Source organism: Cyclobacterium sp. L-R, from assembly GCF_056859355.1.
This window is the reverse complement of sequence record NZ_JBSXOH010000084.1, coordinates 1-57,671: the sequence shown is the minus strand read 5'-3', so window position 1 is coordinate 57,671 and position 57,671 is coordinate 1. Positions and strand designations below refer to the sequence as shown.

Genomic DNA, 57,671 nt, shown 5'->3' with positions numbered 1-57,671 from the left:
CATCTGGTAAGGTAAATGTTCCTTTCTGAGTTTGACTGGTCACTTTTTCTACCCATTCCTGATCAGCATTACTTCCTAAGCCGGAAGAAAATAAAAAATAAGTAAGGGAAAAACCTATCAATAAAACGGCTGCCCATTTAAAAATTGTCAAAGGATCAAACGAAACCTGATTGCCTTTTTTCCTTTCATCAATTTTTTGCTTGACATTGTCTTTCAATGCCAATTCCTCAGCTGGAGTAAGTGGCCAATCTATTTCTCTCCTCTGAATCAGATCAAAAATCTGTCTTATTTGATCTAGCTCTTCGGGACTAGCCTTTCCATTGGCCTGCTTCTTTAATAAAGTTAAAAATATTTCTTTGTTCATTGATTTCATGCTTGTCATAATAAAAGTAACATGAAACCGGTTTTACACTTAGTAAGTAAAAAATTTATTTAAACAATTAAGTACTTTTAATAATTTATTTATCAAACTAACTTAATATTTTTAAATTATAATTCTTAAATATTGACAAAATAAAAAATTTATTAAATTAAATAAGCAAATAATTGGTAAAAACAAAAAAATATTCCGTTCACATTTTTTTTAATAAATTTTAAGGCTTTATTCAAATGGGCTTCAACTGTGCGGATTGAAATATTCAATTGGCCTGCTATTTCTTTGTTTGAAAGTTGTTCTTCCCTACTTAAAATGAAAACTTCTCGACACTTGACGGGTAATTGGTTAATTATAATTTTTAAATTAGATACCATCTCTTTTTCTTCTAAGATCAAGTCAACCCCCAAATTATCCGGTAGATGATTAAAAAACTGTTCAAGATCAGTTGTTGGTTTTAAATCCCTAATAGCGTTCATTGCCTGAAATTTAACCGCCCTAAACAGGTAGCTCTCTAATTTTTCAATTTTATTGGATTTTGCTCTTTCCCATAATTTCACAAATACCTCTTGCACAATATCTTCACAAACAATCTGGTCCTCAAAAATTTTATAGGCATATACATAAAGCTGCTTCCAATACTTTTCGTAAATGGCATTGAATGCCTCCTCTTTTCCTTTATAAAGGAGTAAACTAAGATCTTTATCAGTTAGGTTCAATTAGCTTTATAGGATATTTTGACCGCTAAATAAAGCTATTTTTTATTTATCAAAAAAATTAAAATTTCATGAAATAAATCAAATTAAATGACTAAGTGAAAACCTATTCCAACCCCTTTCCAATAAAAAAATGGTCTTTAACACCTGATTTCAAATAAATTACCTGCTTAAAAAAAAATGCGGTCTAAGCTAATTGCAATCCATATTTCACATCAATTTCAAGAATGATTAATCACCCATATACTTGTTTTTTACCTTTTCAATTTATAAACCCTGCTTTACCACCAAGAGAGTTAATATTTATCAACTATTTTTTTATTGGATGTTTTTTCGGTGTACTATAACTGGGCACCACTGGTTTGATTCCAAAATCATCAGCATATTGCATGGCTGTAACTATATCATTGACTAGAGGGAACTCGATTCCAAAATCAAACAGTTGCTTGAAAATCACAGGGTCATCGGTACCGAAATAATTGATACCAATACCTTTTTTATGAAGGCTTTTGGAATAATTTTGAAATTCCGGGGTAATAGGGCCTTTCAATTGAATAAAATCCGCTTTCATTGCAATGGTTCCTTCTACATAGTCTAATCCTCCGGATTGCCTTTCCATATTGCAAATCAAGATTTGATCTGATACAGACCTAGCCCCTTTTGCAGCATCTTCCATTACTGCCATCACTGCCTGGTGGGTTTTGTCCATTTCCAAAATTAGGGCTGCCACCTTCTTCCCTAACGCATACCCACCTTTAAGGTGAACATTTAACCATATATTATCCGGCATCATTTCCAAAACCTCTCTTAAAACAGGTACTTTTGTCCCTGCAAATGCCTCGTCTTTCCAACTTCCTGCATCCAAACTTCTAATTTCCTTTGAATCCATCAAGGCTACTTCCCCACTTCCGTTGGTGGTTCTGTCCAAGGTCCCATCATGCATAATTATAAGTGCAGAATCCCTGCTAAACTGAACATCAAATTCAATCATCTGAGCACCCGAGGCAATGGATTGTTCAAATGCCGGAATGGTATTTTCAGGATGACTAGTCATGGCTCCCCTGTGCGCACAAAAGCCTTTGCTCGGCATTTCTACATTTTGGGCCATGGAATTTTGGAGCAGGGTTACACTCATCAATAATAATAGAATGATAAGTGCTGAAATACCTTTTCCACTAACTGCATTAATAGAAATCCTGTTAATAATTGAACTTTGTAATGGCATGTTTTCTTCTGATGAATTTAATCAAATTTCTTGTTTGCGATCAATTAACAAGGTAATTCCCTTTTCCGGAAATTTCAAACCATTAGTCCTAGTAATAAAGCCCCAAATCAAATTGATAACAGGAATTTGACAATTATTTAAACAGGATTGAGGAATTTGAGCTTGTTTTATGATTTCAACCCAAATGGAGCGGATTTGTCAGTATTGCTGCATAAAAGGCAACAATACTGACAAATCCGTGATATACTTGTTAATTCCCCAAATGGCTATGAGCCATGAGTATGTTATTACGACCCGTTGGACCTAATGATCCAAAAAAATAGATAAGTAACTTTTTGAATTAATTCCATCACATAACCGAAGCGCTAATACAAATCTCAAGTTTAATTTAACCCGAAATATGCAATAGACAATCTATTACGTGCTGAAATCGCTTCAAAATCAGCCACTTCGTTGCTGTTTTGAATTTCACCATAGCGGTGCTATGCTAAAATATCCAAACAGCCTGATTTCCTTGCGATTGCAACACTTCCCGTAAACACGGGACAGGCTTCACCCCTGACTATTGTCAGGACGGAGAAATCCTATTACATAATCCGGGTTTAAAATAAACTACCTATCCAAACCTTTTTCCAAACCCCTCAGCTCTGCCAAGCCTTTTAATCGTCCTATTGCAGAATAACCTGGGTTTGTTTGCTTGTCGAGGTCATCTAAAAGCTGATGACCATGGTCAGGTCTGTAAATGACAGGGGGATTCCGCTTATTATTCAACCTAATTAATTGTTGCATAATAGAAACCATATCTACATCTCCATCCAAATGTTCCGCTTCATAAAAATCTCCCCTATTGTTCCTTTTAACATTTCTAAGGTGTGCAAAATGAACCCTTTCTCCAACCTTAGCCAAAATATCCGGTAGATCGTTGTGTGCTCCCGCACCTAGAGATCCGGTACAAAAACAGACACCGTTGAAAGATTCCGGAACTTTATCCAGAATGTACAATAGGTCCTCATCATTAGAAGCGATCCTTGGTAAACCCAATATTGGAAATGGAGGATCATCAGGATGAATGGTCATCGTAATCCCTTCTTCCTCACAGATCTGCTGAATGGACTTTAGAAAGTAAACCAGATTATCTCTAAGTCCATCTTTCCCTATTTCCTTATAAATAGCAATACTATTCATAAGGTCTTCTTTTGTCATGCTCTTTTCAGTGGGCACACCCATGAGAATGATATCGGAAAGCTCCTTTTTCCTTTCTTCATTCATGTAAACCCACCTTTGCTTTGCTAACTCGACTACTTCATCGGAGTAGAAGGAGAAAGCATTTTTTCTTTGCAATATATACTGGTCAAAACTTGCCAAATCTGCCCAATCAAAATAAAGCGCTTTGGCTCCATTTTGAAGAACAAAAGAAAGGTCTGTTCTAGTCCAATCTAAAACGGGCATGAAATTATAACACACAAGCTTTAGACCTGCCTTAGAAAGATTTTTTAATGTTGTCCTATAATTATCAAGGTATTTTTCACTTGCATCACTCCTTGTTTTTATGGCTTCATGAACAGGAACAGACTCTACTATGGACCATTTTAATCCTGAAGCTTCTATCAAGGATTTCCTTTCTAAAATCTCTTCCAATGGCCACACTTCTCCATGAGGAATATAATGTAAGGCAGAAACTACATCTGTAGCTCCTGCCTGTAAAATATCCTGAAGACTTACTGAATCATTGGGGCCAAACCAACGCCAGCTTTGAATTAATGACATAAACTCTTTTAGTGCGAATATTTATAGAATATTTGAAGTACCATAAGGATACCTTTGTGGACGTGATAACATTGAATTGGCTTCATCGTCATTTTTGAACTTTTCTCTGACAGGATCCCAATACAGTTTCCTCGGAAGTTTCATGGCAATATGGGAAACCAAGCAAGCACTGCAAGAACGATGCGCCACTTCTACTGGAGCGATGGTTTGCTCTCTGGAGACGATGCAGTCGAGCCAGTTCTTGTGCTGTTCTTCACTTTCATAAAGATGCACCTCATCAGGCCCTATTACTGAGCTTAAGATTTTTTGATCACTGGCTTTAAAAGCATCGCTGGCTTTTCCTCCAGGCACAGGATCACTGGCTGTTACTCCCACATTTCCACGAGCAACAAAAATCCAACCTTCAGTTCCTTCAAAACGCACTCCATTAGGATAATCACCACTTACTTCCATAATGACTCCATTGTCATATTTGGCTTTTACTTTAAAGTCCCCATGCACAGACCATAGCCCTTCGGTGGGAAAGGAAGCTGTCGCTTCAACTTCTATTGGACCCGAATATTCTTTACCCATGGCCCAATGTGCTATATCTAAATGATGTGCACCCCATCCTGTGATCATTCCTGCGCCAAACTGTTCACAACGCAACCAACCAGGTCTAGATGTAATATCGTCCTGAGAATGCACCCTGTCTAAGGTATAAGGTACCCAAGGAGTAGAACCTAACCACATATCATAATTTAGGTTTTTAGGAATAGGCATTTCTGTAGCCGTTCCTCCTGCCGGATCTCCGGGCAAACCAATAAATATTCTTTCAACTTTCCCTATTCGTCCATTACGCACCAACTCGCAAGCCCTCTTGAATTGTGGCCAAGGATTTTGTGACCGTTGCTGACTACCCATCTGAAAGACTGCTCCTGTTCTATGGATAGTATCACTTAGCATTCTTCCTTCTTCCACTGTCAAAGAGGTAGGCTTTTGAAGATAAACGTCTTTACCTGACAAGGCAGCTTCCATGGCTGGCTGTGCATGCCAGTGATCAGGAGTACTTACAATAACTGCATCTAAATCTTTTCGAGCTATCATTTCTCGAAAATCATCGTAAACTTTCACATCTACATAGTTGGACTTTCCGGTTTTTTTCTCATAAACACCCTCGATCCATTTTTTACCTTGAGCCCCACGGTTACTATCCACATCTGCAACAGCAATTACCCGGGCAATATCATTCTTCAATGTTTCCGGCAAATCATGTGTCATGGCTATTCTACCAAAACCTACCTGACCAATATTAATCTTATTACTTGGTGCATTTTTTCCTAAAACTGATGCAGGAACAATGGTGGGAAAACCTGTTACTGCCAAAGAAGCCGCCAATGCCCCTTTACCTGTTGACTTCATAAAATTCCTTCTGGATTCATTGGTATTTTTAGCGTTTTTCATAGAAGCACTCTTTATTATTGTTCTATTGTTAATTGAATATTATTAAAATTACATTCCTTATTTAAATTGCACAGGGCTATTCCAGGCCTTAGCGTATGCTTTTGAATAATCTTTTTTTGAAACTCGACTGGCCACATAATTCATTCCTTGATAAACATGCTTTAAATAAGTAGGATCTTCATAATCCTTTTTATTATGACCCAAAGCAGTTATCCAGGCAACTCCCCCATCAAAGTCTTGGTGCCAAACTGCTGGATAATACCTATGAAAAGAAGCTGTTAACTCCTTAACTTTTTCATTTTGTTCATTGTTTAGGGAGGTTAAATCATGGGCCATTAACACCTTTATTCCTGGGTAAAGCTCCTTCATCAGGTAACATTCATCTTCTTTTTCCCAAATACCAGGCATTCCTTCCATTGAAACATGGCTTCCATCCAATTTATTAATGGCCAATTTTTGGTATTTTGGATGCCAGACAAACCTGCCTCCAATTAGCATTTTAAACCACTCCCAGTTTCTTTCCGTACCTACAACTGAATGTAGCCCTACAATTCCTCCTCCTGATTGAATGTATCTTCTAAAAGCCAATCTTTGTGCATCATTGGTAAAAACCTCATTATTAGTACTTGGGAAAACCATCAAATCAATAGATTTCAAGTTTTCTTCTGTAAAATAGTTAGGATTATCTGTTACAGTAATATTGAATTTGTATTCAACCGCCATTTTTTCAAGGCTGGCTACAGCAAAAGGAATATTGTCATGTACAAATCCTTCCCCATTTTTGGTATACACCAGGACGTTCTTGTTTTTCAAATGGTTTTTTGGTGGTTTTGCAAAAGTATCTGCAGTGCTGGCTCCTATTAACAAGGCTACAAATAATACACTAAACAAGTATTTCAATAATTCATTATTTGTCACGCTATTCAACATTATGTAATTAAGATTAAGTATTTAATAAAATTAATGGATTAATATATAGTGATGGTGATTTTAGGTTTGTGAGCAAATTGAACCCAGGCGGCTTCCGCATCCTCAGAACTTATCTTTTTTGAGGAAACCAAAAAGCGATAATTAAGTTGGTAGGATTTTCCTGCCTCCAAATGCCAATCCATATTTTTAGTTGGTGCAAAATTAGCATACATGTCTCCTCTGTCATACATGTCCTCAGGCCAAACCCTCAAAGGTTCCGGATGATTAAAATTAGAAGGATAAGACATCATCACGACTGCACCATAGTCCTCATCCAACTCCCCCTGAACAATGCACCATCTGGCCAAACTACCATCGGCCGATTTCCTATCCAAGCCTTCTGATGTTATGACTTCACTATTATAACGGTCCCATTTTTCAGTAGTTCGCCATCCTAGACTTCCATACCTGTATTCTTCCAAAACAACGCCCTCATCAGGGGATGTATTTAATACTATATTTATATCTGCCAAATAGTAATCATTGTCTTTTTCCAATGCAAAGATCCGAGTACCTTGTACCTCTGTCATGGCTACCTCAGGCACCTCTCTGTTCTTTAAAACAACATGTTCATGGAGGGCTTTGTAATCAGCAAAAACAGGGCCTGATGTCCTATTAATAAAATTGGCAAACCTCACTGTGCCTTGCTTTTCCTTTAAATTCCAAAAATCAATAAGTTCATTTTTATAAGTTACTCTGGTCCAAGGGTTCCAAAGTCCATAATGGTGGTAATGGTCAGAAGGTTGAATTCTGGTTAAGGCCTTCCCTGTTGGCGTCCACATAGGATGTACAAAGCCACTTCGGGCATAAGCACTGTCTATGCCTTCAGGAGGATAGGCCATTCCATGATTGTATTGCCATAAATTTTCTCCGTGTTTCTTAATAACCAAACTGTTTTCATTTACTTCTAGGGCTAAAAAATTTAGCGTTTTTTCTGTTTCCGATTTTCTATGCAATTCAAATACTCGAACAGATTTCTCCCTATCAGATTGAGGAGCAATCATCCAATAAAGCGTTCTTCCGTTTAAATTGTCTATTTGAAATGGGACTTGAATGGATTCACCTGAAGTAATATCTACCAAGCTTAATAAGGTATCTGACAATGGGGTAATTGAGGAAAGATCTACAGATACAGGATAGCCGAATCTGGATATTATATCCACTTCAACTTTTATTTCAGCTATTTTTTGGGCTACGACTGAAAATGACATTGAAAAACCTATGATTAGACAAATGAGTCCTTTAAATTTCATTTTTATTTTTTTTGAAACGATATTACAAAAATCATTTTCCGTAAACATATTAATATATTTATTTCAATACAACCGATTTCATAAAATTTTATACTCATTTTAACTCAAAATCTCCTCTTAAAAAATAAATTTCAAACTATTTTGCATTAAAACTACCAAACAATTAAGAGGTTTAGCATTTATTATCGCCTTTTACCATATTCAAGCACTCTTTTATTTCACAAACAAAAAATAAAATTTCTTTTTAAAGTTTAAAATATTAATTTCCAATAGAAGTACAGTATAATCGATATATTGAAATCGGTTGCATAAATCTTTTATTTTAATTATAATTAGATTTAATTATTGCCCAAGTCACCATTAAATGAATAAGGAAATAACTATTTACGATATTGCAAAGGAGGTAGGAATGTCTCCTACTACCGTCAGCAGAGCCCTAAGTAACCATCCCCGTGTTAAAGAAAAAACCAGGGGAAAAATCTTGAATGCAGCAAAGATCCTAGGGTACCAATCCAACATTTTTGCTTCTAGTCTCCGGAAAAAACGGTCCAAAAGTATTGGCGTAATTATCCCGAAATTAAACAGCCCCTTTCAGTCCTCGGTAATGGCGGGCATGGAAGAAATAGCCACACAAGCTGGGTATAATCTGGTAATCAGCCAATCTACGGAATCTCTTGAGAAAGAGATTTCCAATGCCAACACCATGTTTAACAGCCGTGTAGACGGACTCCTCGTTTCAAAAGCTGGTACAACAGACAATATTGAACACTTTGCTCCTTTTTTCAAAAAACAAATCCCTGTGCTTTTCTTTGATAGAGTACCGGAAAACAACAATTGTACGGGAGTAGTCATCAATAACACTCAAGCCATCTATGATGCAACAAGCCACCTAATAAAACAAGGATGTAAACGTATTGTACATGTTTTAGGAAATCTTAAAATCAACGTTTATTCCGACCGCTTGAAAGGGTATAAATACGCCCTTTTGGATCATGGATTTGTCTTTGAAGAAGAAAACATCATCACCAATGACCTTGGTGAAGAATCAGGAGATCGAATTGTTGAAAAAATCATGGAATTAAACCCGCGCCCTGATGGGTTGCTTGTTTCCAATGATACCTGCGCTGCTAGTTGCTTGATGGCCCTAAAAAAGAAAAAAATAAGGGTTCCTGAGGACATGGCAATTGTTGGCTTTAACAATGACCTGATTTCAAGAATGGTGGAACCCAATCTCAGCACGATTAACTACCCCAGTTATCACATGGGTGAAGTGGCTATGAAAAACTTAATTAACCATTTGGATGAGGAGCACCATGAAATCCTTCAAAAAACAAACACCATAACCCTTAGGCACGAATTAATCATAAGGGAATCCTCAAAGAGATGAGTTAATCTTTCAATTGCTATCCAAATCCTCTTACTATATTTAGGTCTAAAATGATTTCTAAGAAACCAAAGCAATACCTAAAGCTAAATTTTGCTTTAGGTATTGCTTTGAATAGACAGTAAACTTCATTTACTATACGTAATCACTTCCTTAGGTATCTGAATAGAATACGAAACCTATTCATAATTCAGGTTTATCTGATTTCAATCTGCACTTAACTCATACTTTAAAGTTTTCCCCTTTTCTATTGCCGGAAGACCTTCTGTCATCCACACGGGTGCTTTCTCTCCTTTAAGGTAATGGTCAAAAAATTGAGACAATCGAATACTCAAATCTTTTTTATTCTTTCTCTCTTTCAAGTTATGGTCTTCCCCATTGTAAACCAATAACCAAGAAGGAACATTGTTTCTCTTTAAGGCCATAAAAAACTCAATGCCTTGGTACCAAGGAACTGCACCATCCTTATCATTGTGCATAATCAAAACAGGCGTCTTCACCCTATCCGTAAAGAATAAAGGAGAATTCTCAATATAATACAATGGCTTCTCCCAAAGAGTGCCCCCAATCCTTGATTGGGTTTGTTCATATTGAAACATGCGGCTCATGCCAGTCCCCCAACGAATACCACCATAGGCAGAGGTCATATTTACAACCGGAGCACCAGCACCTGCCGCTTTAAACATATTGGTCTGAGTAACGATATAAGCCACTTGATAACCTCCCCAACTTTGCCCTTGAATACCAATATTGTCTTTATCTACAAAACCTTTTGCCACCATGGCCTGAACACCGGGTACAATACAGTCAAAAGCGCTAGGCCCAGGCAAGCCTATTTTGTATTTTATATCAGGTACAAAAACCAAGTACTCATTGCTCACGAAATAAGGAATATTGATAATTGATGCCGATGGAACAGGGGAATAGTACTGATGTAAGGCATCCGATCTTCGCTCATAAAAATACACCATCATTGGGTATTTCTTTTCCGGGTTAAAGTTTTCTGGTTTAAAAAGCAATCCATTCATGCTATCACCTTCACTGGTCAAATAGTCTACCAATTCTACATCTCCCCAGTTAATCTCTTCCTGCTGTTTATTTATTTGGGATAGGCGCTCTTCTTTATGAAATCCAGTAGTAGCATAATATACATCCGGGCTGGATTTAAATGTTGACTTTTGATAAATGTATCGTTTTTTACTTTCTGCTACTTTTAAACCATTATAAGATGCAGGCCCAAAAACAAGGGCTTTGGGTTTATGATTACCTTTCCAATCCCCCAGAAAAAAACCACTGTTTTTGGTTGTATTTTCAAACCCCTTTAACACCATGTCCTCACTTAAATCGTAATAATCCTTTTCAGGATCTAAATTCATTAAGCGAAAAGTCATTTTATTGTTCTCCTTATTTTCTCTGGTAAGATTTTTGGCTTTGTTAAGGTCAAAAGGATCTATTTTCCATACATCAAACCGATCATAAACTAGAAAGTGCTCATCATTAGCAGTCCAGCCTGGGCTACCATAACTCCCTGGCAAAGAAGGGCTGTCATGCAACTCATTAAACATGGCCTCCTTAATTCCCGAAGTCAATGAAATTCTCTCTTTACTTTCCAGATGAATGGCCTGCCAAGAACTATCAGGAGCATTGTACCAATAAACAAACTTACCAGCAGGAGAAAGTTTCGGATTACCGATTACCTCATTGGCCAATAAATGAACCTCACCTGTATACAAGTTAATACTACTAAGGTCCTCTGCTATCTGAATATCCCAGCTATATGCTCTTCGATAATGGTCATCGTTCCTTATTATGGCCCAATTCCCTTTTTTAAACCTATTGAAATGAATTTGACTACTTTTAGTGTCTTTATAAACTTGTATTTTATCAGAGTTAATTTGATAAACTGCTACTTGACTTTCTTTTTCTTTATCCTTCAAATTCTTTAACTGCATTGGCTGGATTTCTTTGTCTTGCCAACCCCAAATATCCAGACTGACTCTCTCTTCCTCCAAAATACTAGTATCGGCTTCATAAGCGTATTTTTCAGGCGATGGATTCCATCCGAAAAACAAAAGTTCTCCAGAATTAGAGAAAGATGGTGAAAAGTGCTCGCTAATTTTATTGTCTAACTGATCAGGAATATTCTCCCAGGATTTCAAGTCTCCCTCAGCCCCCAGAAAATACAATTGAAAACCTTTCTCCTCTTCTTTTTCCTCAGTGGCACTTCCCAAAAAAGCGAATTTCTCAGCATCAGATGAAAAAACAGGTGATTTGAAACTTGTCAAGTGATCTACAAGGATGTTTTCATTACCAGTCTCTAAATTAAGGATAGAGACCATTTTTGATTTGTCAATTTCAGCATCCCCTACTTTGACCAAAAACATTTTTTGACCATCATCGGAAAAACCATAATCCAATACCTTCTCAAACGTAAAGGACTTCTCATCAGCAAAATTATTTACAGTTAAATTAAAAGATTTATCCTCCGCCTTAGATTTTTTCACCTCATTAGAACTGGTATCCTTTTCTATTTTTACAGATGTATGATAAGCATACCATGTTTTCACTTTTTTCGGCACCTTAACCCCACTTACTTCAGGCACCTTTGTTTTTTCACCACTTTTCAGGTTAACCAATAACAAGCTGTCTTTGGGAAAATCCTCTTTGTCTACTTTTCTAAGTTTAAGTTGCCTTAAACTGTCTTTTTCAGGACTTATCAACCCCAATAACCATTGGCTTTTTTCAGAAAATGAGGTTTGAGATGCTCTTGGAACAATGATTTTCTGCTTATTTCCGGAAGTATTGCTCAATTGAAGCCTTCCATCCCCATCCTGAAGGGAAATTTCTATAGCCACCCATTCTCCATTTTTAGAAAATTTCTTATTCGAAATTGATTCCCAGGAGTCATAATCCTGGTGTGACAATGATCTTTTCGTTTGTTGAGCGGCAACATTGAATGCCAAAAACAGAAAAATAATTAATGTATAAAATCTCAAACCTTTAGTCTTTAAATTTAAACTTTTAAACTTCGAAGATAATCTTTTCCATAATCCTTAGGGTAAAAAATGAAACTTTTAAATAAAGCAGCAAGAAACCTTAAAATTAAAAAATTTAGACATAATTAAAATCAGGCATGTTAGCAAAGTAAGCAGTAATCCTAACCGCTCACCTTCCGCGCCAGCTTTTAGCCTTTCAAATCAAATTTAAACCAATAGTCACCTGCATTATTTGGGACTACCCAATAGGATTTTTTATTTAGTATGCAATTAATATCTTTTTAAAATTAGTATAATTACAAGCTATAGGATATCCAGCGGAGGCATTTCTTATTCATAAAAAGAAAAATAGTCTTTAAATTCTTTGACAATTTAATAATTTAACCAGATCTTTATTTTGGAATCAACAATTAACTTATTGAAAAATGGACAAAATTTTAGATATTGACAATGTAGACCTCAAAATTATATCTCTACTCAATAAAGATGCCAAAACCCCATATACAGAAATAGCTAAAAAAGTATTCGTTTCTTCAGGAACTGTTCATGTTCGAATGAGGAAATTGGAAGATTTGGGCGTGGTGAAGAGTGCTACATTGAACATAGATTTTTCAAAATTGGGATATGATATTTCTGCCTTCCTTGGTATTTATTTGGAAAAAAGCTCCCTTTACGATACTGTTATTGAAAAGTTAAAAGATATTTCAGAAGTTATAAACGCTTATTATACAACAGGAAATTATAGTATTTTTGCGAAAATAATATGCAAGGACACCAACCATTTGAGAGAAGTTTTGAACAAAATTCAATTGGTAGAAGGTATTGATAGGACGGAAACGCTTATCGTATTGGAGGAAAGTATCAATAGACCAATCCATCTTGTAACAGACAAAAAATAGGGTAAATTTAGTTATTAAGATTAAATCTAAATAAAAAATATATTTAGGTTTTTGTATAATGTATATGGTTTTTTTAATATTTACCTTTTTAACTAGCAGTAATTTTTTTATATTATTTTATTGATATTTAACAGGTTAACTACTGATTTTAATAAAATTTCATTTAATTCCCTTCCTTTTAGAACAATAAAAAATAGATTAATGTTATATATTTGTGGATCAAAATATAATTAGTCTAAATAACTCTTTTTTATGAGCAAGGACAATGAAATCTTAGAAGAATTAACCTCCAGAGAATATGAACACGGATGGTCAGTAGATTACGAAGCTGATGAGGCTCCTATTGGCCTTAACGAAAACATCATTCGGTGGATTTCTTCCAAAAAAGAAGAGCCTAAATGGCTTTTGGATTGGCGTCTCAAAGCTTTTGAACAGTGGAGAAAAATGGATGAGCCTACTTGGGCAAATGTTCATTACCCTAAATTAGACCTTCAAGCATTGAGGTACTATTCCGCTCCAAAACAAAAAAGCAAATCCAAAAACATTAGCGATATAGATCCCGAGCTTTTGAAAATCTACGAAAGGTTGGGCATCTCTTTGAATGAGCAAAAAAGACTGCAAGGAATTGCAGTAGACGTGGTGTTGGATTCAGTATCTGTTGGAACTACTTTCAAGGATACACTTTCCAAGTTGGGTGTGATTTTTTGTTCATTTAGTGAAGCAGTTGCAGAACATCCGGATTTGGTTAAAAAATACCTGGGCTCTGTTGTCCCTGCTACGGACAACTACTACGCGGCGCTAAATGCTGCTGTATTCTCTGATGGTTCGTTTTGCTATATACCTAAAGGGGTACGTTGCCCAATGGAACTTTCAACCTATTTCAGGATTAACGCAGCCAATACAGGGCAGTTTGAGAGAACGTTAATTGTAGCAGAAGATGAATCTTATGTCTCTTATCTTGAAGGATGTACCGCCCCACAAAGGGACGAGAACCAACTTCATGCGGCAGTAGTTGAAATATATGCAGCAAAAAATGCTGAAGTAAAATATTCAACTGTTCAAAACTGGTATCCTGGTGATAAAAACGGCAAGGGTGGAATTTACAATTTTGTAACCAAAAGAGGTATTTGTGCAGGAGACAATTCCAAAATATCTTGGACGCAGGTAGAAACAGGATCTGCGGTGACTTGGAAATACCCTTCTTGTATACTTAAAGGTGACAATTCTATAGGTGAATTTTATTCTGTAGCAGTAACGAACAACTACCAACAAGCGGATACAGGTACCAAGATGATACATATTGGTAAAAACACCCGTTCAAGGATTGTATCTAAGGGAATTTCTGCTGGAAAATCACAAAATTCATACAGAGGTCAGGTTCAGGTAATGAAACGTGCCACCAACTCAAGGAACTTCTCTCAATGTGACTCTCTTCTTATGGGTGACAAATGTGGAGCACATACATTCCCATATATAGACATACAAAATCCTTCTGCAAAAGTAGAACATGAAGCAACAACTTCTAAGATTGGAGAAGATCAGATTTTCTATTGTAACCAAAGAGGAATAAGCTCTGAGGATGCAGTTGCACTTATCGTAAATGGATATGCCAAAGAAGTATTGAATCAACTCCCTATGGAGTTTGCGGTTGAAGCTCAGAAACTTTTGGCCCTTACATTAGAAGGAAGCGTAGGTTAAAAAATTAAAAAAATGTTATCAATAAAAAATTTACACGCTGCAATCGAAGGCAGCCCGATATTGAATGGTATTAATCTTGAGATTAAACCAGGAGAAGTACATGCCATCATGGGGCCCAATGGGTCTGGAAAATCAACCTTAGCTTCTGTACTAGCTGGACGTGAAGAGTATGAAGTAACCGAAGGTTCTGTTACTTTCAAAAACAAAGACATCTTAGAGCTTAGTCCAGAAGATAGAGCAAGGGAAGGTATTTTTCTTGCTTTTCAGTATCCGGTAGAAATACCAGGTGTTAGCTCTACAAACTTCTTAAGAACTGCTGTAAATCAGGTAAGGGAATACAGAGGCCAAGCACCTTTAGACGCAGTGAAATTTCTTTCTTTAATGAAAGAAAAAATGAAGTTGGTGGAAATAGACCAAAAGCTATTAAGTAGGGCTTTGAACGAAGGTTTTTCCGGTGGTGAAAAGAAGAAAAATGAAATTTTTCAGATGGCCATGTTGGAACCTACACTTTCTATTTTGGATGAAACAGATTCAGGATTGGATATCGATGCGCTTAAAGTAGTGGCAAATGGTGTTAATCAACTTAAATCTAAGGACAACGCAACCATTGTGGTAACTCACTACCAACGTTTGCTGGATTATATTGTCCCTGATTTCGTGCATGTATTGTACAAAGGACAAATTGTAAAATCTGGTACAAAAGAATTGGCCCTTGAACTTGAAGCCAAAGGTTACGACTGGATCAAGGAAGAAGTATCAGGAGCAAAGGTTTAATTTTAATCCAAGATTTTAATTTCTAATGACAGTATCAACAAAAAATGACCATAAACTGGTTGAATTATTCCTTTCGAACCAGACGAGTTTAGAAAAATTTAGTCTGTTTAAAGAATTGAAGTCTGCTGCCAAAGCATCTCTGGATGAAACCGGGTTTCCTACGCTAAAAGAAGAAGAGTATAAGTTCACGAATATCAACAAGCGAATTCTTGATAAGATAAAGAAATTCACTTCACCAAATGCAATAAGTAATATTGCTGAGGTTCTGAAATCACATCCATTGGTTAATTCACTAGAAGGTTTTAAGCTCATCAGAAACAATGGTGTCTATGAACCTGAATTATCATCCAATAGCGAAGGATCATTTACAGTTACTCCTTTTGCTGACTTGAATCAAGAGCAGGCTGAGGAGATTGGCACTATAGAAACTGTAAGCAAAGATCCTTTTACAGCACTCAATTCTTATTCTTTTGAATCAGGTATTCACATTGAAGTTGCAGATGGTTCAATAATAAAACAACCAATATTATTGGTCGACGTGGTAAGCGCTGATTCAATGGGAGAATGTGTACAGCCAAGAACTTACTTCAAAGCAGGCAAAAACAGCCAGGCAACCGTTATAGAAATAACAATCTTCGTTAATGAATCTGCTGTTTTTCTCAATGAAGTCGGAGAATGGAACATAGATAGCAATGCACACATTCGCCATTATAAACTTCAGAATGGACACAAAAATGAATTAGGCGTAAGCAATACCAGCTCTAATATAGAGCGAGATGCTACTTTCACATCTGTATTGTTAAGTTTAAGTGGGGATATGTTGAGAAACAACCTAAGCCTTAATCTCAATTCAAGCAATTGTGAGGGAAACATGTATGGACTCTATATGTTAAATGGGAAAACCCATGTGGACAACCATACCAATGTAGACCACAAGATGCCGCACTGCGAGTCAAATGAACTTTATAAAGGCATTTTAGCAGACCATTCAAGAGGAGTGTTCAATGGTAAAATATTTGTAAGGCAAGATGCGCAAAAGACAAATGCTTTTCAGCAGAACAACAATATTTTACTGTCTGAAGATGCCATTCTAAATACGAAACCTCAACTTGAAATTTGGGCAGACGATGTGAAATGTTCTCACGGCTGTACTACAGGGCAACTTGACGAAGAAGCACTCTTTTATCTTCGTGCTAGAGGAATAGGAAAAGAAAGTGCCAAATCCTTATTGCTCTATGCCTTTGCAGGTGAGATACTAGATAAGATTACGAATTCAACCTTTAAAAATTATTGTGAAGAAATAGTACATGAGCGACTTGGAGGCAGCAATTAAAACAAATTCAGGGATCATAGCTGAGGAGAAAATCAGAGCACTTTTCCCAATACTTCATCAAGAAGTTAATGGAAAACCTTTGGCCTATTTTGACAATGCTGCTACCACACAAAAGCCGATTCAAGTTATTGAAGCCTTAAAAAACTATTACGGGGTAGACAATTCTAATATTCATAGAGGAGCTCATACCTTAGCTTCAAGAGCTACAGACTATTTTGAACAGACAAGGGAGCTTGTTAAAACCTTTATTAATGCCCCTTCAGTGGAGGAAGTTATTTTCACCAAGGGGACTACAGAAAGCATTAATTTAGTTGCTTCCACCTTTGGTAGAAAATTTATCAATGCGGGCGATGAGATCATTATCTCTACATTGGAACATCATTCCAATATTGTACCTTGGCAGATGTTATGTGAAGAAAAGGGAGCAATATTAAAAATAATCCCTATTCATGACAATGGGGAGTTGGATTTGGAGGCTTATAAAAACCTTCTGTCAGACAAAACCAAAATGGTGGCTGTGGTTCATGCATCCAATGCTTTGGGTACAATCAACCCTGTAAAGGAAATGATTACACAAGCCCATTCTGTTGGTGCCAAATTTTTACTAGACGGTGCACAGAGTACAGCCCATTTAGAGGTAGATGTTCAGGATTTAAACTGTGATTTTCTGGCCTTTTCGGCCCATAAAGTATACGGTCCAACAGGAGTTGGAGTACTCTATGGAAAGCGGGAGGTTTTAGAAGCCATGCCACCCTATCAGGGAGGAGGTGAAATGATTAAAGAGGTTTCCTTTTCAAAAACTACCTACAATGATATTCCGTATAAATTTGAAGCGGGAACACCCAATATAGGGGACGTAATAGCTTTCGCCGAAGCCATCAAATTTATCAATCAGCTTGGCAAAGCTGCTATACGAGCTCATGAAAACCGCCTTTTAGCTCATGCTACAGAAAGCTGTTCTAAAATTAATGGTTTTATTCCAATAGGTACGGCCAAAGATAAAGTCAGTGTACTGAGCTTCGGCATAAATAACATTCACCCATTTGATGTGGGAATGATGTTGGATGCCTCCGGTATTGCCGTTAGAACCGGACACCATTGCACCCAACCACTTATGGAGCGGTTTAATATTGAGGGAACTGTCAGGGCTTCCTTTGCTGTTTACAATACCATGGAAGAAATTGACCGGCTTGTAGAAAGCCTGACTAAAATCTCAAAAAGGAAAAATTAATGGCAGATATCAACGCTATTCAGGAAGAAATCATAAGCGAATTTGAAATTCTGGGTGATGACAAGGAATCAACCATCTACTACATCATGGAGCTAGGAGACCAATTGGCTGAATTTCCTGAAGAAGAAAAGAAAGAAGACAATATCATCAAAGGGTGTCAATCTAAAGTTTGGTTAACGACTACATTTGAAGATGGAAAAGTTCATTTTCATGCTGACTCAAACACTGACATTACCAAAGGTCTAATAAGTTTGCTTATTAGGGTGCTTTCAGGAAGGAAAGCCAGTGAAATAATAAATGCGGACCTATATTTTATCGAAAAGATTGGAATGGGTAATATTATTGGTTCACAACGATCAAATGGCTTAACTGCTATGATCAAACAAATGAAGCTATATGCAATAGCTTATCAAGCCAAAATAAATGCATAAAACAGCTATGGAGAAAACAGATCAATCAATAGACGATCAAGAAGAGATAAAAAGAAAGGTTGTCAATGCTATTAAAGAGGTATATGATCCAGAAATTCCAGTAGATGTATATGAGCTTGGTCTTATATATGAAATTACGGTATACCCTGTTAATAACGTATATATTCTTATGACGCTAACATCACCCAACTGTCCTGCGGCAGAGTCTATCCCTTCTGAAGTAAAGAGCAGTGTAGCTAATATCGAAGGAGTAAACAATGTTGAAGTTGAACTTACCTTTGACCCTCCCTATTCTCAAGACATGATGTCGGAGGTAGCAAAGCTTGAATTGGGATTTTTATAGAAAAAACTTATAAACAAAAAAAATATGTATCCAGAAGAATTGATTGCGCCAATGCGTGCAGAGCTTACAGAAGCAGGTTTTAAGGAATTCAGGACATCTAAAGATGTCGAAGATCATCTTAGCGAACACAAAGGAACCACTTTCATCGTTGTGAACTCTGTTTGCGGATGTGCTGCTGGAGCAGCTAGACCAGGAGTTCGAAGTGCTTTGGAGAAAGCTTCTAAAAAACCTGATGTTTTGGCCACAGTATTTGCAGGCAATGATGCTGAAGCAGTAGCTAAATTCAGAGAATTGGTCCTTCCTTATCCTCCCTCCTCTCCTGCCATGGCATTGTTTAAAGATGGTGAATTGGTACATTTCATAGAGAGACATCACATTGAAGGTAGAAATGCACAAATGATCGGTGATCATTTGGTAGAAGTATTTGAACACTTCTGTTAAAGAAAGCCCATCATGGGCTTTCTTTAATCTATTACAATACAATAAATATCGATTAAAATAAATTTGGTCAATTTCAGCAAAGATAAATCTGAATTGGTGAAATAACGGATACAATAATTATTTTTATTAGGAGACTTCCACTTTTTTCCAAATTATGTTTTATTTTTCAATAATTAATCCTTTGGCATTTGGATTGTATTTTCGGAATTTATTAACCAAATTTTACTAAATTGTAGTCAAATCTATTTTAACTGATCAATCTAGATACTTTATAAAATCATTTAATAATAAACACATGTCGGATATTGCTAAACTATCCTTTAAAGGTAAAGAATATGATCTTCCAGTCACCGAAGGTACAGAAAATGAAACTGCAGTTGATATTGCAAAATTACGTGGCCAATCAGGGTTAATCACCATTGATCCGGGTTTTAAAAACACTGGATCAACGAAAAGTGCCATAACGTTTTTGGATGGGGAGAAAGGTATTTTAAGGTATAGAGGCTATAATATTGAAGACCTAGCAGAAAACTCCAACTTTTTGGAAGTTTCATATTTGTTGATAAATGGTGAATTACCGACTACCGATCAATACAACGATTTTTCAGACAGAATCACAAAGCATACCCTTGTTCATGAGGATATCAAAAAGATTTTGGACGGTTTCCCTTCTGTAGCCCACCCAATGGGGGTTTTATCTTCTCTGATCTGCTCACTTACGGCTTTTTACCCAAATTCTCTAGATCCTAATAATACGGATGAAGAGATTCAATTGAGTATGGTACGACTATTGGCCAAAATGCCAACTTTCGCTGCTTGGGCTTATAAAAACAAGATGGGACATCCTGTAAATTACCCTGACAATAGCTTAGACTATTGTGGTAATTTTATGAAAATGATGTTTTCATTGCCTTCTGAAAAATATGAAATAGATCCAGTGATTTCAAAAGCATTGGATAAATTATTGATCTTACACGCAGATCACGAGCAAAATTGCTCTACTTCTACAGTAAGGATAGTAGGCTCATCTCAAGCCAGTATTTACGCTTCCATATCTGCTGGAATCAATGCCCTTTGGGGTCCTTTACATGGCGGTGCCAACCAGTCAGTAATAGAAATGCTTGAAGCAATTAAAGCAGATGGTGGAGATTCTAAAAAATACCTAGAAAAAGCCAAGGACAAAAATGATCCATTTAGACTAATGGGATTTGGTCATAGGGTTTACAAAAACTTTGATCCTAGAGCGAAGATAATCAAGAAAGCTGCAGATGATGTATTGGAGAAATTAGGTATAAATGACCCAGTACTTGACATCGCTAAAGAACTAGAAAGCGCTGCCCTTAGTGACCAGTATTTTGTAGATAGAAAACTTTATCCTAACGTTGATTTCTACTCTGGTATTATTTACAGAGCTTTGGGAATACCTACTGACATGTTTACTGTTATGTTTGCATTGGGAAGACTTCCAGGTTGGATTGCTCAGTGGAAAGAAATGCGTGAAAACAATGAACCAATTGGTAGACCAAGACAAGTCTACGTTGGTGAAACAGAAAGAGATTTCGTTGCTATTGATAAAAGATAGTCAAGTACTTAAGCTTAAAAATAAAAAGGGTCTTTGGGCCCTTTTTTTTATTTAAATCAAAATTATATTTAGAAATAGTCCATCCTATTTACGGTTTATTCTATTTATAACCTCATTATAGTTGTTTATCAGGTATAATATCCTTACCTTTGCAACTTATTTAAAATATACATTTTTCTCCTACGCCGTGGGGTTCCTTATTGTTGATCGACACTGGGATATTTTGGAATACCGTGGCTTTGAGAAGTAAGGAACATTTCATGGAAAAAGAATTATTATTTTCAGACCTTGGGGTTTCGGAAGAAATCTTAAGGGCGGTAGAAGATATGGGCTATACCCAACCTTCACCCATTCAAGCGCAAACCATCCCCTTATTATTACAAGGTGCAGATGTAATTGGTCAGGCACAAACAGGAACAGGTAAAACAGCTGCTTTCGGTATACCAATAATTGATCGTATAGACAGTTCAAATAGCAAGCCTCAAGCTTTAATTTTATGCCCTACTAGAGAATTAGCTGTTCAGGTAGAAGGAGAAATCGTTAAATTAACCAAGTACAACAGGAAAATATCATCTACTTGTATCTATGGTGGTGAGGCGATTGATAGGCAAATCAGAAGCCTTAAAAAAGGTGTTCAAATTGTGGTAGGTACTCCTGGAAGGATTATGGATCACATGGACAGAAGAACCTTAGATCTTAGCAAAGTTAGCATCATCGTGCTGGATGAAGCTGACGAAATGTTAGACATGGGATTTCGTGATGATATAGAAAAGATATTGAGCTCTATGCCTAATGAAAGGCAAACGGTTTTCTTTTCGGCTACTATGCCTAAACCTATTCTAGAGCTTACTAGAAAATATCAAACAGATCCTGAAATAATTAAGGTATTACGTAAGGAACTTACTGTAGAGAACATCTCTCAACTTTATTTTGAGGTAAGATCAGGATTAAAAACTGATTTAATAAGCAGGCTAATCAATCTTCACCAATACAAGCTTAGTGTGATTTTTTGTAACACTAAGAGGGTTACAGATGAAGTAACTGAAGAGTTAACTGCTAAAGGTGTACCTGCTGAAGCTTTACATGGTGACTTGTCACAAGCACAAAGAACCAAGGTAATGAACAAATTCCGTAAAGGACATTGTTCAGTATTGGTAGCAACTGATGTTGCTGCTAGGGGAATTGATGTAGAGAACGTTGAAGCTGTTTTCAATTTTGACCTTCCACTTGATGAAGAGAATTATGTCCATAGAATAGGACGTACAGGAAGAGCTGGTAAATCAGGTACAGCAATAAGCTTTGTATCTGGAAGAAGAGACGCTGGAAAAATCCGCGACCTGGAAAGATTTATCAAAACAAGCATTGATAAGGCTGCTCCCCCATCCGTGGATCAGTTAATTCAAATGAAAAGAGATCAGCTGACCAAGGATATCCACAGACAATTGGCCAAAGAAGATGACAATACTGTATTTGAGCAGGCAATTGAAAGTCTTCAAGCAGAAGGCCTCAGCCTAGAGCAAATAGCGCTAAGCTTGGTTAAAATGCAACTTGGTGAAGCCATTGATAAGTTCAAGGAAATGAACTTCACTCCTGAGAAAGATCGTGGCGGAAGAGATGACCGAAGATCCAAAAGAGATCGTGGAGATAGAGGCGATAGAGGTACTAGAGGTAGATCTGGTGAAAGAGGAGATCGTAGTGGTAGAAGAGGTGGGAAAAAAGAAAGAGAACCAAATATGGCTCGTCTTTTCCTAAACCTTGGTAAAAAAGATCGAATTCGTCCAAATGACATCGTAGGAGCCATTGCTGGTGAAACTGGTGTATCTGGTGGAAGTATCGGTGAAATTGATATTTATGATAGCTTTTCTTTTGTGGACATTCCTAAAAAAGATGCAAGTCATGTTATCAATGTCATGAACACCAATACCATAAAAGGTAAACAAGTGAATTTTGAGATTTCTAAACCTTAAGTTCGAATCATGCAATAATTAATTATTGCAGATATCAGCTTAATAGTTTTCTTAAAATTATTAAAATACAAAAGCCATTCATTAATTTGAATGGCTTTTGTATTTAAGTCTAAATTATAGCATTTTTAACCCGGATTATGTAATAGGATTCGAAATTAGTGTTGCAATCGCAAGAAAATCAGACTGTTTGGAGATTTTAGCATAGCACCGCTATGGTGAAATTGAAAACAGCAACGAAGTGGCTGATTTTAAAGCGATTTCAGCACGTAATAGATTGTCTGTTGCATATTTCGGGTTTAACCTGAAAGATTATATAGTAATCCTATACCAATAGGAAATGAAACCTAAAACAGTCATTAATTACATTGTTTACACTACACACTAACAGCAAGCTTAAGTAGCTAAACGGTTTAATTTCCCTATGATTTTACCCACCTTCAAATGGTTTAATTTAAAAGGTCAATTTTAAACTCACTAAATTCAAACACATTATTTCAATAGATGCATTATGAAAAATAAATTCGAAATATTAGGCTTGATTATTACAGGTTTTGCGCTATTGACTCAATTTTATCTAATTATAGAAAATAGACAAGCATCAATTACTGAAACCATAACCAGGTTCTTTAGTTTTTTTACTGTCCTTACAAATACATTGGTTGCCCTATTTTTTATCACCATAATTTTTAAGCTTAAGCAAGGTCCCTTTAAAATTCTTTCCAATCAAACAGCTTTGACAGCAATCACCACATTCATACTTATAGTAAGCTTAGTGTATCAATTTGCATTAAGAGGAATCTGGCAGCCTACCGGCATGCAGTACCTTATTGATGAGCTACTTCATAGTATAGTGCCCTTGTATGTACTTATTTACTGGCTATTCACTTTGGATAAAAGCGCTTTAGAGTTAAAGCCTGTCTTCACCTGGCTATTGTATCCTATGTTTTATTTATCGTTTGTTTTTACAAGAGGTTATTTTTCGGGATTTTATCCTTATCCCTTTTTAAATATTCCAGAAATTGGACTTATAAACACCTTGCAAAACATCCTTGTAATAATCGGTGTTACTGCTATACTATTCAGTATTATGTTATTTATTGGCAAAATAATAATCAGTAAACGAACTGTTAGTATACATCAAGAAGAAAATTAGCAAATCCTAAACTAACTGATAATCCATCTAATACAACAGTTCCAAACGATGCCAGTATTTCCTATTCCAAAATCTGCATAAATAGAATAGTAAAGCCTAAAGCCTGGGCTTTTAATAATTACGCTCCTACATTTAGGTACTCAAGAAAGTCCATGTCCAATTTATAAGGTTAATGAATTTTAACATGGATTATGTAACAGGGTTTACGAGGAGTTTTGCAATCGAAAGACAATCGTTGCTGTTTGAAGATTTTAGCATAGCACCGCTATGGTGAAATCTCCAAACAGCAACGAAGTGGCTGATTTTGAAGCGATTTCAGCACGTAATAGATTGTCTATTGCATATTTCGGGTTTAAGTATTAGTCGCAGAGACATTTGATAATCTTTTGGATATTTTCTCTTCCAATTCTATATATACAGGGCAAGCCAAGTCATAATTGTGTGAATTTTTTATCACCTCGTCTACCAGGGTTTCTTTCTCTCCTTTAATTCCTCTTTCTATATCCAATTGGAAAGAAGACTTCGCGGTATATGGGAAATTTGAAATCATCTCGAAAGCTGCCTCTATGTCAGAATCGCCTAAGGCAATACCATGTTTTTGCGCCAACAGAATCAACTCTGCCATTAAACTTCTCCAACATTTAATCAATTCAGGTTTGGTTCTAATATCTCCGAAATTCACATCATATGCTGCTGACAATGTACCCAGACTTGATATAAATAAAAACTTTTTCCAAAGGTGCGTACTCACATCTTCCACCAAGCTCAAAGGAACCTCGCACTTAGCAAGGAATTCAAACGCCCAATTGTATTTGTCCGTCGATGGCTTACCAATAATTACTTTCCCTGGACCTCCAAGGTGCTTGATATGCCCAGGTTCTAGAACATTAGAAATTAAATAAATGCAGGCGTCCAAAACTTCTGATTTATCAAGCAAAGTTCGGACACTTTGGGCAGCATTTACCATATTCTGTAGGGGTAAAACAAGAGTATTTTCACCAAAAATTGATTTGTTTTCAATTATGGCACTTTCCATGGACTGTGATTTGGTAGCCAAAATAACTAGGTCATAAGCAACATTTCCTTCACCACTAAGAATTAAACCATCTGGCATTAAAACTTCCTCTTTTTCCGGAGAAGTAAATAGTAAGCCCTTTGACTTTATGGTATCGTACGTTGTTCCCCTAGAAATAAAATCAATTTTTATTTCGTCATTCTTACGGTTAGATAAAATTTTCGCTCCTAAAAATCCTCCTACACCTCCTATACCAAGGATGGCTATCGACTTTACTTTCATTTTATTTCTATTTTATTCCAGGATGATGTTTATTATATTCCCTATTAATTGTCAATTACCAGCTAATTGTTTAAAAAATCAATTAAATCAAAAAAGTATGTATCAGGAATGGAGATATAATGAATTTCAACAAACAGGTAAAGATTACGCTTCACAGGATGAAGTAGATGTTTATGATCCAACACATGATGATTTCAGAGATTTAGCTAAAGAGCTCAAAGAAACCGTCAATTGGTTAAATCCTAAGCCCAATTCAAAAATTTTAGACATTGGTTGCGGCACAGGTAATTTTTCTATCCAATTGTCCACTCTCTGTGAAAAGGTGTACGCAATCGATGTTTCCGAAACCATGCTAAAATTTGCTCAATCCAAAGCCATAGCAGCCTATGCCACAAATATTTCTTTTTCCCATACAGGCTATTTGAATTTTGACCTTCCAAAAGATCATCTTGACGGAGTGATCAGCTCACTTTCCCTACATCATCTTCCTGATTTTTGGAAAAGTGTCGCCCTCATTAGAATATTTAGAGTGTTAAAGCCTGGTGGAAGGTTCTATTTATATGATGTGGTCATTCCTGATCAGCAATCAAAAGATACGATCGATGCTTTTATTGACAGGCAAGAACGACGAGGAGGTGCATTTATGAAAGAAGATACGATAATCCATTTTAAAGAAGAGTTCTCCACTTTTGACTGGGTTATGAAAAAGCTCTTGTTGGATGCTGGATTCCTCATTGAAAAAGAAATTTTAAGTGATGGGGTGTTTAAAAATTATTTTTGCCAAAAGCCATTGTAATTTCCTGCTTTAATCTACATTTGATCAAAAATTACGTACCAACCAAAACAGGTTAAAAAATACGGTTGAGAAGTAAAATCTATTTTTAAACAGACTTTAAATGGAATTATTCCTTCAAACAGAAACATGGATTGCTCTACTGACCCTTACCTTTTTAGAAATCGTATTGGGAGTAGATAATATTATTTTTATTTCAATAGTATCGAATAAACTTCCAGAAAACCAACAAGAAAAAGCCAGGAAAATTGGTTTGAGTTTGGCCTTGGTTTTTAGAATAATCCTCCTTTTAGGCATCTCTTATATTGTTCAGTTTACCCAACCAATAATTAGTATTGTTGGCTTTGAACTGAGTGGAAGAGATTTGATCTTGTTTTTTGGAGGCTTGTTTTTACTTTTTAAATCTACCATGGAAATCCATCACAAAATTGAAGGAACGCCAGAAGAAATAAAAGCCAATTCTACAAGCAGTTTGAAAGGTGTAATTTTACAAATCGTTTTTCTAGATATTATCTTTTCTTTTGACAGTATACTTACTGCTGTCGGACTGGTAAAAGAAGTATCCATTATGATTATTGCTGTGGTTATCTCCATATTGATCATGATGGCTTTTGCAGGTCAAATAAGTAGGTTTATCAACAAGCACCCTACCCTGCAGGTTTTAGCCCTTTCATTCTTAATGTTAATTGGGTTTATGCTTTTGGTAGAAGGCTTACATTTTGAAGTTCCTAAAGGTTATATCTATTTTGCTGTATTTTTCTCCCTAGCAGTGGAAATCATCAACATGAGGGTAAGGAAAAAAACAAATGGCAATCCAGTTGAACTTAAGCCAAGGATCAAACAAACGGATGATTAGATCCGAGTTCAAGTAATAGAAGGATTTTTCACTATTAGCAAACAATGCGCATTCCATTACCGTGGCACCTTTAGTGCAAAAATAGGGTTTGAAAGTTTCAAACTTAGGTTAGCAATATGACACTACTTTTGGATGCCGGAGATTACGATTTTTATAAGGAAGAAACGATTTTGAGGCATTTTTAACCTCATATACATTATGAATACCATTAATTTTAACACTAATTGCCTTTTCAAGATTAAATGAGCTTTTTTATTGCACCATTAGGCAAGCTCCTAGTATCCAGATTACAAGAATTTTGGGTATATTTAAGCCATGCATCAATTCTTTAGAAATGTAGTTTACATAGCAAGTGGGCTGGCCTTATCCTGTACGAGTTTAGTTCCTGTTCAAAACTTGTCTAAAGAAGCGTTAAATGGTATTGGCCAATTTAGGGAATTGGATTACAGTTTTTATATAAGCTGTATCGAAGACTGTACCTTTAACAAGACCAGTCAATTTGAGATTGAAAGGGAATTGGATTGCCCTTGCGAGTCATACCAATCTGCTGACGATCAGGTATACCAAATGTATCTGGCCTTAATTGATTACTGGGAGGGCTTATACCAGCTTTCCTCCATGGATATCAACCAATACAATTTAAACAGACCTATGGCTGTCCTAGGTGCTTCTAATTTAATCCAGTTAAATGAGAAGCATTTAATGGCTTTTCAAAAATTATCAGAATTAAGCTTAAATGCAGTCACAGGCAAATACCGTAGAAATAAAATAAAAACTTACATGGTGGAAGCGGATAATCACCAACAGATAATCAGTGATAAGCTGATTTTTGTTCTGAAAGAAAACCTTTCAGGCTTAATGGCCATTCAGGAAGAGGGCTGGTATTCCTATTATAAAACAATGAGTTATGATCCAGCATTAAACACAGTAGATAAAGCTTCAGCGGCTGAAGATTATTACAATTTATTAGAAAAAAACAGACTCCGTAACAATCAAATCAAGGTGTTGACTGAAATTATTGGTTTAATAGCCGAAAAACACCATCAATTAATTGAGTCAGGAGATCAATTAAATAGTGTCAATTTCAAAGCGGAAATTGGCAAAGTATCTAGAGACTTACATACATTACATTATGCTTTTGAGCAACTGAAAAAATGAAAGAAAGATTGGACAGTGAGTTTATTAGCCATTTGGCTGATGAATTTTTAGAGATAGCGAAAAAATTCAATGATTACCGATTTGAAAAGATCAGTCAACAGAAAATCAGCCATGAAACCTTTTTGGAAATGGGCAAAAAATCAACTCAATTGATGAAAACGGCAAGGGAAATGAAACTGTTGTCCACCTTGATAGTAGGAGAAGAAACCGCAACGGCAATATTAAAATTAGAACATATTAATAATGAAATAAAAAATAGCATTACCTCTTTGATAGATATTCAAAAGGCTTTTGATTTCATAGGCGCTTTAGGTGATTTAGGTTTGGCAATTATAGACAAAAACCCAGCTGCTATTAGTGACAATATTACATTTATTTCTGATTTGGTAAAGGAAAAAACAAGCTAGAGATGAAGGAGAATAGGAAGGCGAAATATAAAAATACTCAGAAAGAAAACTATTCTCCTGTATGCTACCTTAATAGCCCTGAAATTCAGGCGAACTATCTTTTACCTGAGCTCAAATCTGAGCATTTGAAAAGCAGAACTAAGGTTTCCAGGAAACAAAAAAACAAAGAAAAACCTCAGTAATTTTTAGCCTTATTTAGATTTTTAATGAAATAACAAGGGTTGTTCGCCACAATTCTTAGTTCCACAACCACTAAAAACCAAAAAGTAATGTCTACAAACGAATAATTACTTTTATATAAAAAAGCCATAGAGTTTCATCTATTTTTAATATTTTAGACCATTATAATTAATTTAAAAAATTACTAATGAAAGACATCAATAAATCCACCAAAAACAATTCCAGGAGGAATTTTATTAAAGCCTCTACCACTGCTGTTGCAGGTTTTTACATAGTACCTAGACATGTATTAGGTGGTCCGGGATTCAAAGCCCCTAGTGATAAACTTCGAATAGCCGGTATAGGTGCAGGAGGTAAAGGCGGCAGCGATATTAGAAATTTTCATGAAAGTGGAAATGCAGATATAGTTGTATTGTGTGATGTTGATCCAAAAAGAGCTGCAGGAAGTATTAAAGCTTTTCCTAAGGCAAAATTTTATACTGATTACCGAGAAATGCTCGATAAAGAGGGCAATAATATAGATGCAGTATCAGTGTCTACACCTGATCACAACCATGCTGTTCAAGCACTAACAGCAATGAAATTAGGGAAACATGTATATGTTCAAAAACCATTGACACATACCATCCATGAAGCCAGAATACTAACTCAAGCTGCAGAAAAATACAAATTAGTAACCCAAATGGGTAACCAAGGTTCTTCTGGGGATGGTGTTAGAAAAATGCGCGAATGGTATGCTGCAGGACTAATAGGTGAAGCGACAAAAGTAGAAGTTTGGACCAACCGCCCAGTCTGGCCTCAAGGTGTTCCATGGCCTGGAGAAACAGGTAAAAAAGCACCTAAAAACCTCGATTGGGACCTTTGGTTAGGTACTGCCAAACAAATGGGTTATGTAGAAAACCTACATCCTTTTAATTGGAGAGGATGGTGGGAATTTGGTACAGGAGCTCTTGGAGATATGGCTTGTCACCTTATGGAGCCTGCCTTCCGTACCTTGGATTTGGGATACCCAACGGGGGCCGAATGTAGTGTCGGTTCTGTATATACTGGAGAATTCACCAAGGGTTATTTCCCTGAGAGTTGCCCTCCATCTTCACACATTACCCTAGGTTTTGACAAGCCTAATGGCGGTAACCTTGAGTTTCATTGGATGGATGGTGGTATCCAACCAAGCAGGCCTGAAGAACTTGGACCTAATGAAGAAATGGGTGATGGAGGAAATGGAGTGATAATAGAAGGAACAAGAGGTAAAATGATGTGTTCCACTTATGGTCTTAATCCTAAATTGTTGCCATCCTCTATTAACGACAGCGTAAACGTAGCTCCTACCTTACCGCGAGTAGAAGGAGGCGCAGGAGGTCACTATGCACAGTGGGTTAATGCTTGTATTGCTGGTCATGGTAGCAAAGAATTCAATGAGTTGAGTTCACCTTTTTCAATAGCCGGTCCATTGACTGAATCTGTTTTGATGGGTAATTTGGCTATTAAGAGCCATGATTTTAGAACGCCTAAAGCTGATGGTAAAGGATTTGATTATCCTGGAAGAGGTATTAAATTAATGTGGGATGGTGAGAACATGAAAGTCACCAATTTTGAACCTGCTAATCAGTTTGTATCTAAAGAATACAGAGCAGGATTTGAATTACCTAAAGTTTAAATCACAAAACAATTGAATGATAAAAAGCCCTGAAATTTCATTATTTCAGGGCTTTTATATTTATTGCATTAATGTAACCTATCATGAATGATGTCTTGATAAGTAACTGGTATCAATCAAAATTCTGCTTGAAATAGCGCTTACAGGCACTAATAATATCATAAGCCAAGGGGATAAGTAAAATACCTAGTCCTTAACTTCCAATTCTAAGTCCAATCTAGGTAAAGTGAAGTAAAATGTAGCCCCATCTCCTACTTGTGATTTCACCCAAACTTCACCTCCAAGGTTATCTATTATTTTCTTAACAATGGCTAGCCCCATGCCTGTTCCTTCATACTTTTCTTTGGTATGCAAGCGATTAAAAATGGTAAAAATTCGTTCATGATTTTCAGGTGCAATACCTATACCATTATCGATAACTGAAAACTGCCAAAATTCGCCTATTATTTCAGCCTTAATTTCTACAACAGGAGTTTCCTTTTCATTTTTATATTTCAAGGCATTACCTATCAGGTTATAAAGTATTTGAAACAAAGGTGTCCTATAGGAAATAACTGTAGGCAGATTATTGTATTTTATAATTGCATTGGACTCTCGAATTCGTTTTTTCTGAAGTACACAAACTTCATCTACTAAATCCATGAAATTAAGAATCTTTAATTTATCCTCATGTTTACCGATTCTCGAAAACTCTAAAAGGTCCAGAATAATCCGACGCATACGCATGGCCCCATCCACTGCGAAGTTTATATATTGATGGGCTTTATCGTCAAGCTTATCACTGTATTTTCGTTCTAGAAGTCCCATAAAGTTACTTACCATCCTTAATGGCTCTTGTAAATCATGAGAGGCTACATAAGCAAATTGTTCAAGCTCAGAATTGGACCTTTCCAATTCTTTAGCATGTTGGGCCATCTGCTCATTTAGAGTTTGCAAAGATTCTTCATATTCCCTCCTATAAGTAATATCGGTTATGGCGCCTACCACTCGCGTCACTTTCTTATTTTTATCTCTAATAAAAATTGCCCTGTCCATAACGAATGCATAATTACCATCTTTACACAATAACCGATATTCTTCAAACCAATTTGTTAATTCATTACTCTTAATAAACTCCATAAATTTTAGACTTACCCTTTCTTTATCTTCAGGGTGGATCAATGACCTTAAGCTTTCCACTCCTGATTCTTGACTTTGTAAGTCATATCCAAATAGTGTATTAAAACCGATGCCACGAAACAATAAATCATTTTCCGTATCATAGTCATAAATGGCATCATTTGTTGCTTCTGCAATTTTTTCAAATCTTTCATTAGAAAGTTGAATTTTTTCCGAAGTAAGTTTCTCACTTGTAATGTCTTTTATAAACACACTAATTCCTTCAGTAGATGGATAAAGATTAACCACTAGCCATATCTTTCTAACCTCAGAAAACATTTCATAATGAATATTTGATTGGCTCTCTAAGGCATAAAATAGTTGTTCCTGGGTATAGGAATTAACAAGTCTTGGAACTGCATCCCACAATAAATTCCCCAAGGTTTCGCTCCTACTGACACCTATGATATCTTCAGCTCTTTGATTCCAGTAAAGCACTTTAAAATCATTATCCACTGCATAAAAAGCTTCACCTATGCTTTCTAATATTGTATTTTTCTCCTGAAAAGAGCGCTCTAAGGCCAATTGACTATTTGTTCGCTGAATAGCTGCCGACAAGTTGGAAGTAAGGGCTAATAAAAAAGAAATTTCACTCTCTGTCCAAATTCGCTCTGAAGTACAATCATCAAACCCTATAAATCCAAAGAATTTATTATGGATCATAATTGGTATTATGAGTGTAGAGTAAATCCCCCCCTCTTCAAGGGTATTTTTCAATTTACAATTAGGTAATTCTTTGGCATTCGCAATGAAAACTTCGCCATTCTCTAAAACCCTAGTCATTTCTGGATAATCCTTTAAGGAAATATTTTGAAACTGATCGTTTTCATTGAATTTTTTTAATTTCGACTGGTACCAATCAATTTTCTTGCTGCAAAGCACTTCATCAAGCCTTTCGTCCCAATGATTTTCGAAGAAGTAAATTCTATCAAGAAATACAGTTTGACTCGTAAGCAAAAAGACATCATTAATTACTTCCCTCCAGTCTTCCACCAAAAGAAACTTTTCGACAACCTTAGAGATTACTTCTAATAGTTGGTTATTTTTAGCTAGTTCAATTTCATTTATTTTCTGTTCGTGAATGTCCTGAAGGGAACCGGAAATACGAACACACCTACCATTATTGAATTCTGACTGGGCAATACTCCGAACCCATCTTTGCTTCCCATCTGGGAGGGTTACAGGAGCCTCATAGTCCCAAGATTTTCCTTCATTAATAGCATCGTACAATGCCTCTTTAATAAACTTATTCGAATCTCCCTCAAAGTTTTTTAAAAGATCTTCTACAGTAGGCAAACTTTCCGGTGGTAACTCGTAAATTTCTCTAGTGGTGGCAGATAAATAAAGTTCGTTATTCAATAGGTCAATCTCCCAACTTCCCACTCTAGAAAGTTTGGAAGCATTATCCAATAAAGTTTGTAATGCCACCAATTCTGTAATGTCATGACCAAAAGAAAAGACCAATCCCTCTTCACCAAATTCATACGAAGAATTCCATGAGATCCATCGGTATTGACCAGATTTAGTCTGGTATCGATTGATAAGATTTTTTGCTTGAATACCTTCTTTGATAGAAAATTTCTGAATCGAAAAATCTCTGTCTTCAGGGTGAATAAGATCCACAAACTTCTTGGATAACATTTCCTCTTCTTCATAACCGAAGACACTGCAAAAGGAAGGGTTCACCTTTACAAAGTAACCATTAGGATCAATTATTGTCAGCACTTCTGGAGCACTTTCAAAAAGCAGCATCATTTCTTCTTCCTGCTGCTTACGTTTGACCTCTCCCCCTAACAAAACACCAATGGGCTCAAAAAACGACTTACAATCCTGTGGTAAAGTAGAATTTGAATCAATATACAAAAGCAATACACCTATTAAATTGTTGTTTTGGTATAAAGGAATACCTATGATAGATTTTATATGGTCATAAATCTTTGGGTTAACTCCATTGAACCTTGGATCCTCATTAAGAATTTTAGCCTCAAAATAAACTCCTTCTTTCATTACATGGTTTGCAAGCTTTATTCCTATTTCGTAAATAGCATCAGCCAACCAATTAGGCGTTTCAGAGGGAAAATTATTTTGAATTAAATTAATTTCAACTCCCTTTTTACCCAACAACCAAATATTTCCACCAAATAGTCCCGAAAAATCTACTAAATAGGATAAAACACCTTGCAGTGTTTTATTGAGATCAGCTTCATTCTTAAAATGGTTACCAATTTCTTGTTGCATTTCCTTTTGATACAAATCTTCTTTAATACCAGAAATGTCCCTTAATACACCTATCATTCTCAAAGGCTTGCCATCTGCATCCCTTATCATATAGCTACTTTCCTCTACGTGTAGATATGGTCCTGACTTATGAAGAAACCGGTATTCTTTATTCCAGCCATTTTCTGAGGGGTCATTAACAAAATCATCCCATATTGCATCAGTTACCTTTGCATCTACGGGGTGCATGAAGGAGGCCCATTCAGAAATTTTACTTATTTCTTCTCCTTTACTATATCCAAATATTCTATAAAAGCCTTCTCCCCAATGAAATTCATCCAAATTACAATCCCAATCAAATATCACATCATTGGTTGCCATATTCACGTAGTTGAAACGTTCATTGCTCCTGTATATGTTTTCAAGGTATTCATACTTGGTCAAAACCAAGGACAATAGTCTTTGACTTTTTTGAATGGCATAAGATTCCCAGTCTCCTAATTTATTCGGGCCTTCAAATAAGTTTAAGAACACTGCGATAAGCTTCCCATCTGAATTTAAAATTGGTAATGACCAGCATGAGTTCAGCCCAATTTTATTTGCAAAGAACTTCAACTCTGTACATTTTTTATCCTTATTTATATTTGAAATAAAGACATCGTTTGTGGTGAATTCTAAATTATTTTCCTCATTTAAATTTATTTCAAAATCTTTAAGTGCTAAATGATCTTGACCAAGCAGTGAAGGTGTAGCCAAATTCCTCAGACGGTTTCCATATACTTTAAAAACAGCCGTTTTAACTTTAGGAAAAAGAATTTCCAAATGGGTCAGATAGTTAGTTAATAAATCAGAGAGTTTTGCTTTCTGATTCATGCTTCCTTCCATTATATCCTTTTCTAAGCCTTCTAATTTGCCATAAAAGTATTCTAAGGTTTTGTCTTTGATAGCACCTACTATCCTATAGGCATTGCCATTATCTTCTCTTAGAATAACTGCTTTCTCCTTGACATAAGCACATTCTCCATTTGATTTAATTAGCCTGTATTCTATTTCCCATTGGGTATCTGAGCTACTGTAAATTATTTGTTGAACTCTTTTCTGGTAAAGCTTGCGGTCTTTATCATAAATACTGTCACAAAAAACATTATAATTTTTAGAAAGAGTCTGAATTTCTAAACCAAAGTTTTTACGAAAACCTTCCCCTAAGAACATTTCACCTGTATATGGATCCAAATCCCAAATGCTGCCTGAGTCTGTCTGCATTACTAGCTCAAAACGCTCATTGCTCTTTTTCAACTCTTCTTCAAAAGCTATTCGCTCCGAAATATCAATTCCATTGCACTGAATTTCTTTCGGTTGACCATCAGCCCCTAAAATCCCCACAAAATCCCATAGAGTTGTATAAAAGCCATTTTCTTTCTTCAACTTACGTAGTTCTACTTTATGTACTTTTTCTGGAAATTCTAAGCACTTTTTAATAACCTCTCTTATTTTACTTTTTTCTTCTTCAAGTATTGTTGTGACAACATTTATACCTTCATAGGAATTCCCTGGAAACAACCAGTCGAATGTTTCCATATATTTGGTATTGGCAAAAGTGATAACTCCATCAAGGTCTGTACGAATGACAAAAGTGGTCTGGGATTCAAAAAACCCTTTATACCTTGCTTCACTCGTCACTAATTTTTCTTGGGCCTCGATTAATTCCGTTATATCTACACTATTGAATACCAATCCCCCTATAGCCGGATCATCTAATAAATTGGTGGCTGTACTCAATAACCAACACCATGTTCCATTTTTTCGCTTATACCTAAATGGACTGCATTTCATTCTATGTTGAGAAACAATACCTTTTAATTCAGTTACCGCTTTTTCCAAATCATCCGGATGAATTTTTGATATAGCGCTTTCACCAATCATCTCTGATTCTTCATACCCCAAAATATGAAAGTAACTAGGACTTACATAGATGTAATTGGAATCTATTGAAAGAATAGCAGTAAGATCAGACCCCTCTTGGACAAGGGCCTTAAATCTTTTTTCACTCTTTGCTAACTTTTCATTAAGTTCTACTGTTTCTGTTATATCTCTGAAATTATCAACTATGCCTTTAATGTCCGGATCATCTAAAAAATTGGTTATCGTTGACTCCATCCATCTCCAGGAGCCATCTTTATGCTTGCTTCTAATAACATAGCCTTCAATTGGGACTCCAGGAGAAGTCTTTGACTTCTCGAATTTCTCCAATGACAACTCTAAGTCATCAGGATGAACTGATTCATTTAGTTTTAATTGAAAAGCCTCTTCCTCAGTATACCCTAAAACAGAAATTATTGAAGAAGAAATGTACTTTGGAACACCATCAGCATCGAAAACAACAATAGCATCTTGGCCATTTTCTATCAATGCCTTGAACCTTTTTTCATTCTCTCTTAAAGCAATTTCAGCTTCTTTCCTTTTGGTAATATCCACCATTAACCCACGATAAAGTGGTTCCTTACCAGGTTCCTTAATTACTTTGATAAAATCACTTATCCATTTTATATTACCATTTTTGTCTAAAAAGCGATATTCAATGGTGAAATCGTTGTCCGATTTTGATTTTTCCGAAATCAATTTTAGAATAGGTTCTTTATCATCCTCATGAATATGATCCTCCCAAAAATGGGATTTCTTCTTCCATTCCTCAACAGAATAACCTAAAACATTTTTTACTTGAGGGCTTATATAATTTACCTGAAATGTCTTCGGATGTGATTCCCAAAAAATACCTGGGTTGGATTCTATAATTGAATTAATTTTCCTGTTTGAAACGTTTAGGGCTTCCTGACTACTTAATTGATCTATATATGTCCCCAAATGATAAACTAAGGTATTTACAAGCCGGCTATCGTTATCTACCTCCCCAATTTCTAAAAATCTACCAGGGTCCTTTTCAATAAATATTTCCAGCAATAAAGCTCCACGTTCTTTTACCTCGTATTTTTCAGTAAGTGAGAATTCATAAGGCTTAAAAGCAGAGCTATAATATTCTTTGTTTTCAAAAGTAATTTTGGAAGATATTTTTCCCGGGTTACTCCATGCAGTAGGTAAAATATCAGCAGCACTTTGAAATAAACCGTCAATTTGGCTCCAGGAAAAATCAAGCCTACTGATTTTATAAATACAGTCTTGTTCTTTGATTCTTTTCTGAAGGGAAGACAGCGTAATTTCAAGTTTTTCTTCTGTCTCTTTTCTTTTGGTAACATCTATAATTACCGAGTCCCAGATCACACTGCCATCATCTAATTTTCGAGGACTTCCTGCCCCTTTATGCCAGCGGATAGAACCATCAGGATGTTGGTACCTGTACTTCCAAGACCAAAAAGTTAAGGTTTTGGCTGATTCATCTATTGATGTAATAAGTCCTTGTAGGTCATCCTTATGACATCGGTCCCCTACCAGGTCGCTGTTTTCCATTACCTGCTTGGAGGTAAATCCCCAAATTTGATTGGCTCCATTACTTACCAATTCAAAAATGTCCTTGCCGCTAAAAGTTCTTTTATATCGATATACTACTCCAGGAATATTATCTGATACAGTTTGGAATTGGATTTCGTTAATTTTTCTTTTTGTAATGTCGGAATGAGTGCCGGACATCTGTAAAGGTTTTCCAGTTGAAGACCATTTGGTAACTCTTCCCCTGTCATTTACCCAAACTTCATGACCTTTTTTATGGAGTAACCGGCATTCTATATTGTAATAATCTAATTCTTTGTTAAAACAGGCATTTAGGACATTATCAGAAACAAATCTATCTTCAGGGTGTAAAATTTTATACCATTTATCCATTGTAAAGGGTGATAATTCGTCGAAATTATACCCTATCATTATTGCAAACTGCTCATTAATAACGACCTCATTTTTTACAATATCCCACTCCCAGGTCCCCAACTGAGTGGCCTCCAAGATATTATTTAATCTGCTTGTTTCTGAATTTAAATGCTTTTTTGTTAAGGCCAAATCAGCATAACTTTTCTCTAATTCAAGAAGTTTGGTGGTTTGCCCACCTAAAATTTTAAGCCCTTTGATTGTCTTTTCATCCAATTCCTTTGTAACAAAATCAATAGAACAAAGCATGCCCCAAATTTCACCATTGGAAGTTTTCAATGGAACTCCAATGTAGAAGACAATTCCTGGGGAAGAATTAACCAATGGATTTTTGGAAAGCTTAGCTTCTTTGCTGCTATCTTTAATAACCAGTATTTCCTGAGAAGCACTTGTGACAAAATCAGTTAAATAGGATGCATTGAAGGTGTTCTTTGCATCTAAACCAGTACTGGAAATAATAAATGCATCTCCCTTATCGATCTTAAATATCAAGTTTAATGGAGCTCCTGTTAAAATACCTAGCAGGCTAGTAATAGCATCTAATTCAGTATCAATACCCCTTTCCCTTAATTCACTATCTTCCATTTTGTTGCCTACATCCATAGTATTCAAAATACTTAGTACATCACCTTCGTAACCTTAGGTACTTTCTAAAAATAATCAAATAAAATTAAACTTATCTTAATTCGATACCAAATATGCCCAAACGCACCATTTACCCTATCTGATTAAAACTAAACTGCACTTCATTAATGGCTTTAAATTAAATTTGAGGACTATGCCCCCTTCAATAAAAAGACAACTTTTCTATTAATAAGACAACTTCTTATAAAATCAAAAAATAAAACATGAGTTTAAGCTGCTATGGGTTAAACCCGAAATAGGAATTAGACAATCTATTAAGTACTAAAATCGCTTCAGAATCAGCTACTTCGTTGCTGTATTCAATTTCACCATAGCGGTGCTATGCCCAAATCACCAAACAGTCTGATTTGCTTACGATTGCAACAGCCACCAGGAATCCTATTACATAACCCGAGTTAAATAAACTGAAATTACGATAACTACTAAAATATATAAACCTTGACTCCCTAATAGTGTTCAATTGCATTTCCTATCGCATTGGAAAGTTTTTGTTTATAAATAAAACACGCCTTTTAGAACTTTTCGAAGATTTAACTTTTAATCGTCTGTATAGTTGAATACGATTAACAGTTTATAAGCTACTAATATTTAACAAAAAATACGGTTTTAAAATAAAAAAAAATTAAAACGAAATTGATGCAGTTACTTATTTGAACCTTTATATAATAATCTCAGTACCTTCATCAATTTCGTTTTCGATATAAAATAGAATAATTCTATTTTAAGTTAACCTTCTTGTTCTCCATTGAAGACTGGTAAATCCCAAGAATCAAAGCAAGTGATCTTTTAGCATCCTGTCCAGTAACAACTGGTTTACTATTATTTCTAATGGCCTCAACCATATCTTCAATCTGTATTTGATGTAACCTAAAATCTATGGCCATGGGATCAGAGGCACCACTTCCTCCAATATCTGTACCTGCATTGACCTCACTCTCTTCGTCTTTTATATTCCAAGCTACAATTTTACCTCCTTCAAGTATAATATTTCCTTTTTCACCGTAAATCTCCAACCGTTCCGGATTACCTGGGTACAAAGAGGTTCCTCCTGTGATCGTACCTAAGGCACCATTTTTAAAATTAACGATAGCAGTAGCTAGGTCTTCTCCCTCAATTTTATGCACCATGGTTTTAACCTGGCCATATACAGCCTCTGCATCTCCCATAATGTCTAAGAGCAAATCAATAGTATGAACCCCTTGGTTGATGAGTGCGGCACCACCATCTCCATCTTTTGTTCCTTTCCAACTACTACTGCTATAATAAGAGGGGTCTCTGTACCAGTTTATAGCCGCAGTTCCCATGAGGAGTTTCCCAATTTTACCTGACTGTACAGCCTCTTTTAGTTTAAGGTAACCAGGTTTAAGCCTATTTTGAAAAATAACCCCTAATTTAACTCCAGCTTTTTCACAAGAATTGATCAATTCATCAGCGCGTTCAGTACTTACTTCAATTGGTTTTTCTAACAAAATATGTTTTCCCGCATTAGCTGCTGCTATGGCTGGTTCCAAGTGGTTTCCGCTGTGTGTGCATATACATACAACATCGATGTCTTTCCTACTTAAAAACTGATCTATATCGTGATCTGCAGGGACATTGAATTTTTCTTCTGCCAACTTTGCACGGGCTTCAGTAGAGCTTAATACTGCAACCAATTCAGTTTCTTCACTGGCGTTGATGGCAGCTGCATGCATTCCTGCTATTGCTCCAGTTCCTATTATTCCAAACCCTAATGGTTTATGCTTTGTCATTTTATGCTATATTTTAAATTAATAAAAATTCTTTACCATTTGTTCCATGACCCAGTTGGTCCTAGCCGCAGAAATGCCAGTACTTGGGCATTCCTCACCTTTACCTAGCAACTCATTTACAATTGATTGGATAAGGTAAAATTGAATATTTTCCGGCATTTCAAATTGGAAAACCTCATCCTCTTTACCATCTCTTTTCAAGGTGACATGGGTACCCCAAAAACAAGGGAATCTTATTTCACCTTTACTCCCAATAATGACGATCTCATCCTTTTGGGATGTATTACTTGTAGAATAACACCAGTTTCCAGTGCCTAATACACCGCTTTCAAAAGAGAAATTGCCCAAGACAATATCCTCTGCAGGGTATTGACCAGATTGATTGGTAGCAATACCGTTAACCTCTTTTATGGGACCAAAAAGAAAATCGAAATAATCCAGTTGATGAGAACCTAAATCATAAAAATAACCACCTCCTGCAACATCCGGATCTATCCTCCAATTGGATGCATCTGTTAAAACATCTGGGTGTTTGGCTTGGTTTATTGTAATACTAACATACCTAGGCTCTCCGATTTCTCCTTCTTCAATTAAACGCTTAACTTTTAAAAAATTGGGAAGCGTTCTACGGTAATAAGCAACAAAAAGTGGTACCCCAGCATCTTCACATATTTTAATCATTTCTAAACATTCCGCATGATTTCTAGCCATTGGCTTTTCTACATAGACAGGTTTACCAGCATTAGCAGCCTTTCTGGTAAGCTCTAAATGAGAGCTAGGTGGCGTTGCAATATAAACAGCATTAACTTCTTTGTCATTTATCAGTGCATCGGCATCATCATACCATTTGGCTATACCATGTCTTTCAGCATAATCTTTTGCCTTGTCTGCATTTCTTCGCATCACTGCTACTACTGATGAATCGCTTACTTTATTCATGGCAGGAGCGCTTTTTTTCTCGCATACACTTCCGGCACCGATTACTCCCCAATTTACCTGACTTGAATTAAATTTTTTCATGCTTTAAATCTTACCTCAATTATTTATTAAATAATTATGTGTGAATAATTATAATCGTTTAAACTAAAAATAAAACGGATAAACTCGTTGCTGTTGACCATTTCAAAATTAAGGTATTTTTGACAAAACCCGATAAATGAAAGCTTTTCCTTGTCAATTTTTTGGCGAAGATGTTATATCAATGGAGAATGGTGAAAGCTTGCCTTAAAGATTTAATAAACTTTAGTCGGTACTATTATTAACCCGAGTTAGGTCAAATTTCATAAAAACGCACAAACGAGTGGGTTTAACCCGAAATAGGCAATAGACAATCTATTACGTGCTGAAATCGCTTCAAAATCAGCCACTTCGTTGCTGTTTTCAATTTCACCATAGCGGTGCTATGCTAAAATCTTCATATAGCCTGATTTTCTTGCGATTGCAACACTATCCGTAAACACGGGACAGGCATCACCCCTGACCTTGTCAGGGCGGAGAAATCCTATTACATAATCCGGGTTTAAGAAATACATCCAGCAATAAAAAGTCTTACTCCCCTAAAAAGCTAAACCCACGAAACCTAGACCCTACCTTCACACATGCGGAAAAATTGGGAAAATTTCCATTTAGTAAATTTTACAATCATTTTAAATCAAACTTCGGTGATTATAAAAAGTAACCCGAAACATGCAAAAGAAAACTATTCCATGTTTCGGGTTAAACTCAACCAAATTGAGGCAAATTTAGATTTGGATTTATACTTTCATTAGAGTTTTGCATAGACTGCCAAGAAACGGGCTCACCTTTTTCAGCGGCCATCCTGCCCAAAATTGCGGTATAGGTAGAAGTCGCGCCTGAGGCTGATTCATTTAAGAATTTACCTGAATTTATACTTCCTATGAAACTTTTGACTTTATTTTCATTGGAATCATGCAAAGAGGAAGTAAAAACTCCAGCCGCACGTTGGCTTCGATCTTCGTTGGCACTTTCATGTCGAATCACTCCAGAATCCCAAGCCTGCTCTCCATCTATAAATACACCTCCGCTATAATGGGCCGTTGCTATTCCTTTGCTACCAATAAAACGAGCGCAAACATCTCCAAAAGTAGGTCCCAACTGCGTTGAATGAAAACTCACCCTGATATTGTCTGGATATTTATAAATCACTTGATAATTGTTCCAAGCATCACCAAAGGCATCGTTGTGATCTCTACCTCCAGAACCCATGGCCATAATAGGTTTTCTTTGCAAGGCCCAACTACAAACATCAAGCATATGGATTCCTTGGTCCAATAGAATCCCTCCAGACAGGGATCTAAAATGAAACTGGTTACGAATCATTGCCTCTGATTTAGACATATTGTCTATAGGTTTAAGTGGAAGTCCTGAAGCAAGGTAATACAATTGAGCCGTTACCACATCTCCTATAGCCCCCTCCTGGACTCTCTTAACCATCTCTTGGTAGGCAGTGGCATGTCGGATTTGGAAACCCACGACCATACTCAATTTCCCGTTAATGGTACTTCCAGCTTTCTCTATTCGCTTTACCCCTTCTACATCTATAGCTACAGGTTTTTCACAGTAAATGTGTTTTCCTGCTGCAATAGCAGCTTCTACAAATTCAGGATGGGTATAGGCTGGTGACGAGATTAATACCGCTTCCACATCATTATTGTTTAAAAGCTCCATATAAGCTTTCGACCCTTGGTAAATGTTTTTTGGATCAATTTCCCCAAATCCCTTGTCCTTATTTAGTCCGTCCAGTTTTTCTTTGGCCACTTTAAGCTGGTCATCAAACAGATCAGCCATCGCCATGATATTAACATTTGTATGTTTTGACATTGCAGTGATTACAGATGTCCCTCTATTTCCACAACCGATTATACCAAGCTGAATTGCTGAATTGGCTTTTGTGCCAAAAACCGTACTTGGTTTCAAAATTGTAATGGCAGATACTGCTGCCGCGCCTTTGATAAAAGACCTTCTTTCTATTTTCGTCATTTGGTGGTTTGTTTATCTTGTTTTTGTAAAAATCTAGATTTTAACTGATAATATCATGAACGACATGCCCACTTACATCTGTAAGCCTAAATCGCCTCCCCTGGTGTTTGAAAATTAATTTTTCATGGTCCACGCCCAACAAGTGGAGCAATGTTGCCTGAAAATCATGCACATGAACCGGATTTTTCACAATATTGTACCCAAATTCGCATGTTTCTCCGTGAGTGTACCCTTTTTTTACACCACCACCAGCCATCCACATGGTAAAACACCTTGGATGATGATCTCTTCCATAATTGTCTAATGTTAATTTTCCTTGAGAATAATTGGTTCGACCGAATTCACCACCCCATACCACTAGAGTATCTTCTAGCAATCCTCTTTGTTTTAAATCCATCACCAAAGCAGCGCCTGCCTGGTCTACACTTTTACTCATGATTTTAATGTCACGTGGTAAGTTCCCATGTTGATCCCAACCCTGGTGGTAGAGTTGAATAAACTTGACATCTTTTTCTGCCAACCTTCTGGCCAAAAGGCAGTTGGCAGCAAATGTTCCAGGTTTTCTGGAATCTGGACCATACATGTCGTAAATATAATCCGGCTCATTTGATATATTCATTGTGTCAGGTACAGAGGACTGCATCCTGTAAGCCATTTCATATTGAGAAATTCTGGAATTGATTTCCGGATCCATCACTTTGTCATACTTTATATCATGAAGGTCCTTCAGTGCATCTAGCATCCTTCTACGGCTCTTAGCGCTTAACCCATTGGGATTATTCAGATAAAGCACAGGGTCTTTTCCAGACCTAAACTGCACTCCCTGATGCAAAGATGGTAAAAACCCACTCCCCCATAATTTTGCATATAGCGGTTGGCCCCCAGCCTTGCCTCTCGAAAGTAAAACACAAAATTCAGGAAGATTCTTATTGTCACTACCCAAACCATAACTTATCCAGGAGCCCATAGAAGGTCTACCACTTAACTGTGATCCAGTTTGAAAAAAGGTAATGGCAGGATCATGGTTTATTGCGTCCGTGTGCATAGATTTCACAAAACACAATTCATCTACAATTTTTGCTGTATGTGGCATCAATTCACTTACCCAGGCACCACTTTGTCCATATTGAGCAAAATCAAACACTGAGCCGGCTAGAGGAAATGAATTTTGACTTGATGTCATACCTGTTAACCGTTGCCCAGCCCTTATTGATGCAGGCAACTCCTGACCAAAACGCTCATTAAGCAATGGTTTATAATCAAACAGTTCCATTTGAGAGGGACCTCCACTTTGAAAAAGAAAGATAACCCGCTTGGCTTTCGGCACTAAAGGAAGCCTGCCTAAGCCAGCCTGTTTATCAGCTCCAATATTGGCCAAAAGATTTCCAGGATCCAATAAGGAAGACAGGGCCACACTTCCTAAACCTAGGCTAGTTTTAGTTAAAAACTGACGGCGATCCATATTTGGATCATGTAATAAACTCATATCCTTAATTTATTATTTCTAAACCCTATGCATTTACAAGATAGTGTCTCCACTCGTTAAAATCCGCTTATCGTTTATAGATGGCTTCATCGTAATTCATTAAAGTGGAATTAACCAGCGTAAAGGCTGCCAATTTTTCCTTGGGTAGGCTTTTATCTCTACCATATTCCCCAACTTGAAGCAAACTATCGGCCTCATGAGGAGCGCGTTGAAATTCGGCAAGCTCATTTTGGTACAATTCCTCCAAAATCATCAATTCCTTAGGTTCAGGGTTCCTACTTGTGATTGCTCTAAAACCATATTTTAACTGATCTGAAGTCTCAACTCCTCCATCTATTAACATCTTTTCTGCGAGGACCCTGGAGGCTTCTATGTATTGGGGATCATTCATAAGCACCAGCGCCTGCAGTGGGGTATTGGTATTTTGCCTCTTGATGATACACACATATTTATCGGAAGCGTCAAAATTAATCATCGAAGGAGGAGGTGCACTTCGTTTCCAAATGGTATAAAGGCTTCTTCTGTACAAATTATCTCCTGTATCTTCAATGTATTCATTTGCATATTCAGCAGTCAACTCCCTCCATAGTCCCTTGGGTTGATAAGGTTTCACACTTTCTCCACCAATTTTTGGAACTAATAAACCACTTGAAGCCAAAGCCTGATCCCGAACCATTTCCGCGGGAAGACGGGAGGCATTGGCTCTTGAAAGCCATATATTTGAAGGATCTTTTTCCCTAACATTCTCCTTTAAAATAGAAGATTGCTGATAAGTAGCTGAACTTACCATCAATTTTAGTAATTGCTTAAGATCCCATCCTGTCTCCATGAAATTCACTGCAAGCCAATCTAATAATTCAGGATGAGAAGGAAACTCACCTTGGTTTCCAAAGTCATCAGGTGTTGCTACAATCCCTCTTCCAAATATCATTTCCCAGTATTGATTGACCACTACCCTGGCAGTTAATGGATTTTCTTTATGAAGAAGCCATTTGGCCAATCCCAATCTATTTTTAGGAAGCTCTTCAGGAAAAGCAAACAATACAGCTGGAGTATGGGGAAAAACCTGTTCAGTAGGGGCATCATAAACCCCTCTGTCTAGAATAAAAGTCTTTCTTTCTTCACTCCTCTCCCTCATAACCATGACTTCAGGCTTAGCGCTTATTAATTCGTTTTCTTTTTTCCGAAGTTTGTGCAAGGATTGTGTTTGATTTTGGTAATGTTGATTTACCACAGAAAAATAATAGTCCTGTAAAGCTGAATTGTTTCCCTCCTTTAAATTGCTCAAAATTGGGTCTTGGATTCCTGCCAACATTTGGGTTTCAATAGCTGTTAGTTTTCGGTCGAAAACCCGGATTTCATCCACAAGGGAATGGTCTAATGTTTCTGCAAAATTGGTCCCTCGTTTTCCAATCTGTAAATTCCCAGAATGACCAATACCCCTTTTTTCTTTGCCATAGGCCAAAATGCTTTGCTTCAAATGGTCGGTAAGAACCTTACGTCCTAAACGTTTCCCATTCATATAAATCTGCAAACCAGCAGCCTTACTTGATCCATCATAAGTCATAACAAGGTGCACCCATTCCCCAACAGGCACTTTTTCCTCGGTATGAACTTCAATGGCATTTGCTGGCCAAGTATGGCTCATCAAGGCGGCCAAACTTCCATCTTCTCTAATCAACAATTCGTAACCTCTAAAACCATTTGCAAAACCTCCAGTCTTGGAAAAAATCGGTCCATTTAAACTGTCCTCTATTGCTTTGTACCATAAACTTATAGAAAAAGGGTCGCTCCTTTCAAAATAAGCTATATCTGGACCTAAGTCAACATAACTATCCCCTACCAATTGTATTCCTTTGCCAAATTTCCCCTCCACAGTTAAAATCTCTTTGTCTTTTTGAATAACCACCATGTCTGCCGGCTTGTTCTTATTGGCTAGGTTTTTAAATTTATTATCCATTGGTTTATCAAGTGGATAATGCCCGATTTGACCTTTTATTGTAAATTGAGAATTTGATTGAGCATTCAGATTAGCCAACCAATTTTCAAAGGATTTTGAAGCCTGATTTTTAACACTATCAATAGTTGTTTCTTTTTTCCGAATTTCTCCATTGATATAGGCAATTTTTTTCTCTACTTCTTCATCGTCTTTCAGGATCAAGGTAGGACTAGCATCACCTACATAAGGCACTTGACCTGTTTCATTGATATTATTAAAAAATGCATATAACTGGAAATATTCCTTTTGGGATATGGGGTCATATTTGTGGTCATGACATCTAGCACACTCTGTAGACAATCCTAAAAATGCTTTGCCAAGAGTATTGGTACGGTCAGCGACATATTCTACACGATACTCCTCTGGAATAATCCCTCCTTCCTGACTCTGTGGATGGTTGCGGTTAAATCCTGTTGCGAGAATTTGGTCGTAGGTCGGGTTTGGCAATAGGTCTCCGGCCAATTGCCAGAGAATGAAATCATCATAGGATAAGTTTTCGTTGAATGCTTTTATTACCCAATCTCTCCAAGGCCACATATTCCTCATTCCATCATCTTGATACCCATTAGAATCTGCATACCTGGCCAGGTCCAACCATTTAGAGGCCAACCTTTCGCCATAATGTGGGGATTGTAAGTATTTATCCACCAACTTTAGGTAAGCTTCTTTGGAGTTATCGTTTAAAAAACTCTCCACTTCTTCCATGGAGGGTGGCAAACCAGTAAGGTCGAAAGAAAGTCTTCTGATCAGGGTTTCCTTGCTCGCTTTTTCTGATGGTTCCAGTCCTTTTGTAAGCATTTTAGCATAGACAAAATGGTCTATTTCATTTTCAGCCCATGACAAAGCTTTATCATCCAGGGTGGGGGCATTTATTTTTTGAGGGGGAATAAAGGACCAGTGGGGCTTGTATTTGGCACCTTGTTCGATCCATCGAGTAATTAGTGCGATCTCCGTTTCAGAAAGTTTTAAGTTAGATTCAGCAGGTGGCATTTTCAGGTCTGCCTCTTCTGAAACTATCCGTAGGTAGACACCACTTTTCATAGGATTTCCAGGCACTAAAGCATAATGGTCTTTGTTCTCCCCAATTAAGTCAAGTGCATCAGCTTCCACATCCAATCTTAAATTGGCCTCTCTTTTGTTGACATCCGGCCCATGGCAGGCAAAACACCGGTCAGACAAAATGGGTTTAATGTGCAAGTTGAAATCCACCATTTCTGGTAATTGTTCTTCCACTTCCTCCGAAAACTCAATGGGCTGATTAAAAGGGACAACCCAAATAACAACCAAAAAAATGGTTAATAGAATAGCTATTTTTAATAAAAGACCTTTGTTCATTTTTGACACGATTGGCAAAATTATTCAATCTAATATACGAATTGCCTTTATATTATTTAATGAAAATGTCATGACCTGAAGTATTTGTGTTTGTAAGGACAATGCACAAAACTTCCGGTCATGACAATTGTTATCCGATAAGCAAATAATCGATCTTAATACTTAAGGGGTATAAATCCAAGCGGCTAAATATTTACCAACCTGGATTTTGTTCTAAATTTTTATTGAAAGAAATTTCATTGTCTGGAATAGGCAATAGGTTGTGTCTATCTTCGTATCCATTTGGAAATTTCACCTCAATCAAACCTCCATCAGCAGCCTTAATATCGACAGGATAAAGGTCTTGACCAATTTTCCATCTTTTAATATCAGCCCATAAAATTCCTTCTCCAAAAAACTCCACAACGCGCTCATGTCTTAACTTCTCTCTAGCAGCCTCTTGAGAAAGATCAGTTGGCAAAGAAGTAATTGTAACATCGGTTCGTTCCGTTCTTATTCTATTAATAATGCCAATGGCTTCAGGTATATTTTGATTGGTTTCAATAAGCGCCTCAGCTTTTGCCAGCAACACATCAGCATATCGTAATACGATAAAATTCAATGGTGAAACCCTAGGACTAAGTAAAGGAATTCCTTCTCCAACATTTTTTCGTAATCCAAACCCTACCCTTTGTCCTGTATGATTAGGAACTTCTGAAGGATATAACCTACCCTCAAAAGTTGCTCCAGGCCTTAATATCGTAAAATCCAATCTTGGATCCCTTCCCTCAAACTCATTGTTAGGATCAACGGCTGAACCATCGATCATTTCATATTCGTCTATAATATGTTGCGTAGGAGCAGGATCACTCGCTCCTGCGGCAGCCACACCACCTGGAAGGGCCAGCCATGCAAAGAAATTTCCCTGGCCTTGTTCACCAGCTATGTACTGAATATCAAATAAAACCTCTTCATTGTTCTCATTGTCCAGCTTAAAGAGTCCTTCATAGCTTGGAAATAAATCATACATTCCCAAGGCATCAATTTGCTCGACCATTTGCAAGACTTCAGTGTATTTATTTTGATACAAATAAGCCCTCATTTTCATACCCAAAGCGGCACCTTTGGTAACCCTACCCAATTCATAGCTTACAGGTTCTGAATTTTGAATCGCTATATCATAATCTGAAATGGCCTGCGCCCATGTTTCCTCCAGGGTATTTCTACTTAGTTCGGTTACTTCCTGAGTATTTAACTTGGTTAATATGATGGGTACACCACCATAAGCATCCGCTAATAGGGCATAAGCAATCCCTCTGAGAAAATGTACCTCTCCCAAATAGGTGGCTTTTTTATCTGCAGGAAGATCAACATTTTCTAAATTGGCAATAAAATCATTGGAGAAATTAATGATCCTATAGCACATTGTCCATCGCTCATCTACTAAACCTCCTGTAGTACTTGCGGTAATTGAACCGTTTCCAATTTGCTTTTCCAAACCATTCCAATGTGCCCACTGATAAGCATAGGGTGTGATGGCATCAAAAGTCGGCCCTGAACCATATACTCCTCTATGTTTCAAAACACTATAGATACCATTTAAGGCCAATTTAACATCATTTTCATTCTGCCAAAATGAAACCGTTGTAATCCTGTCTGTAGGATATACTGCAAGAAATTCCTCACCACAGCTACTAAAAAGAAGCATGCCCAGGACTACAAAATTTATTTTAAATATCTTTATCGTTTTCATAATGCTTATAGATTAATATTGACACCAAGAGAAAGAATTTTTGGTAAAGGATAAAAATTATCCCCCGAATCAAAGGTGTTTCTTTCGGGGTCAAATCCCTCATAGTCTTTGGACACTAACGAACCTATATTCTGGGCATTCCCATAAACATATAGTTTTTGAAGTCCAAGTCTTTCTGTTAAAGCAGAAGAGAAAGTATAACCCAACTGGATATTTCTGAGCTTAACAAATGAAATATCGCTAACCCAATATGAAGATGCTTCACTTCTCCATGTATCACTTATTGAAATCCTTGGTACTGTTGTACTTTTATTGTCAACCGTCCAAGCATCTCTCCATTTTTCAGTGATTGTTCCTCCGGAAATCCCCAAAGGTTGGGTCCAAGCATTCTGGGTATAAACATTTGCCCCAGCTATTCCCATGATCACAGTACTTAAATCAAAACCTTTATAATTAACACTTGGCGTAATACCAAAGGTATATTTAGGGATGGTATTCCCCAAAGCCATTTTATCTTCAAAACCTAGACGACCATCATTATTTACATCCTCATATTTCAATTCACCTGCCTGTGGAATATACCCATTGGCAGACATGTGTTCTGAGGCTTCCTGATCAGTTTGATAAATCCCTATGGCCTTATATCCATACAACTCACGATAAGAGTACCCTTCGCGAATCAAGTACAATTGATCGGGGGAATTTTCTCTGAATTTGGTTACCTGGTTTACGATATAAGTCATGTTAACACCTATATTATAACCTACATCATCTCTATCTTTAGCCAACTTTGAGTAGTTGATATTAAATTCAAAACCATTGTTGGTCATTTCTCCTACGTTTTCAAAAGGTGCACTTACCCCCCCGAGAATTGATGGTATAGGCAATTGAACTATGATATCGTTCGTCGTTTTCATGAAGTAATCTGCTTCTACAAAAATCCTATTGTCTAACAAACCAAATTCAACTCCCAAATCTGTTGTAACCGAAGTTTCCCATCCAATGCTCTCATCCACAAGAGCAGTAATGCCCGCTCCAGGCGCAAAACTTCCTGAAAAATTGTAGCTAAGTCCATTGGTTTGATTTACTACAGCTAGGTATGGCCAGTAGGAATTGATATTCTGATTTCCCAGTTGCCCCCAGGATGCGCGTATTTTAAGGTCTGATATTAAATTTTGGCTTTTCATAAAGGCTTCTTCGCCAAGTCTCCAACCTGCTGAAAATGCTGGAAACACACCCCATCGATAGTCTTCTTTAAACCTAGAACTACCATCCGCTCTAAGGTTCATTTCAAAAAGGTACTTGTCTGATAAAGCATAATTTACACGACCAAAATAAGACATCATTCTGAGTTCACTCATGTTTCCATTGGCTTGAAAACCTGCGGTTCCAGCATCTACCTGAATCATCCCCTCTTTTGGTGGGTCTGACCTTCTACCATATACGTCTTTGATTACAGTACTCTCTATTTGAATACCAGCAATGGCAGAGATATTATGAATTTCATTAAAGGTTTTGTTAAAGTTCAAGGTAGAGAATAAGGTGTTATAATTGCTTTGAACGTTCTCTCTACTAGCCTCCAAAATGGTAAGGTAATCCAGGTTTTTTCCTTCTACCCCTGTATTGGTATATCCATAAACCAAATTGTTGTGTCGGTCTCTCAAATTACTATTGTACTGTGAAGTAAAATTGGCCTTCAAAGTCAAGTAATCAGTGAAATCAATGTCTGCAAAAACATTCATTTTGAAGAAATTGTTTTCTGTAAGAGAAAGCCCATTGGCTGTTTCTATTAATGGATTTCTATTGCCTACAATTGTATTTCCACTGCTGTTAATTGCCTGGACAGATCCAAATCTACCGTCTTCAGTATATGGCGCTGTAAAAGGATAGCCACCATTGGCGAAAATATACATCATTCGTCCTATGTTAAATGGTTCTTCAGATGATTTTTTGATACCATTAATACGACCACCGATGGTTAACCAGTCTTTTAATTTCGATTCCAGATTTAAAGTAAGTCCGTATCTACTTGAATTGGAATTAAGCATAATCCCATCCTGATTAAGGTAGTTCATGGATACATAAAACTTGGTCTGCTCAGAGCCACCTTTTACAGATACATTGTGTTCTGTAATGGGAGCCTTTCTAAACACTTCATCAAAGAAATTGGTATTGGGATAAACGTATGGATCACTTCCGTTTTTAAAATCGTTTATCACTGACTCAGGAAACAATGCGCTACCTCCTTGATTGGCTAAGGCCTGGTTCCACATCCCCATATATTCCGCACTATTTTCTATAATATTATAGCGCCTTCCAAGACTTTGCTGCCCAACATAACTACCTATATTCACACTGGTCCTTTCTCCAAATTTCCCCGATTTAAGAGTAATTAAAACCACTCCATTTGCTGCTCTAGATCCATAAATGGCAGAACTAGCAGCATCCTTCAATACCGTCATACTTTCGATATCATTAGGATTGATTTCATTTATGGAAGCCTCTACGCCATCTACAAGTATCAATGGATTTGAATTGTTTAATGTACCCCATCCTCTAACACGAATTTGAGCACCATCACTCCCGGGTTTTCCTGAGTTTTGACTTATCCAAACACCCGGCACCTGTCCACTTAATGCCTGAGAAGCATTGGTAATTGGCCTGTTCTGAAGCTCCTCATCAAAGTTAACTGAAGAAACTGCACCCGTTAAGTTTTCTCTTTTTTGGGTGCCATAACCTACTACCACCACCTCATCTAGAGAAGAGGTATCTTCTAGTAAAGTAATGTTAACAATGCTTTGGTCGGAAATCTGGATCCTTTGGGAAACAAATCCAATAAATGAAAATACAATTGTGGCACCCTCATCTACATTTAAGGTATATTTCCCATCTAAATCTGTGGCTGTACCAATGCCAGTACCGGGTACCGAAACTGTGACTCCTGGAATGGGCTCTCCATTTGCATCTACTACAGTCCCAGATATCTCTGCTCTCCAATCGTTTACATAAACAGGTTTAATCGAATTGGTGTTACCGTACCCGAAAACGGGTGAAAACAGAAATATTAGCAAAACAATAAGGCTAGAAAAAGCCCATCTGGTATAGGGTAAATAAACCCTACTTCTAACAAGTAATAATTTCTTCATTGATTTGAGGTTTAAGAATAAATAAATTCAAGTGTTTGGATAGTAAATAATGACAATCATCAGGAATAAGTCATCACATATATAAGATTTTAACCGTTTATGAAAATTTAATGTAAAACCAATTTACATATGGATAATTAAAACTTAATAACAACCATAAAATGTATTAAATTCTATTATTTAAAACAAATTTTCACCTTAAATTACAATAAAAAATCACTACTTATTTTATCTATTCACCAACTGGCAAGCCTTTATTTCACAAAGCCCAAAACCATTCTTACTAAATCAATGCTTCAATTTTTAAATAAGCTAAAGCTTAGACCAAATTCAAATAGAATGAGATCTAAGCTTTAGACAATTAACATCTATTTGGTAATCAGTTGAATAAACTCAATAATGTTTAACCCGGATTATGTAATAGGATTTCTCCGTCCTGACAATAGTCAGGGGTGAAGCCTGTCCCGTGTTTACGGGAAGTGTTTCAATCGCAAGAAAATCAGGCTGTTTGGAGATTTTAGCATAGCAACGCTATGGTGAAATTGAAAACAGCAACGAAGTGGCTGATTTTGAAGCGATTTAAACACGTAATAGATTGTCTATTGCCTATTTCGGGTTTAACCAATGAAACACCCCTCTAACAATGTCTTCCTTCTCATGTATCATTATTAAAGTGCATTGGCCTACATCGGACATTACAATAATGCTTTCATTTTTGAATGTATACCCGTATATTTTCATTTCTTGAACAAAGCGCCAATTAACCCATGAGACCGATCCATCTTTCTATTACCTTATTTTCTATTTTAATATTTACCAGTTTTTTCATTCTGGCACAACAAATTGAATCCAATTCCGATTTGGTTTACCCCAGCTCCTTCGTTCATCCGGGAATTCTTCAGAACCAAGCAGATTTGGATTATATGAAATCACAAATCCTAAAAGGAGAAGAACCTTGGAAAACAGCCTTTATAAATCTTCAAAAAGAGGCAAATTCCAATTTTGAAGTTCAAGCGTTCACTCATGTTGTCAGAGGTTCTTATGGACGCCAAGGGCAAGGGCATAAAGAGCTTTCAGTAAGCGCAAAAGAGGCTTATAGACAAGCCTTACTTTGGTACGTGAAAGGTGAAGTGTCTCATGCGGAAAATGCCATTGGTATCATCAATGCATGGTCTGAACGATTATGGGACTTTGATGACAATGATGCCAAACTGATAGCCGCACTAACAGGCCAATACTTTCTAAATGCCGCAGAGATACTGCGATACAGTAATTCAGGCTGGGAACAAAAAGAGATTGAAAAGTTTGAGGAATTAATGCTTACCGTATTCTATCCATATATCAAAGACTTTTTCACAGAAGCCAATGGAAACTGGGATGCTGCCATGATCAATACCATGCTAGGAATAGGTATTTTCACAGACCGACCAGATATATTTAAAAGGGCCGTCGATCGTTATTTCTGGGGACCTAATAATGGAGGAATTACCAAATACATATACCCCAATGGCCAAATCCAGGAAACCACCAGAGACTGGCCACATGTTCAATTGGGCTTAGGTGAGTTTGCAAAAGCAGCACAAATTGCATGGACCCAAGGGGTAGATTTTTATGGAGTGGCGGACAACCGCCTTGCTCTGGGTTTTGAATACACGGCAAAGTATATGCTTGGTGAGGAAGTACCTGTTTACGGAGACATTTCTACTAGAGGCAGAGGTGAATTCAGAGACATCTATGAGTCCGTTTTTTCGCATTACGCTAATGTAAAAAAAATAGCTATGCCCTTTACCAAAGAAGCTGTTGCTTTAACAAGGCCAAACTCCACTTGGGGATTTTTAGAAGCCCAAAGAGCTCCGGTTCAACAATCAGCAATGTCCGAAAACTTCAATGATCCTCTGGAAAATGCCCGAGAACAAACTGGTGCAAGGAAAGGTCTAAATCAATTAAATGAAGATGAATACATAAAGGTAAACCCTGGACAATCCATCCAAAAAGCAATTGATAATGGAAGCAAAATTGGGAAAAAGATCTTACTGGCAAAAGGCCAACACCTGTTAAAGGAAACCTTAAAATTACCGAGCAATACCCATTTGGAAGGTTTAGGTCTAGGAACCATCCTTTTACTTGAGGAGAAAGTAAGTGGCCTTACCGTGGGTAACCTAAACCCTATGGCTGAAAATATTACATTAAAGAATTTTGTAATTGAAGGAAGGGAAAGTGCCAAACCTGAATATGACCCCAACCAGGGAAGAAGGGCACGAGCAAGGCAATCAGCTCCTCGAAGAGAAGGCCTGGTTTTAGCAGCTGATTTACCAAACAAAATCCGAAACATTCACCTCGAAAACCTTACGGTTAGAAATTTCACGAAAAATGGTGTATCACTAAGAGGTGTAGCCAATGTGAAAATTACACATTGTGATTTTAGTGACAATGGCTCAAACGTGGTCCCAGGAAAAGGGCTGCATCATAATTTGCACCTATTCCGATCAAAACAGGTTAGTATTAGTGACAGTAGGTTTAGCAATTCCCCTTGGGGTTCAGGAGTCATGGCCAGTTTATGTTCAGAACTAAGTATAGCAAACAATGAAAGCAGCAGAAACAAATTGGATGGGATTCAAATCAATGAATCACAAGGAATTGCAATTATAGATAATCTTTTGGAGGGCAATGATAGAAATGGGCTGTATTTAGAACAATTGAACATTGGCAATATTAATTTAACAATTGACAACAACACCATCCGTAATAATGGAGCTATGGGTATTAACTATCCGAAAGATATCCAAGAAACATGGGCTTATAATTTAATACAACACAACAAAAGAAGCATTGCAAACACAGTACCAAACGATCTATTTATTGAACACTGGAATAAGGTTGCTCAACATATTAATTTACCTGATGAAGTAAAGGACAAGGCCGATAATCCTTTATTAGCAGCACGGTATTTACTTAATTACTTCCAGCAAAGAACCGGTGTACACCACCCCTCAGACAAGCATCACTATACAGGACAAGCTTCTGATAAAGACCGTATGCACACCAATAATGCCATGAAACATGTCATGGTTGGTCAGCCTGCTTATCCGTCACAATTTGTAGGCTGGGACATCAATTGGGAAAGCCAACCAGTAAAAGACAAAGAATGGGTATGGCAACTAAACAGAATGGTTTTCTGGCAAAGTATGGGCAAGGTTTACAAAGAGGATCGCAATGAGGAAATTGCCATAGAATGGAACAAACAGGTTATGGATTGGGTGATTAAAAACCCTAGGGACAAAGATCACCCTCTTGCATGGCGATCCATTGAAGCAGGTATTCGAGGTAACAGGTGGACCCATGTATTTAACAATTTTCTTCATTCACCAAATTTCAGTCCCGAAGCACTGGTTTTCTTTTTAAGCAGTGCTTATGACCATAGCGAATATTTAATGACTAAATACAGCTCTGGAAGCAACTGGGCTTTAATGGAAGCTGAGGGAATGGCTTTTATTGCCATGACTTTCCCTGAATTTAAGGTATCAGACCAATGGTTGGATGAGGCAATCAGACGATTTAACATTGAGATACATGAACAAGTCTATCCTGATGGTCACCAAAGAGAACTTGCATTTGGTTATCATATGGGAAGCATTAGTTGGTTTTTAAGAACTTATGAGCTTGCACAAATGAATGGTATGGGAAATCGGTTTTCCGAAGATTACCTTACCATGATCGAAAAAATGGCAGAAGTGCCAATGAAACTTGCATTTCCTGATGGCACATCCCCTCAATTCGGAGATGCATGGACGGGTATTCCGGGACAGCATTATTCTAAGCTACAAACTTGGGCATCACTTTTTAACAGACCTGATTTTATGTATGTGGGAACTGAAGGTGAAAAAGGAGTAAAACCTAGTCAAACAGCTTTTGCCTACCCTCAGAGTGGTTTGTACTCCATGCGTAGCGCTTGGGATCCTTCAGCTATTTCCTTGGTATTAAAATGTGGGCCAGATGGTGGTGGGCACAGCCAACCTGACAATGGCACTTTTGAACTGTATGCAGGTGGAAGAAACCTTACCCCAGATTCAGGAAGTTTCATTTATAGTGGTGATCCTGAAGGGAGAGCTTGGTTTAGACAAAGTAAAGTTCACCAAACGCTCACGCTAAATGGTGAAAACATAGCCTATGCTCCCAAAGTCCTTCTCTGGCAGCCAGGAGATGAACATGATATTGTTGTCGTGGAAAATCAGAATTATGAGGGAATGACCCATCGAAGAGCGGTGATCTTTTATGACAAATCCTTCTTTATCATTATCGATGAAGCTTTAGGAGATGCAGAAGGAGTACTCGATCTGAATTTTCAACTTGCCCCAGGAAAGGTAGACATGGATGAGAATCAGCTTGCTGTTAAAACCTTATTCGATGAGGGCTATAACCTTTCAATCAAAGCACATGAGACCGAAGACCTTAACCTAACCCCTATGGAAGGCCAGGTATCCTTTATTTATACCAAGAAAGAGCCAAGGCCAGCATTTTCTTTTCAGAAAGAATGGAATGGTAAGGGGAAAGGCATGAGGTTCGTTACAAGTCTTGAACCATTTAAAGGATCAAGCCCTTCTGATGTGGTTGTTAAAGTAGCCTCTAAAACTAAAATTGGAAGCAAAAAGGTTACTTTGGAAATAAGCAAAAATGGAAAAAAAGAAAGCATCTCCTATACACTTGAATAGTTAAACCCAAAAATGGGAATCCATTGTATTCTAAAATCACTTCCCCATTGATTCTGAAGGATTTGAAGTCATAATAACCCCATCCCTTAGGTGCTTTTCGCCATCCTGTATTATTGAAAAACAGTCCCTCCCATAAATCTTCATTTAACCTGGATTATGTAATAGGATTTCTCCGTCCTGACAATAGTCAGGGGTGAAGCCTGTCCCGTGTTTACGGGAAGTGTTGCAATCGCAAGAAAATCAGGCTGTTTGGAGATTTTAGCATAGCTCCGCTATGGTGAAATTGAAAACAGC

Annotated in this window: 35 protein-coding genes (1 of these 35 running past the window's edge); 18 read left to right on the top strand and 17 right to left on the bottom strand. The window is 36.9% G+C overall.

What is annotated here, in order from left to right:
• The 7 genes from AC13EX_RS16180 to AC13EX_RS16150 all read right to left on the bottom strand — a co-directional run.
• Positions 1 to 364 carry the start of a FecR family protein gene (locus AC13EX_RS16180; protein WP_482893472.1) on the bottom strand. The gene continues 605 nt to the left of window position 1, outside the view, so only the first 364 of its 969 coding nucleotides appear in the window; it begins with the start codon at positions 362 to 364; its stop codon lies off the left edge, out of view.
• Positions 365 to 525: 161 nt separating this feature from the next.
• Complete coding sequence (locus AC13EX_RS16175; RefSeq protein WP_048643912.1) at positions 526 to 1,092, bottom strand: RNA polymerase sigma-70 factor; 567 nt, start codon at positions 1,090 to 1,092, stop codon at positions 526 to 528.
• Positions 1,093 to 1,399: 307 nt separating this feature from the next.
• Positions 1,400 to 2,314 carry a glycerophosphodiester phosphodiesterase gene (locus tag AC13EX_RS16170; protein ID WP_048643913.1) on the bottom strand — a complete coding sequence of 305 codons (915 nt, stop codon included), beginning with the start codon at positions 2,312 to 2,314 and terminating at the stop codon, positions 1,400 to 1,402.
• A 612-nt stretch (positions 2,315 to 2,926) separates the two neighbouring features.
• Complete coding sequence (gene uxuA, locus AC13EX_RS16165) at positions 2,927 to 4,081, bottom strand: mannonate dehydratase (RefSeq protein ID WP_482893471.1); 1,155 nt, start codon at positions 4,079 to 4,081, stop codon at positions 2,927 to 2,929.
• Positions 4,082 to 4,102: 21 nt separating this feature from the next.
• Entirely contained in the window at positions 4,103 to 5,524 is a 1,422-nt protein-coding gene (locus AC13EX_RS16160; protein WP_482893470.1) for a Gfo/Idh/MocA family protein, read from the bottom strand.
• Between the two features lie 57 nt (positions 5,525 to 5,581).
• Positions 5,582 to 6,454: a ThuA domain-containing protein gene (locus AC13EX_RS16155; RefSeq protein WP_339716801.1), complete on the bottom strand. Its 873-nt coding sequence runs from the start codon at positions 6,452 to 6,454 to the stop codon at positions 5,582 to 5,584.
• Positions 6,455 to 6,492: 38 nt separating this feature from the next.
• A complete protein-coding gene (locus tag AC13EX_RS16150) occupies positions 6,493 to 7,704 on the bottom strand; it encodes a DUF6807 domain-containing protein (RefSeq protein WP_482893469.1) in 1,212 nt (403 codons plus the stop codon).
• A gap of 406 nt (positions 7,705 to 8,110) precedes the next feature.
• Between AC13EX_RS16150 and AC13EX_RS16145 the strand changes: the two genes are divergently transcribed.
• On the top strand, positions 8,111 to 9,133 hold the full coding sequence (locus tag AC13EX_RS16145) for a LacI family DNA-binding transcriptional regulator (RefSeq protein ID WP_482893468.1): 1,023 nt from the start codon (positions 8,111 to 8,113) through the stop codon (positions 9,131 to 9,133).
• A 203-nt stretch (positions 9,134 to 9,336) separates the two neighbouring features.
• Here AC13EX_RS16145 and AC13EX_RS16140 read toward each other — a convergent pair whose 3' ends face one another.
• A complete protein-coding gene (locus tag AC13EX_RS16140; RefSeq protein WP_482893467.1) occupies positions 9,337 to 12,126 on the bottom strand; it encodes an alpha/beta hydrolase family protein in 2,790 nt (929 codons plus the stop codon).
• 425 nt (positions 12,127 to 12,551) lie between these two features.
• Here AC13EX_RS16140 and AC13EX_RS16135 point away from each other — a divergent pair, with 425 nt between their 5' ends.
• From AC13EX_RS16135 to AC13EX_RS16085, 11 genes are all read left to right on the top strand, one after another.
• Positions 12,552 to 13,025: an Lrp/AsnC ligand binding domain-containing protein gene (locus AC13EX_RS16135; RefSeq protein WP_048643919.1), complete on the top strand. Its 474-nt coding sequence runs from the start codon at positions 12,552 to 12,554 to the stop codon at positions 13,023 to 13,025.
• 252 nt (positions 13,026 to 13,277) lie between these two features.
• Positions 13,278 to 14,723 carry a Fe-S cluster assembly protein SufB gene (sufB, locus tag AC13EX_RS16130; protein WP_048643920.1) on the top strand — a complete coding sequence of 482 codons (1,446 nt, stop codon included), beginning with the start codon at positions 13,278 to 13,280 and terminating at the stop codon, positions 14,721 to 14,723.
• A 12-nt stretch (positions 14,724 to 14,735) separates the two neighbouring features.
• Positions 14,736 to 15,497: a Fe-S cluster assembly ATPase SufC gene (gene sufC / locus AC13EX_RS16125; RefSeq protein ID WP_048643921.1), complete on the top strand. Its 762-nt coding sequence runs from the start codon at positions 14,736 to 14,738 to the stop codon at positions 15,495 to 15,497.
• Between the two features lie 25 nt (positions 15,498 to 15,522).
• Positions 15,523 to 16,830, top strand: coding sequence for a Fe-S cluster assembly protein SufD (gene sufD / locus AC13EX_RS16120; protein WP_482893466.1), 1,308 nt, complete (start codon positions 15,523 to 15,525; stop codon positions 16,828 to 16,830).
• Complete coding sequence (locus tag AC13EX_RS16115; protein ID WP_048643923.1) at positions 16,805 to 18,061, top strand: cysteine desulfurase; 1,257 nt, start codon at positions 16,805 to 16,807, stop codon at positions 18,059 to 18,061. Before sufD ends, AC13EX_RS16115 begins: the two co-directional genes overlap by 26 nt.
• Complete coding sequence (locus AC13EX_RS16110; protein ID WP_048643924.1) at positions 18,061 to 18,492, top strand: SufE family protein; 432 nt, start codon at positions 18,061 to 18,063, stop codon at positions 18,490 to 18,492. The genes AC13EX_RS16115 and AC13EX_RS16110 overlap by 1 nt, the downstream gene beginning before the upstream one ends.
• Positions 18,485 to 18,835, top strand: a complete 351-nt coding sequence (locus AC13EX_RS16105) for a DUF59 domain-containing protein (RefSeq protein WP_048643925.1) — start codon at positions 18,485 to 18,487, stop codon at positions 18,833 to 18,835. The genes AC13EX_RS16110 and AC13EX_RS16105 overlap by 8 nt, the downstream gene beginning before the upstream one ends.
• A 24-nt stretch (positions 18,836 to 18,859) precedes the next feature.
• Positions 18,860 to 19,276 (top strand): BrxA/BrxB family bacilliredoxin, encoded by a 417-nt coding sequence (locus tag AC13EX_RS16100; protein WP_048643926.1) that lies wholly within the window; start codon positions 18,860 to 18,862, stop codon positions 19,274 to 19,276.
• A gap of 295 nt (positions 19,277 to 19,571) precedes the next feature.
• Positions 19,572 to 20,858 (top strand): citrate synthase, encoded by a 1,287-nt coding sequence (locus AC13EX_RS16095; RefSeq protein ID WP_048643927.1) that lies wholly within the window; start codon positions 19,572 to 19,574, stop codon positions 20,856 to 20,858.
• Between the two features lie 260 nt (positions 20,859 to 21,118).
• Positions 21,119 to 22,825, top strand: coding sequence for a DEAD/DEAH box helicase (locus tag AC13EX_RS16090; RefSeq protein ID WP_048644700.1), 1,707 nt, complete (start codon positions 21,119 to 21,121; stop codon positions 22,823 to 22,825).
• A 508-nt stretch (positions 22,826 to 23,333) separates the two neighbouring features.
• Positions 23,334 to 23,978, top strand: coding sequence for a Pr6Pr family membrane protein (locus AC13EX_RS16085; protein ID WP_048643928.1), 645 nt, complete (start codon positions 23,334 to 23,336; stop codon positions 23,976 to 23,978).
• A 352-nt stretch (positions 23,979 to 24,330) separates the two neighbouring features.
• On the opposite strand, the gene AC13EX_RS16080 is transcribed toward AC13EX_RS16085, so the two are convergent.
• Positions 24,331 to 25,275: a ketopantoate reductase family protein gene (locus tag AC13EX_RS16080; RefSeq protein ID WP_048643929.1), complete on the bottom strand. Its 945-nt coding sequence runs from the start codon at positions 25,273 to 25,275 to the stop codon at positions 24,331 to 24,333.
• 97 nt (positions 25,276 to 25,372) lie between these two features.
• Here AC13EX_RS16080 and AC13EX_RS16075 point away from each other — a divergent pair, with 97 nt between their 5' ends.
• The 5 genes from AC13EX_RS16075 (at position 25,373) to AC13EX_RS16055 (ending at position 30,326) form a co-directional block, all read left to right on the top strand.
• Positions 25,373 to 26,071 carry a class I SAM-dependent methyltransferase gene (locus AC13EX_RS16075; protein ID WP_482893464.1) on the top strand — a complete coding sequence of 233 codons (699 nt, stop codon included), beginning with the start codon at positions 25,373 to 25,375 and terminating at the stop codon, positions 26,069 to 26,071.
• A 100-nt stretch (positions 26,072 to 26,171) separates the two neighbouring features.
• Positions 26,172 to 26,924: a TerC family protein gene (locus AC13EX_RS16070; RefSeq protein ID WP_048643930.1), complete on the top strand. Its 753-nt coding sequence runs from the start codon at positions 26,172 to 26,174 to the stop codon at positions 26,922 to 26,924.
• Positions 26,925 to 27,239: 315 nt separating this feature from the next.
• The gene (locus AC13EX_RS16065; protein WP_482893463.1) at positions 27,240 to 28,082 is read left to right on the top strand and encodes a hypothetical protein; all 843 of its coding nucleotides are present in this window, start codon (positions 27,240 to 27,242) and stop codon (positions 28,080 to 28,082) included.
• Complete coding sequence (locus AC13EX_RS16060; RefSeq protein ID WP_048643932.1) at positions 28,079 to 28,489, top strand: hypothetical protein; 411 nt, start codon at positions 28,079 to 28,081, stop codon at positions 28,487 to 28,489. The genes AC13EX_RS16065 and AC13EX_RS16060 overlap by 4 nt, the downstream gene beginning before the upstream one ends.
• Positions 28,490 to 28,856: 367 nt before the next feature.
• Positions 28,857 to 30,326, top strand: a complete 1,470-nt coding sequence (locus tag AC13EX_RS16055) for a Gfo/Idh/MocA family protein (protein ID WP_048643934.1) — start codon at positions 28,857 to 28,859, stop codon at positions 30,324 to 30,326.
• Between the two features lie 186 nt (positions 30,327 to 30,512).
• Here AC13EX_RS16055 and AC13EX_RS16050 read toward each other — a convergent pair whose 3' ends face one another.
• The 8 genes from AC13EX_RS16050 to AC13EX_RS16015 all read right to left on the bottom strand — a co-directional run bounded on the left by AC13EX_RS16050 (position 30,513) and on the right by AC13EX_RS16015 (position 52,668).
• On the bottom strand, positions 30,513 to 38,177 hold the full coding sequence (locus tag AC13EX_RS16050; RefSeq protein WP_482893462.1) for a PAS domain-containing protein: 7,665 nt from the start codon (positions 38,175 to 38,177) through the stop codon (positions 30,513 to 30,515).
• Positions 38,178 to 38,935: 758 nt separating this feature from the next.
• A complete protein-coding gene (locus AC13EX_RS16045) occupies positions 38,936 to 39,970 on the bottom strand; it encodes a Gfo/Idh/MocA family protein (protein ID WP_482893461.1) in 1,035 nt (344 codons plus the stop codon).
• Positions 39,971 to 39,988: 18 nt separating this feature from the next.
• Positions 39,989 to 40,990, bottom strand: coding sequence for a Gfo/Idh/MocA family protein (locus AC13EX_RS16040; protein ID WP_482893460.1), 1,002 nt, complete (start codon positions 40,988 to 40,990; stop codon positions 39,989 to 39,991).
• Between the two features lie 702 nt (positions 40,991 to 41,692).
• Positions 41,693 to 42,970: a Gfo/Idh/MocA family protein gene (locus AC13EX_RS16035; protein WP_482893459.1), complete on the bottom strand. Its 1,278-nt coding sequence runs from the start codon at positions 42,968 to 42,970 to the stop codon at positions 41,693 to 41,695.
• A gap of 40 nt (positions 42,971 to 43,010) precedes the next feature.
• Entirely contained in the window at positions 43,011 to 44,456 is a 1,446-nt protein-coding gene (locus tag AC13EX_RS16030) for a DUF1501 domain-containing protein (RefSeq protein WP_482893458.1), read from the bottom strand.
• A gap of 67 nt (positions 44,457 to 44,523) precedes the next feature.
• Positions 44,524 to 47,790 carry a DUF1553 domain-containing protein gene (locus tag AC13EX_RS16025; RefSeq protein WP_482893457.1) on the bottom strand — a complete coding sequence of 1,089 codons (3,267 nt, stop codon included), beginning with the start codon at positions 47,788 to 47,790 and terminating at the stop codon, positions 44,524 to 44,526.
• A gap of 193 nt (positions 47,791 to 47,983) precedes the next feature.
• Entirely contained in the window at positions 47,984 to 49,522 is a 1,539-nt protein-coding gene (locus tag AC13EX_RS16020) for a RagB/SusD family nutrient uptake outer membrane protein (protein ID WP_339712470.1), read from the bottom strand.
• 5 nt (positions 49,523 to 49,527) lie between these two features.
• Positions 49,528 to 52,668, bottom strand: a complete 3,141-nt coding sequence (locus tag AC13EX_RS16015; RefSeq protein ID WP_339712467.1) for a SusC/RagA family TonB-linked outer membrane protein — start codon at positions 52,666 to 52,668, stop codon at positions 49,528 to 49,530.
• 767 nt (positions 52,669 to 53,435) lie between these two features.
• Here AC13EX_RS16015 and AC13EX_RS16010 point away from each other — a divergent pair.
• Positions 53,436 to 57,377, top strand: a complete 3,942-nt coding sequence (locus AC13EX_RS16010; RefSeq protein ID WP_482893456.1) for a heparinase II/III family protein — start codon at positions 53,436 to 53,438, stop codon at positions 57,375 to 57,377.
• Positions 57,378 to 57,671: the final 294 nt, after the last annotated feature.

Bases quoted from the DNA above. Each gene is read 5' to 3' on its own strand.
- AC13EX_RS16035 (WP_482893459.1), bottom strand. From the start codon at position 42,970: ATGACGAAAATAGAAAGAAGGTCTTTTATCAAAGGCGCGGCAGCAGTA.
- AC13EX_RS16015 (WP_339712467.1), bottom strand. From the start codon at position 52,668: ATGAAGAAATTATTACTTGTTAGAAGTAGGGTTTATTTACCCTATACC.
- AC13EX_RS16135 (WP_048643919.1), top strand. From the start codon at position 12,552: ATGGACAAAATTTTAGATATTGACAATGTAGACCTCAAAATTATATCT.
- AC13EX_RS16055 (WP_048643934.1), top strand. From the start codon at position 28,857: ATGAAAGACATCAATAAATCCACCAAAAACAATTCCAGGAGGAATTTT.
- AC13EX_RS16150 (WP_482893469.1), bottom strand. From the start codon at position 7,704: ATGTCATTTTCAGTCGTAGCCCAAAAAATAGCTGAAATAAAAGTTGAA.
- uxuA (WP_482893471.1), bottom strand. From the start codon at position 4,081: ATGTCATTAATTCAAAGCTGGCGTTGGTTTGGCCCCAATGATTCAGTA.
- AC13EX_RS16020 (WP_339712470.1), bottom strand. From the start codon at position 49,522: ATGAAAACGATAAAGATATTTAAAATAAATTTTGTAGTCCTGGGCATG.
- AC13EX_RS16025 (WP_482893457.1), bottom strand. From the start codon at position 47,790: ATGAACAAAGGTCTTTTATTAAAAATAGCTATTCTATTAACCATTTTT.
- AC13EX_RS16075 (WP_482893464.1), top strand. From the start codon at position 25,373: ATGTATCAGGAATGGAGATATAATGAATTTCAACAAACAGGTAAAGAT.
- AC13EX_RS16065 (WP_482893463.1), top strand. From the start codon at position 27,240: ATGCATCAATTCTTTAGAAATGTAGTTTACATAGCAAGTGGGCTGGCC.
- AC13EX_RS16030 (WP_482893458.1), bottom strand. From the start codon at position 44,456: ATGAGTTTATTACATGATCCAAATATGGATCGCCGTCAGTTTTTAACT.
- AC13EX_RS16160 (WP_482893470.1), bottom strand. From the start codon at position 5,524: ATGAAAAACGCTAAAAATACCAATGAATCCAGAAGGAATTTTATGAAG.
- AC13EX_RS16085 (WP_048643928.1), top strand. From the start codon at position 23,334: ATGAAAAATAAATTCGAAATATTAGGCTTGATTATTACAGGTTTTGCG.
- AC13EX_RS16115 (WP_048643923.1), top strand. From the start codon at position 16,805: ATGAGCGACTTGGAGGCAGCAATTAAAACAAATTCAGGGATCATAGCT.
- AC13EX_RS16110 (WP_048643924.1), top strand. From the start codon at position 18,061: ATGGCAGATATCAACGCTATTCAGGAAGAAATCATAAGCGAATTTGAA.
- sufC (WP_048643921.1), top strand. From the start codon at position 14,736: ATGTTATCAATAAAAAATTTACACGCTGCAATCGAAGGCAGCCCGATA.
- AC13EX_RS16155 (WP_339716801.1), bottom strand. From the start codon at position 6,454: ATGTTGAATAGCGTGACAAATAATGAATTATTGAAATACTTGTTTAGT.
- AC13EX_RS16080 (WP_048643929.1), bottom strand. From the start codon at position 25,275: ATGAAAGTAAAGTCGATAGCCATCCTTGGTATAGGAGGTGTAGGAGGA.
- sufB (WP_048643920.1), top strand. From the start codon at position 13,278: ATGAGCAAGGACAATGAAATCTTAGAAGAATTAACCTCCAGAGAATAT.
- AC13EX_RS16060 (WP_048643932.1), top strand. From the start codon at position 28,079: ATGAAAGAAAGATTGGACAGTGAGTTTATTAGCCATTTGGCTGATGAA.
- AC13EX_RS16040 (WP_482893460.1), bottom strand. From the start codon at position 40,990: ATGAAAAAATTTAATTCAAGTCAGGTAAATTGGGGAGTAATCGGTGCC.
- AC13EX_RS16145 (WP_482893468.1), top strand. From the start codon at position 8,111: ATGAATAAGGAAATAACTATTTACGATATTGCAAAGGAGGTAGGAATG.
- sufD (WP_482893466.1), top strand. From the start codon at position 15,523: ATGACAGTATCAACAAAAAATGACCATAAACTGGTTGAATTATTCCTT.
- AC13EX_RS16100 (WP_048643926.1), top strand. From the start codon at position 18,860: ATGTATCCAGAAGAATTGATTGCGCCAATGCGTGCAGAGCTTACAGAA.
- AC13EX_RS16010 (WP_482893456.1), top strand. From the start codon at position 53,436: ATGAGACCGATCCATCTTTCTATTACCTTATTTTCTATTTTAATATTT.
- AC13EX_RS16095 (WP_048643927.1), top strand. From the start codon at position 19,572: ATGTCGGATATTGCTAAACTATCCTTTAAAGGTAAAGAATATGATCTT.
- AC13EX_RS16045 (WP_482893461.1), bottom strand. From the start codon at position 39,970: ATGACAAAGCATAAACCATTAGGGTTTGGAATAATAGGAACTGGAGCA.
- AC13EX_RS16050 (WP_482893462.1), bottom strand. From the start codon at position 38,177: ATGGATGTAGGCAACAAAATGGAAGATAGTGAATTAAGGGAAAGGGGT.
- AC13EX_RS16105 (WP_048643925.1), top strand. From the start codon at position 18,485: ATGCATAAAACAGCTATGGAGAAAACAGATCAATCAATAGACGATCAA.
- AC13EX_RS16090 (WP_048644700.1), top strand. From the start codon at position 21,119: ATGGAAAAAGAATTATTATTTTCAGACCTTGGGGTTTCGGAAGAAATC.
- AC13EX_RS16170 (WP_048643913.1), bottom strand. From the start codon at position 2,314: ATGCCATTACAAAGTTCAATTATTAACAGGATTTCTATTAATGCAGTT.
- AC13EX_RS16070 (WP_048643930.1), top strand. From the start codon at position 26,172: ATGGAATTATTCCTTCAAACAGAAACATGGATTGCTCTACTGACCCTT.